The sequence below is a fragment of the Serratia sp. BW106 genome (assembly GCF_002607755.1).
Classification (GTDB): Bacteria; Pseudomonadota; Gammaproteobacteria; order Enterobacterales; family Enterobacteriaceae; genus Serratia; species Serratia proteamaculans.
This window is the reverse complement of sequence record NZ_MCGS01000010.1, coordinates 230,685-288,355: the sequence shown is the minus strand read 5'-3', so window position 1 is coordinate 288,355 and position 57,671 is coordinate 230,685. Positions and strand designations below refer to the sequence as shown.

General features: G+C 54.2%; 47 protein-coding genes and 2 pseudogenes (1 of these 49 only partly in view). 26 read left to right on the top strand and 23 right to left on the bottom strand.

From position 1 onward, the window contains the following. Window positions 1-330: 330 nt before the first annotated feature. A pseudogene (locus BEI65_RS09060) lies at window positions 331-792 on the top strand (IS5-like element IS5B family transposase); the annotation flags it as partial. Between the two features lie 35 nt (window positions 793-827). On the opposite strand, the gene BEI65_RS09055 reads toward BEI65_RS09060, so the two are convergent. Then, on the bottom strand, window positions 828-3,812 hold the full coding sequence (locus tag BEI65_RS09055; RefSeq protein WP_001572336.1) for a Tn3 family transposase: 2,985 nt from the start codon (window positions 3,810-3,812) through the stop codon (window positions 828-830). A 160-nt stretch (window positions 3,813-3,972) separates the two neighbouring features. Between BEI65_RS09055 and BEI65_RS09050 the strand changes: the two genes are divergently transcribed. Next, complete coding sequence (locus BEI65_RS09050) at window positions 3,973-4,581, top strand: recombinase family protein (RefSeq protein WP_099063045.1); 609 nt, start codon at window positions 3,973-3,975, stop codon at window positions 4,579-4,581. Between the two features lie 91 nt (window positions 4,582-4,672). Here BEI65_RS09050 and BEI65_RS09045 read toward each other — a convergent pair whose 3' ends face one another. The 4 genes from BEI65_RS09045 to metC are packed head-to-tail and all read right to left on the bottom strand — an operon-like array spanning window position 4,673 to window position 8,093. Further along, entirely contained in the window at window positions 4,673-5,437 is a 765-nt protein-coding gene (locus tag BEI65_RS09045; RefSeq protein ID WP_099063044.1) for an amino acid ABC transporter ATP-binding protein, read from the bottom strand. Then, window positions 5,437-6,084 carry an amino acid ABC transporter permease gene (locus tag BEI65_RS09040; protein ID WP_099063043.1) on the bottom strand — a complete coding sequence of 216 codons (648 nt, stop codon included), beginning with the start codon at window positions 6,082-6,084 and terminating at the stop codon, window positions 5,437-5,439. The genes BEI65_RS09045 and BEI65_RS09040 overlap by 1 nt, the downstream gene beginning before the upstream one ends. Continuing rightward, window positions 6,084-6,908 carry a transporter substrate-binding domain-containing protein gene (locus BEI65_RS09035; protein WP_099063042.1) on the bottom strand — a complete coding sequence of 275 codons (825 nt, stop codon included), beginning with the start codon at window positions 6,906-6,908 and terminating at the stop codon, window positions 6,084-6,086. Before BEI65_RS09035 ends, BEI65_RS09040 begins: the two co-directional genes overlap by 1 nt. A 33-nt stretch (window positions 6,909-6,941) precedes the next feature. Next, window positions 6,942-8,093, bottom strand: a complete 1,152-nt coding sequence (metC, locus tag BEI65_RS09030) for a cystathionine beta-lyase (RefSeq protein ID WP_099063041.1) — start codon at window positions 8,091-8,093, stop codon at window positions 6,942-6,944. Between the two features lie 107 nt (window positions 8,094-8,200). Between metC and BEI65_RS09025 the strand changes: the two genes are divergently transcribed. The 7 genes from BEI65_RS09025 to BEI65_RS08995 all read left to right on the top strand — a co-directional run bounded on the left by BEI65_RS09025 (window position 8,201) and on the right by BEI65_RS08995 (window position 17,335). Further along, entirely contained in the window at window positions 8,201-9,106 is a 906-nt protein-coding gene (locus BEI65_RS09025) for a LysR substrate-binding domain-containing protein (RefSeq protein WP_099063040.1), read from the top strand. A gap of 157 nt (window positions 9,107-9,263) precedes the next feature. Continuing rightward, window positions 9,264-9,755, top strand: coding sequence for a DUF2946 domain-containing protein (locus tag BEI65_RS09020; RefSeq protein ID WP_232519041.1), 492 nt, complete (start codon window positions 9,264-9,266; stop codon window positions 9,753-9,755). Window positions 9,756-9,967: 212 nt separating this feature from the next. Continuing rightward, window positions 9,968-12,013 (top strand): TonB-dependent copper receptor, encoded by a 2,046-nt coding sequence (locus tag BEI65_RS09015; RefSeq protein ID WP_099063038.1) that lies wholly within the window; start codon window positions 9,968-9,970, stop codon window positions 12,011-12,013. A 96-nt stretch (window positions 12,014-12,109) separates the two neighbouring features. Next, window positions 12,110-14,224 (top strand): TonB-dependent siderophore receptor, encoded by a 2,115-nt coding sequence (locus BEI65_RS09010; RefSeq protein ID WP_099063037.1) that lies wholly within the window; start codon window positions 12,110-12,112, stop codon window positions 14,222-14,224. Between the two features lie 10 nt (window positions 14,225-14,234). Further along, window positions 14,235-15,059 (top strand): DJ-1/PfpI family protein, encoded by an 825-nt coding sequence (locus BEI65_RS09005; RefSeq protein ID WP_099063036.1) that lies wholly within the window; start codon window positions 14,235-14,237, stop codon window positions 15,057-15,059. A 102-nt stretch (window positions 15,060-15,161) separates the two neighbouring features. After that, on the top strand, window positions 15,162-15,536 hold the full coding sequence (gene copC / locus BEI65_RS09000; protein ID WP_099063035.1) for a copper homeostasis periplasmic binding protein CopC: 375 nt from the start codon (window positions 15,162-15,164) through the stop codon (window positions 15,534-15,536). A 95-nt stretch (window positions 15,537-15,631) separates the two neighbouring features. Then, a complete protein-coding gene (locus tag BEI65_RS08995; RefSeq protein WP_099063034.1) occupies window positions 15,632-17,335 on the top strand; it encodes a DUF2534 family protein in 1,704 nt (567 codons plus the stop codon). Between the two features lie 237 nt (window positions 17,336-17,572). On the opposite strand, the gene BEI65_RS08990 is transcribed toward BEI65_RS08995, so the two are convergent. Further along, the gene (locus BEI65_RS08990; protein ID WP_232519039.1) at window positions 17,573-17,782 is read right to left on the bottom strand and encodes an AMP-binding protein; all 210 of its coding nucleotides are present in this window, start codon (window positions 17,780-17,782) and stop codon (window positions 17,573-17,575) included. Window positions 17,783-17,994: 212 nt separating this feature from the next. On the opposite strand from BEI65_RS08990, the gene BEI65_RS08985 reads away from it, so the two are divergent. Next, entirely contained in the window at window positions 17,995-18,564 is a 570-nt protein-coding gene (locus tag BEI65_RS08985; protein WP_085116859.1) for a DJ-1/PfpI family protein, read from the top strand. Between the two features lie 86 nt (window positions 18,565-18,650). Here BEI65_RS08985 and BEI65_RS08980 read toward each other — a convergent pair whose 3' ends face one another. From BEI65_RS08980 to BEI65_RS08960, 5 genes and pseudogenes are all read right to left on the bottom strand, one after another. Next, window positions 18,651-19,028 carry a DUF1493 family protein gene (locus BEI65_RS08980; protein ID WP_099063033.1) on the bottom strand — a complete coding sequence of 126 codons (378 nt, stop codon included), beginning with the start codon at window positions 19,026-19,028 and terminating at the stop codon, window positions 18,651-18,653. Between the two features lie 182 nt (window positions 19,029-19,210). After that, window positions 19,211-20,665 (bottom strand): efflux transporter outer membrane subunit, encoded by a 1,455-nt coding sequence (locus BEI65_RS08975; protein ID WP_099063032.1) that lies wholly within the window; start codon window positions 20,663-20,665, stop codon window positions 19,211-19,213. Window position 20,666: 1 nt separating this feature from the next. Continuing rightward, the gene (locus tag BEI65_RS08970; RefSeq protein ID WP_099063031.1) at window positions 20,667-23,822 is read right to left on the bottom strand and encodes an efflux RND transporter permease subunit; all 3,156 of its coding nucleotides are present in this window, start codon (window positions 23,820-23,822) and stop codon (window positions 20,667-20,669) included. Between the two features lie 2 nt (window positions 23,823-23,824). Continuing rightward, complete coding sequence (locus BEI65_RS08965) at window positions 23,825-24,979, bottom strand: efflux RND transporter periplasmic adaptor subunit (RefSeq protein ID WP_099063030.1); 1,155 nt, start codon at window positions 24,977-24,979, stop codon at window positions 23,825-23,827. Between the two features lie 147 nt (window positions 24,980-25,126). After that, window positions 25,127-26,648 (bottom strand): annotated as a pseudogene (locus tag BEI65_RS08960) (MDR family MFS transporter). Window positions 26,649-26,691: 43 nt separating this feature from the next. On the opposite strand from BEI65_RS08960, the gene BEI65_RS08955 reads away from it, so the two are divergent. The 3 genes from BEI65_RS08955 to BEI65_RS08945 all read left to right on the top strand — a co-directional run bounded on the left by BEI65_RS08955 (window position 26,692) and on the right by BEI65_RS08945 (window position 29,218). After that, window positions 26,692-27,387, top strand: a complete 696-nt coding sequence (locus BEI65_RS08955) for a TetR/AcrR family transcriptional regulator (RefSeq protein WP_099063029.1) — start codon at window positions 26,692-26,694, stop codon at window positions 27,385-27,387. Window positions 27,388-27,475: 88 nt separating this feature from the next. Beyond that, window positions 27,476-27,679, top strand: a complete 204-nt coding sequence (locus BEI65_RS08950) for a hypothetical protein (RefSeq protein WP_099063028.1) — start codon at window positions 27,476-27,478, stop codon at window positions 27,677-27,679. Between the two features lie 354 nt (window positions 27,680-28,033). Next, window positions 28,034-29,218, top strand: coding sequence for a hypothetical protein (locus tag BEI65_RS08945; RefSeq protein ID WP_157765438.1), 1,185 nt, complete (start codon window positions 28,034-28,036; stop codon window positions 29,216-29,218). A gap of 54 nt (window positions 29,219-29,272) precedes the next feature. Here BEI65_RS08945 and BEI65_RS08940 read toward each other — a convergent pair whose 3' ends face one another. After that, window positions 29,273-30,400, bottom strand: coding sequence for an agmatine/peptidylarginine deiminase (locus BEI65_RS08940; protein WP_099063026.1), 1,128 nt, complete (start codon window positions 30,398-30,400; stop codon window positions 29,273-29,275). 148 nt (window positions 30,401-30,548) lie between these two features. Here BEI65_RS08940 and BEI65_RS08935 point away from each other — a divergent pair, with 148 nt between their 5' ends. Together BEI65_RS08935 and ggt are read left to right on the top strand one after the other, a co-directional pair. Next, the gene (locus BEI65_RS08935) at window positions 30,549-31,412 is read left to right on the top strand and encodes a LysR substrate-binding domain-containing protein (RefSeq protein ID WP_099063025.1); all 864 of its coding nucleotides are present in this window, start codon (window positions 30,549-30,551) and stop codon (window positions 31,410-31,412) included. Window positions 31,413-31,564: 152 nt separating this feature from the next. Further along, window positions 31,565-33,238: a gamma-glutamyltransferase gene (gene ggt, locus BEI65_RS08930; protein ID WP_099063024.1), complete on the top strand. Its 1,674-nt coding sequence runs from the start codon at window positions 31,565-31,567 to the stop codon at window positions 33,236-33,238. Window positions 33,239-33,285: 47 nt separating this feature from the next. On the opposite strand, the gene BEI65_RS08925 is transcribed toward ggt, so the two are convergent. Continuing rightward, entirely contained in the window at window positions 33,286-34,182 is an 897-nt protein-coding gene (locus tag BEI65_RS08925; protein WP_232519038.1) for an SDR family oxidoreductase, read from the bottom strand. Window positions 34,183-34,268: 86 nt separating this feature from the next. Continuing rightward, window positions 34,269-34,667: a heme-binding protein gene (locus BEI65_RS08920; RefSeq protein ID WP_099063023.1), complete on the bottom strand. Its 399-nt coding sequence runs from the start codon at window positions 34,665-34,667 to the stop codon at window positions 34,269-34,271. A gap of 99 nt (window positions 34,668-34,766) precedes the next feature. Between BEI65_RS08920 and BEI65_RS08915 the strand changes: the two genes are divergently transcribed. Further along, complete coding sequence (locus tag BEI65_RS08915; RefSeq protein WP_099063022.1) at window positions 34,767-35,681, top strand: LysR family transcriptional regulator; 915 nt, start codon at window positions 34,767-34,769, stop codon at window positions 35,679-35,681. 33 nt (window positions 35,682-35,714) lie between these two features. Here BEI65_RS08915 and BEI65_RS08910 read toward each other — a convergent pair whose 3' ends face one another. After that, on the bottom strand, window positions 35,715-37,655 hold the full coding sequence (locus tag BEI65_RS08910; RefSeq protein ID WP_099063021.1) for a DUF3857 domain-containing protein: 1,941 nt from the start codon (window positions 37,653-37,655) through the stop codon (window positions 35,715-35,717). Window positions 37,656-37,830: 175 nt separating this feature from the next. On the opposite strand from BEI65_RS08910, the gene BEI65_RS08905 reads away from it, so the two are divergent. Further along, complete coding sequence (locus tag BEI65_RS08905; protein ID WP_099063020.1) at window positions 37,831-38,394, top strand: GNAT family N-acetyltransferase; 564 nt, start codon at window positions 37,831-37,833, stop codon at window positions 38,392-38,394. A 52-nt stretch (window positions 38,395-38,446) separates the two neighbouring features. On the opposite strand, the gene BEI65_RS08900 is transcribed toward BEI65_RS08905, so the two are convergent. Further along, window positions 38,447-39,016, bottom strand: coding sequence for a helix-turn-helix domain-containing protein (locus BEI65_RS08900; RefSeq protein ID WP_099063019.1), 570 nt, complete (start codon window positions 39,014-39,016; stop codon window positions 38,447-38,449). A gap of 129 nt (window positions 39,017-39,145) precedes the next feature. Here BEI65_RS08900 and BEI65_RS08895 point away from each other — a divergent pair, with 129 nt between their 5' ends. Next, window positions 39,146-40,051, top strand: a complete 906-nt coding sequence (locus tag BEI65_RS08895; protein ID WP_099063018.1) for a DMT family transporter — start codon at window positions 39,146-39,148, stop codon at window positions 40,049-40,051. A gap of 260 nt (window positions 40,052-40,311) precedes the next feature. Here the strand turns inward: BEI65_RS08895 and BEI65_RS08890 are convergent, their stop codons facing one another. Genes BEI65_RS08890 through BEI65_RS08880 form a run of 3 tightly spaced genes read right to left on the bottom strand, consistent with a single transcriptional unit; the run spans window position 40,312 to window position 44,359 of the window. Next, window positions 40,312-41,610: a cytochrome c gene (locus tag BEI65_RS08890; protein ID WP_099063017.1), complete on the bottom strand. Its 1,299-nt coding sequence runs from the start codon at window positions 41,608-41,610 to the stop codon at window positions 40,312-40,314. Continuing rightward, the gene (locus tag BEI65_RS08885; RefSeq protein ID WP_099063016.1) at window positions 41,610-43,889 is read right to left on the bottom strand and encodes a molybdopterin cofactor-binding domain-containing protein; all 2,280 of its coding nucleotides are present in this window, start codon (window positions 43,887-43,889) and stop codon (window positions 41,610-41,612) included. Before BEI65_RS08885 ends, BEI65_RS08890 begins: the two co-directional genes overlap by 1 nt. Further along, a complete protein-coding gene (locus BEI65_RS08880; protein WP_099063015.1) occupies window positions 43,886-44,359 on the bottom strand; it encodes a (2Fe-2S)-binding protein in 474 nt (157 codons plus the stop codon). Before BEI65_RS08880 ends, BEI65_RS08885 begins: the two co-directional genes overlap by 4 nt. Window positions 44,360-44,782: 423 nt before the next feature. Between BEI65_RS08880 and BEI65_RS08875 the strand changes: the two genes are divergently transcribed. The 7 genes from BEI65_RS08875 to BEI65_RS08845 all read left to right on the top strand — a co-directional run bounded on the left by BEI65_RS08875 (window position 44,783) and on the right by BEI65_RS08845 (window position 52,110). After that, a complete protein-coding gene (locus BEI65_RS08875) occupies window positions 44,783-45,733 on the top strand; it encodes a 2-hydroxyacid dehydrogenase (protein WP_099063014.1) in 951 nt (316 codons plus the stop codon). Window positions 45,734-45,823: 90 nt separating this feature from the next. Continuing rightward, complete coding sequence (locus BEI65_RS08870) at window positions 45,824-47,131, top strand: MFS transporter (protein WP_099063013.1); 1,308 nt, start codon at window positions 45,824-45,826, stop codon at window positions 47,129-47,131. Between the two features lie 88 nt (window positions 47,132-47,219). Continuing rightward, window positions 47,220-47,954 carry a MurR/RpiR family transcriptional regulator gene (locus BEI65_RS08865; RefSeq protein ID WP_099063012.1) on the top strand — a complete coding sequence of 245 codons (735 nt, stop codon included), beginning with the start codon at window positions 47,220-47,222 and terminating at the stop codon, window positions 47,952-47,954. Between the two features lie 123 nt (window positions 47,955-48,077). After that, a complete protein-coding gene (locus BEI65_RS08860; RefSeq protein WP_099063011.1) occupies window positions 48,078-49,514 on the top strand; it encodes a 6-phospho-beta-glucosidase in 1,437 nt (478 codons plus the stop codon). A 211-nt stretch (window positions 49,515-49,725) separates the two neighbouring features. Further along, entirely contained in the window at window positions 49,726-50,454 is a 729-nt protein-coding gene (gene pcaH, locus BEI65_RS08855) for a protocatechuate 3,4-dioxygenase subunit beta (RefSeq protein ID WP_099063010.1), read from the top strand. Beyond that, window positions 50,454-51,077, top strand: a complete 624-nt coding sequence (pcaG, locus tag BEI65_RS08850; protein WP_099063050.1) for a protocatechuate 3,4-dioxygenase subunit alpha — start codon at window positions 50,454-50,456, stop codon at window positions 51,075-51,077. Before pcaH ends, pcaG begins: the two co-directional genes overlap by 1 nt. Before the next feature lie 97 nt (window positions 51,078-51,174). Continuing rightward, window positions 51,175-52,110 carry a LysR substrate-binding domain-containing protein gene (locus BEI65_RS08845; RefSeq protein WP_099063009.1) on the top strand — a complete coding sequence of 312 codons (936 nt, stop codon included), beginning with the start codon at window positions 51,175-51,177 and terminating at the stop codon, window positions 52,108-52,110. On the opposite strand, the gene pcaC is transcribed toward BEI65_RS08845, so the two are convergent. From pcaC to BEI65_RS08825, 4 genes are all read right to left on the bottom strand, one after another. After that, window positions 52,107-52,496, bottom strand: a complete 390-nt coding sequence (gene pcaC, locus BEI65_RS08840) for a 4-carboxymuconolactone decarboxylase (RefSeq protein WP_099063008.1) — start codon at window positions 52,494-52,496, stop codon at window positions 52,107-52,109. The two genes, BEI65_RS08845 and pcaC, sit on opposite strands and share 4 nt — an antisense overlap. Then, the gene (locus BEI65_RS08835; RefSeq protein ID WP_099063007.1) at window positions 52,489-53,853 is read right to left on the bottom strand and encodes a 3-carboxy-cis,cis-muconate cycloisomerase; all 1,365 of its coding nucleotides are present in this window, start codon (window positions 53,851-53,853) and stop codon (window positions 52,489-52,491) included. Before BEI65_RS08835 ends, pcaC begins: the two co-directional genes overlap by 8 nt. A gap of 133 nt (window positions 53,854-53,986) precedes the next feature. Continuing rightward, on the bottom strand, window positions 53,987-55,165 hold the full coding sequence (locus tag BEI65_RS08830) for a 4-hydroxybenzoate 3-monooxygenase (RefSeq protein ID WP_099063006.1): 1,179 nt from the start codon (window positions 55,163-55,165) through the stop codon (window positions 53,987-53,989). Between the two features lie 10 nt (window positions 55,166-55,175). Further along, window positions 55,176-56,531: an MFS transporter gene (locus BEI65_RS08825; protein ID WP_099063005.1), complete on the bottom strand. Its 1,356-nt coding sequence runs from the start codon at window positions 56,529-56,531 to the stop codon at window positions 55,176-55,178. A gap of 501 nt (window positions 56,532-57,032) precedes the next feature. Between BEI65_RS08825 and BEI65_RS08820 the strand changes: the two genes are divergently transcribed. Continuing rightward, window positions 57,033-57,671: the start of a mechanosensitive ion channel family protein gene (locus BEI65_RS08820; RefSeq protein WP_099063004.1), read on the top strand. 975 nt of this gene lie beyond the right edge of the window; the window shows 639 of its 1,614 coding nt (coding positions 1-639); it begins with the start codon at window positions 57,033-57,035; its stop codon lies off the right edge, out of view.

The window sequence follows — 57,671 nt, the reverse complement described above, 5'->3', positions numbered from 1 at the left end:
AAGGTACTCAGCCCGGATTGTGCGATGTGGTCAATCGCCAAAAAGGAACAAACAAACCAGCCCCCCAAGTATAGTGGGTATTTTTAACGTCAGGACTTCAGTTAAAGAAAATCATCTCAGTCGAGAAGAAATGGAGCAGATGGGAATCACCGAGAGCGTTGTCATCGATATGATTGAAAAAGTCGTTGCGCATGTGTTGCTGTGGATGGCGGAAAAGCGCTTGTTTTTTTTCGATTATTTTACCTGATGAAGCTTGACCTAGGGAAGGTGCGAACAAGTCCCTGATATGAGATCATGTTTGTCATCTGGAGCCATGGAACAGGGTTCATCATGAGTCATCAACTTACCTTCGCCGACAGTGAATTCAGCAGTAAGCGCCGTCAGACCAGAAAAGAGATTTTCTTGTCCCGCATGGAGCAGATTCTGCCATGGCAAAACATGGTGGAAGTCATCGAGCCGTTTTACCCCAAGGCTGGTAATGGCCGGCGACCTTATCCGCTGGAAACCATGCTACGCATTCACTGCATGCAGCATTGGTACAACCTGAGCGATGGCGCGATGGAAGATGCTCTGTACGAAATCGCCTCCATGCGTCTGTTTGCCCGGTTATCCCTGGATAGCGCCTTGCCGGACCGCACCACCATCATGAATTTCCGCCACCTGCTGGAGCAGCATCAACTGGCCCGCCAATTGTTCAAGACCATCAATCGCTGGCTGGCCGAAGCAGGCGTCATGATGACTCAAGGCACCTTGGTCGATGCCACCATCATTGAGGCACCCAGCTCGACCAAGAAGGGGTCCGCTTGGAAAACGGAAATTATCCCACTCTAAGACTGCTTTTTGTACAATTCGGTATCGACTGTGCGTAATGGCCGATATTTCCCGGACCCCAGCTTAAGATTGTTACGCCAGACGTAATCACCACTCAGATTGATATGTTCCCAGCCCAGAGGAGAAAGATGAGATACCAGTTGCTCATTTATCGGGATACCTTTTCGTTTCAGTGACTCAATGGCTCTTTCTATATATACCGTGTTCCACAACATGATCGCCGCTGTCAGTAACGTCAGCCCGCTGGCGCGGTAACTTTGATTCTCCAGCCCACGATCCCTTATCTCACCCAGACGGTGCATAAAAACCGCTCGCGCAAGGGCATTACGGGCCTCACCCTTATTCAGCCCCGCCTGTACGCGTCGGCGCAGACCGGGATCTCGGAACCAATCCAGCATAAACAGTGTCCGCTCGATGCGGCCAATCTCTCTCAGCGCTTTGGCAAGCCCATTCTGTTTTGGGTAACTGGCTAACTTTTTCATCATCAGCGATGCGGTGACTGTCCCCTGCTTAATCGAGGTTGCCAGACGCAATACCTCATCCCAGTGCGCCTCAATGTCTTTGATATTCAGGCTGGTTGTTGATATGACGGACTGAAGCCCCGGATAGCGATCTGCCTTTCCATGAATAAACAGCCGCTTGTCATGAAGATCCCGGATCCTCGGCGCAAAAGCGAACCCCAGCAGGTGCATCAGAGCGAAAACATGTTCAGTGAAACCTGCGGTATCGGTGTAATGCTCGGTAATTTCCAGATCGCTTTCATTGTACAGCAGACCATCAAGCACGTGGGTTGAGTCGCGCACCCGGCTGATCACTTTGGCGTAGAACGGGCTATATTGGTCTGAGATATGCGTATAAATCTGCACGCCTGGCTCCTGACCATACTTAAGATTGACCTGACCCGCATAACGCCCGTGACTGCCTACCCGAAAGTTTTGCCCGTCTGACGACGATGTTGTACCGTCGCCCCAGAATGCAGCCAGAGGTCGCGCTTTCTGAGCGTTGACCAGCTCGGCCAGTGCCGCTGAATAGGTTTCATCTCTTATGTACCATGCCTGAATACCTTCGAGTGACGATTTTGTTGCCCCCGGGCAGGACTCCGCCATTTTTGTCAGCCCCAGATTAATGCCGTCGGCCAGAATTGTGGTCAACAACAGTCTTCCGTCTTTTGGTCTGACGTTATTATTTTTGAGGTGCGCGAAGTGATGCGTAAACCCTGTCCAGCTGTCCACTTCTTCCAGTATCTCGGTAATTTTCGGATGAGGAAGCATGCCATAAACCAAATCGGCAAAGGGGGAAATACCCGAAGGAACGCTGTTCTCCAGCGGAGTGATTTTTACGCCTTTATCTGAGATATCAACATCGGGCAAATCACCGGCAAGAGCCATCGCGTTAACTTCTTCCAGACGCGATGCAAGAAGCGTCATACGGGCCTGAAGATAAGCCTGGCAATCGGTCTGAACGGCCAATTGTAACTGGTCATTATGTCGGGATTTCTCAAACTCAGCAGCCGGGATGAGATAATCATCAAAATTTCTGTAGCGGCGCGATCCTTTTACCCAAATATCACCTGAGCGTAACGCCCCCTTGAGCTCATTCAGTACGCAAAACTCGTAGTACTTGCGGTCGATTCCTGAAGGCGTGAGTACCAGTTTTCGCCAGCTTTCAGGGATAAACCCTGTTGGCGCTGCGGGCGGGACTTTACGAAGTTGTTTACGGTACATTTCCCTGATGGTGTCCAGCGCATCGCTGAGCGTCTGCGCAGCAGGTGTTGCGATGAACTGCAATGCTGACAGCATACGCGGGGCGTATTTACGCAGCGTACTGTATTTTTCGGTGATGAGGTGAAGCGGGTCGAAATTGCCCTTACGGGAGAGAAACTGTGTTTCTTCCAGGCTGTTGGCGAACTCCTGCCAGGGAAGGACATCTTCTATCGCTGCCCAGGGATCTTCACCGGATTCTCTGGCATGCAGCAGTGCCTGACCGACAGTAACATATTGTTTCAACTTGCTCTGGATGAGTTTCCCCGTCAGCTGAAGCCTCTCGGCCTGTGTACGTTTTGCCTGGCTGAACAGCGTACTCATAATACGTTCGTGCAGTTCGATAACCTCATCGGTCAGTGTGGCCCGCGCTTCCTGAATGACACAAACCAGCGTAGCGTAACGTCTGACATCGGTGAATTTTGCCAGATCTCTGCTGCTCATTTTCCGGCCCTCACGCGCCAGTTTAAGTAACCTGTTCTGGTGAACGGAAAGCGCAATACCACCAGGCAATTCCAGCGCAGCGATGGAATTAAGCCGATCGATATGTTGCAGCACATTTTTACCGTTTATTTTACCGGGAGGTTGAAGTAGCCATGCCAGACGGGAAGGTTGTTCACCCTCTGATATGAGCAGGCTGTCGAGTGCTGATTCATGCTGCTTTTCCAGTTGCGCAGTAAGTGCCGAAAATACGGCTCTGTCAGCGAGCGTGACGACTTCGGCAAGCGTCCGTTCTATCACATCAACAGAAGGGAAAATAACATTATTGTTATGTAGCCAGCTGAGCATTTCTTCCGCAAGTATAAATCCTTTGTCAGTACGCATGGCATAGGGGTGAAGATGCCGGATACAGTCTTTTTGCAGTGACCGACTGAACGGAGATAATTTCAAGTAGCGATAAAGTTCAGTCAGATGTTCCCAGCGAGTTTGCTCTCTTGAGGCATATTCCGGCCATAGATCAGGTTGAAGCTTCAGCCGGGAAGCGATTCTGGATATGACGCCACTGTGAGGGATATTACTTTTGTCCGGAATAAATCCAGGTCCGCGCAGATAACAGAGTAATACAGCAAAGCCCAGGCGATTTGCTGGCCGTCGGTGTTTATTAATGAGTGCAATATCATGTTCATTCAGAAAACACATGCGCGTCAGAAGAACGTCATCATCCGGCACAACCAGCAAGCGTTCTTTTTCTTCACTACTGAGTATTTGTCTCCGTGGCATAGATGCTTCCTCTGCATATAGTTGATTTGAGTTATCACTTCACACTGACCGAAACCGGTCGGTTTCGTACACCGATCGGACAATGTGTCCGAAAGTGAGTGAAATTAATTTCGTACATGCATTATAATTCGTACATCCATTTCGTACGGAAATTTGCACTATGTCACGGGTTTTTGCTTACTGCCGGGTTTCAACTCTGGAGCAAACCACAGAGAACCAGCGCAGAGAAATCGAAACTGCCGGTTTTGCTGTCAGACCCCAGCGAATAATTGAGGAACATATCAGTGGCTCGGTTGCTGCCAGCGAACGCCCCGGATTTATCCGGCTGCTTGATCGCATGGAAAATGGTGATGTGATGATTGTCACCAAGCTGGACCGTCTTGGGCGTAATGCCATGGATATAAGAAAAACAGTTGAGCAACTGGCTGCGTCAGATATTCGTGTTCACTGTCTGGCGCTCGGAGGTGTTGATCTGACAAGCGCAGCCGGGAGAATGACCATGCAGGTTATTTCAGCTGTAGCAGAATTTGAGAGGGATCTGCTACTTGAACGCACGCACTCAGGTATTGCGAGGGCAAGAGCCGCAGGAAAGCGGTTTGGTCGTCCTTCCATACTGAACGAAGAACAGCAACTGACTGTTATTTTACGTATTGAAGCCGGAACAAGTATTAGCGCTATTGCACGCGAGTTTGGTACAACGAGGCAAACCATCCTCAGGGTGAAAGCTGCACATTCAGCGCCTGAGAATCCCTCTTCAGGTTCAATTTGATCCTGTAACTGGCATTCCTTTTCCAAAAAGCAATTTGATCAATGAAGCACATTATTACTCGAAAACATCTGGTCATCCCTGACCAGAAATTTCAGTAGAGGCAAAGAAATTGCTTAATACGTGCGCTACTGTTTTCACTGAAGAAAATCTCCGGTGGTTCGTTAGCCTGAATGACCCCACCCTCCATAAAGATGACCCGGTCAGCCACTTCGCGTGCAAAACGCAGTTCGTGAGTGACGACGATCATTGTCATTCCTGCACGAGCAAGATCACGCATGACAGTCAGGACTTCATCCCGGAGTTCAGGATCAAGTGCCGAAGTCGGTTCATCAAAGAAAATCACCTCAGGATCCATTGACAGGCCGCGGGCAATGGCCACTCGTTGCTTTTGTCCACCGGAGAGTTTTGTCGGATAGCTTGTCGCTTTCTCAGAAAGACCGACCTGTTTTAGCAGCGCCATACCACGCTCACGAGCCAGATTTTTATTGACCTTTTTAACGCTGATAAGCCCCTCAATCACATTTTCCAGCGCCGTTTTGTGCGGGAATAAATTAAAAGACTGAAAGACCATCGCTGTTTTCTGGCGCAGCTGCGTAATCTCGTGTCGATCTGTACGTGTCAGTGCGGTTCCCGCCTGAATGGCGATGCGGTGCCCGCAGATTTCCAGCGTGCCACTGTCAGGCTGTTCCAGGAAGTTCAGCGATCGTAATAGTGTAGTTTTACCGGAACCTGATGGCCCTAACACCACCACGACTTCTCCTGCCTTAACCTGCAGATCGACCTGTTTCAATACCACCTGATCGTCGAATGCTTTTGCCAGAGCGCTGACCGCGACTTTGATTATTTCACTGCTCATCACATATGCCTCGTCAGGCGGCCTTCCAGCCAGGTTTGGAAAATGGTCAGAACCTGATTAATCATCCAGTAGATAAAACCCACCATGAGAAACATTTCCATATAGCGGAAGGTGGTCGCACCTATCTGCTCAGCCACGCGGGTCAACTCCATCACCGTAACGGTAGAGGCCAGTGAAGTATCCTTCATCAGCGCAATTAGACGGCTGCCCAGCGGTGGCAAGGCGATACGGAATGCCTGTGGCAGGATGATGCGTTTCAGACTGGTCCAGTAGCCCATACCCATCGACATGCAGGCTTCCCATTGCCCTTTATCCACGCTATTGATACCAGAACGAAAATTCTCGCTCAGGTAAGACGCTGAGAAGAGGGTCAGGGATGTCAGTGCAGCCGGAACCGGATCCATGGTGATACCCAATCTCGGCAGCCCGAAATAGATGAGCAGGATCTGCACCAGTAACGGCGTGCCACGGAAAATCGAAACGTAGGTGAAAGCCAGAATACGCAATACTCTGAGCGTGGAGTTACGCATTAGCGCAACTCCCATCCCAAGCACGCTACCCAGGATAAAGGCACTGATGCCCAGTCCCAGCGTCATCACAATCGCTTGCTTTAAAAGCGGTAAGGAGCGCAGAAAAAGTTCATACATCACTTAACCTCAGCTTTGGCTTTCTCGATATCTGCCGTCATCTGATAATCCGGGCCGATATACTTCTGAGATAATTTCATGACGGTACCATCGGCAATCATCTCCTGAATCGCTTTATCAATCGCGTCTTTCAGGCTGCTGTGACCTTTGGGCATCGCGGCGGCTGAAAGCTGGAAAGTCAGCGGCTGACCAACCGCCTTAATTGGCAGATTATTGGCTTTGCGGTACTTCTCGCCACCAAAGAATGATGAGATAACCACATCTATACGGCCGGTTGCCAGGTCGTTAAATACCAGACCACCGTTTTCATACCCCAAAACTTTGGATTGCTTAAGATGTTCTAACGACCAGGATTCATTTGTAGTCCCGGTGGTTGCGCCGACTTTTTTACCGTCCAGGTCAGACTGTTCATGAATATCTTTATTGCTATCAAGCACAAAGATACGGAACTCTTCCACCCCATAAGGTGCGGAAAAATCCACCTGCTCCTCACGCACTGCAGTAGGAGTGAGGTCATTCATCACCAGATCGTACTTACCGGTTTTCAACCCTTCCACAAAATTTTTAAAGGTATCTGCCACAAAGGTAATGTGAGGAATACCAATACGTTTCGCAATCTCCTTTGCCATTGCCACGTCGTAACCATCCGGCTGGTTCTGATCGTTAATGAAGCTCCACGGCGGACTTGCCTGCGTGTTGGCAATACGAATATCACCCTTAGCGCGCAGTTCGGCCAGCGTATTGTCCGCAGCACTGGCACTCATCGCGCTCAGAGAGAGAACTGCACCCAGTGCCAGAGACATAAAGCGGAGTTGCGTTTTCATTGTTATACCCTTGTCGTCTTATGGTGTGAAAAACTAACCTGCCGACTGCTGCCAGGCTTCAAGCGCCTGCTGCAAATCGGCAATCAGTAAATCCGCATCTTCAAGACCGATGGAGATGCGAATAATAGCGTCCTGGGTAGGAGTAAAGGCCCTGGCCTGCTGCTGACTTGCCGGATAGTAGGCAATCAGACTGTGCGTACCGCCCCAGCTGGCACCAATCGGAAAATGCTGTAAGGCATTGAAGAATGCGCTAATTGCACCTTCAGCAGCCGGTTTGAAAATGAATGAGAAGAGGCAGCCGTTACCACTGAACTGTTGCTTCCAGATGGCATGGCCCGGATCGCTTTCCAGTACCGGGAACAGAACCTGTTCAATTTGCGGCTGCTCTGCCAGCCAGGCGGCGACTTTGCGGGTGCTTGCACTCTGATGCTGGAGACGTAGGGCAAACGTATCAAGCCCACGAAGCACCAGGAAACAATCTTCCGGACTGGTGTTTTGCCCCATAATGCTCTGGGTTTCACGCAGGATTGCATAATCATCGGCGTCATTGAGGCTGATCGTTCCCATTAACAGATCGGAGTGACCGCCAAACATCTTCGTCGCCGCTTCGATTGAAAGGTCAATCCCCTGATCCAACGGACGATAATACAGTGGGCTGGCCCAGGTATTATCCATCATGGTTTTCACACCATATTTTTTTGCCGCCGCGACAATGGCTGCCACATCCTGCATTTCCATGGTTACTGTGCCCGGCGCTTCCAGACAAATCATTCGGGTGTTCGGACGGATCAGTGCTTCAATGCCCGCGTCGATAGTGGGCGGATAAAACTCCACCTCAACTCCCATCTGACTCAGCCAGTTACGGGCAAAGGTTTTTAGTGCGCCGTAACAGGAGTCGGAAATCAGTAAATGGTCTCCACCCCGAACAAACGCCATCACCGCCGTCATCAGCGCCGCCTGGCCTGATGGCAAAACGACGCAATGTCTGGCATTTTCCAGCTCAGCCACACGCCGCTCCAGCTGTCTGGATGTCGGCGTACCGGTGATTCCGTAGCTGTAACCATCAGGCTGGCGGGATTTACGATTAATGAAATCCTCAAAGTTATCAAAAACCACGGTCGAAGCTCGCCATACGGCAGGTGAAAGACTGGCAAACAATTGATTAGCTGGGTCTTTAAATTGCATTTTGTAATTTCCACTGGTGTTGGTGCTTACATTCGATTCTACGGCGGGTTAGGATTACAACAATACTTATATTTATTTGCTCTATAAGCACAGATTATAAGGTGGCTATGTACCGTGAAATTGAGATATTCCGCGCCGTGATGTTGACCGGCAGCACCAGTCGCGCAGCAGAGAAGCTGGAGATTTCCCAGCCGGCGGTGAGCCAGGCGATTCGAAAACTGGAAGATAACGCCGGGCTGAAGCTCTTCGCGAGAGTTCGCGGACGCCTTCATCCCACGCAGGAAGCGAGTGCATTAATGGTGGATGTTGATGAGCATTTTATCGGCATGGAAGCCATTGCTCACCGGCTGAGATCGCTCAGCGAACTGGGGCTGGGCAGACTGACCATTGCCGCCTACCCCGCTCTGGGCAATCTCTTTTTGCCAAGAGCAATTGCCAGCTTCGATATTGCGAAGCGCAATATTCAAATTTCACTAAAGGTACTTAGCTCAAGGGATGTCTACCAGCAGGTCATGTCCGGCCAGGTCGATTTTGGCCTGATGGCCGATGAAATACCGACCTCGGGTCTTGAGCACTCTCCGTTTTTTCGTGCTGAAGGTGTGGTCGTAATGTCAAAATTACATCCGCTTTCCCGTCATAACATCATTCATCCGCATGATCTGGCTGAAGTGGATTTTCTCGCGCTCAGTCCAGAAGACACCAGCCGACAGCAGTTGGACAGCCTGATGCATCACCTGAATATCCCTCTTGCGGTACGGGTGGAAACGCCTTATTCACTGAGTATCTGTGAAATGGCCCGCCAGGGAATTGGTGTGGGGTTGGTGAACCCAATCGTTGCCTTTGACTTTATGCATCAGGACCTGGTCATCAGACCATTCAGTAGCCCGGTTAATTTCTCTGGTTTATTAATTTTCAGACCAGGAAAACCTTTGTCTGAAAACGCCAAAGAATTTATGCGGACGTTGCGTATCCAGCTGGATAAAGATTTAAGGGCGATGCGGGAGAGAATGTAGCTTACCTATGGAATGTATTTATGTATAAGTCGTTTATAATCATACAATGCCGTTTTGATGCATAAACAGGGTGTTTCTCTAAATAATCTTTTAACATTCCTACAAAAAATAGTTAAACTTGCCACCAACCTGACGTCCATATACTGGAATGCCTGACTTGCTCACACTGTATCGCCTGTCTCAACGCCGGATACCAGCACTGATTGCCCTGATGGCAATCCTGATGCTGTTTATCGCTCCAGAGGTTTCAAAAACTCTTGAACACCGGCGCATGCAGTCTGACAGTGAGGTAATGACAGAGACGTCAACTGAAGCGATGGATGAGATGGATATGGGGATGATGCCGATGGATCATGCCATGGATCACCCGATGGCTACCGCAGGTCACCATGTCATGGCTGATCAGGCCGGTCAAAGTACTTCAAAAATCGCTACGCATGTTATGAACGATGGCATGGGCATGATGGACGATTTTGCCTGCGGTTACTGCCAGCTTCTGGCGCATTTCCCCGTGCTGGCCTGGGTTTTAATCCCACTCATTTCTCTCCTGCTATTGAGTTCCCGTGCCTCTCCATCACTTATTTCCCCAGCAACACCTGTCACTTTCTTTCCCGGCAGATCTCAACCGAGAGCTCCTCCTGCGTTTTAATCTTCATTTCAAGTAAAACTGAATGCTTATTTCGATTTATTTTGAAGTAAAGCAATTGAAATTTTAAATGTGCTCTGCGCAGAGTCTGTTACGCCTTAAATAAATCAATACTACATATCACTATCGTAAATTTTTGCGCAGGCACAAATAATTAATGACTCTGCAACCTGATGTTGCCGGGAATTTTTTATTTATTTCGTCAGGAACGAAGAATGGAACGTCGCGTATCACGCCTGTCCCTTTTAGGCGCATCACTGGTAGTGAGCTGCAATGTTGTGGCAACTGAAAATAAAGGTTCTCTTCAAGCTGAAGCCGTGCAGGATCAGCCTGTAATGACGGTCACTGCCCCCGGGGTGTCACCTCTGACGCTCGTCACCAACCTGAAAACGCCACGTCAGCCCGTTCCGGCCAGTGACGGTTCAGATTATCTGAAAACTATTCCGGGGTTTTCGCAGATCCGTAATGGCGGAACCAATGGCGATCCCGTTTTTCGCGGCATGTTTGGCTCCCGCCTGCGGATTTTGACCAATAACAGCGAGATGCTGGGTGCCTGCCCTGCACGTATGGATGCACCAAGCTCCTACATTTCACCAGAAAGTTTTGATGTGCTGACCCTGGTAAAAGGCCCCGAAACCGTGCTGTGGGGTCCGGGAAATTCAGCAGGAACCCTTCGTTTTGACCGCGAGCCGCCGCAATTTGATAAGTCCGGGATAACAGGCAGCGTCAGCGTGCTGGCAGCATCGAACAGCCGCTTTGATGAGAATGCAGACGTCAGCCTTGGCAGCGAGGATGGATATATCCGCCTGACGGGTAATAAATCCCGTTCCGGTGATTATAAAGATGGCAATGGCGATCGCGTGGCATCGAAATGGGACAAGTGGAATACCGATATTGCAGTTGGCTGGACGCCCGATACAGACACGCTGCTCGAACTGAGCGCCGGTAAAGGCGACGGTGAAGCGCGTTACGCCGGTCGCAGCATGGATGGCTCGCAGTTTAAGCGTGAAAGCCTAGGCATGCGTTTTGAGAAATCAAACATTGGCGAGGTGTTCGATAAGTTCGAGGCCAGTGCCTACTACAACTATGCCAACCACATTATGGATAACTACTTGCTGCGATCGCCCGGCAGTTCGTCAATGGGCGGCATGAGTTCCGGGATGGGTATGGGGTCATCCATGAATATGTCCGATTCATCATCAATGGCCATGCAACTGGATCGCCGTACGGTAGGCGGCCGCATGATGGGGACCTGGCTGTGGCAGGAATTTCAGCTCCAGAGCGGCGCGGATTTGCAGACCAATACTCACCGAAGCAAAGATGACAGCGGTTGGGTAAAAGATGCGCGCTTTCATGACTACGGCGTTTTCAGCGAGCTGACCTGGTACGCTACCACTAAAAGCAAGGTGATTGGCGGCGCACGCCTGGACAGGGCCCTTGTCGATAACTACTCCGATACCGGAGCTGGCAGCCGCAGTGATACGTTGCCTGCAGGATTTATTCGCGTCGAACACACCCTAAACACAATGCCATTGATGCTGTATGCCGGTGTCGGATATACCGAACGTTTCCCGGATTACTGGGAGCTGTTCTCTCCTACTTATGGCCCTGGCGGCAGTGCGAGCGCGTTTGATCACGTTAAGACGGAAAAAACCACGCAGCTGGATATCGGCGCACAGTACAGCGGTGAACGTTTTACCGGCTGGGTTTCCGCTTACTTTGGGCGCGTAAATGACTACATCCTGTTCCGTTACGATCCAAACGACGCCTATGTCAGTGAAGCTGACAACGTGGATGCCAATATCATGGGCGGTGAGACGGGCTTCAGCTACCAGCTCAGCGATCACTGGAAAACCGATACCAGCCTGGCCTGGTCATGGGCCGAAAACAGTTCAGACCATCAGGCATTGCCACAAATTCCGCCGCTTGAGGCGCGGTTGGGACTGAACTGGGAATCCGGCAACTGGAGCAGCGGTGGCCTGGTGCGTCTGGTGAGCAGCCAGAATCGTATCGCGGAAAACGAAGGTAACGTGGTTGGCAAAGACTTTGAGAAAAGTGCGGGGTTCGCCATCGTTTCGGCCAACCTGGCTTACAAAATAACCCAAAATGTAAAGCTCAGCAGCGGCGTTGATAACCTGTTCAACACGACTTACAGCGAGCATCTCAACCTGGCCGGTAACAGTACGTTTGGCTACTCCGCCAACACGCCGGTGAATGAACCGGGGCGCACCTGGTGGGCCAGGGCCAACGTGAAGTTTTGATCAGTATTCGCCGGCCTGAGCGCGCGTGATTCTCACTGTGTACTTCACGTAGTCATCAGCCGGTCGGAAAATGCGTTTATGGGATGGGATAAGCAAATGAGTCAGTACAGAATAAATAGCCGCTGCCAGCTGGCAATTGCAATCAGCAGTTGTTTTGCAGGATCTGTCTGGGCAACGGGCACGACTGCAGATATCACAAATTCAGCACCGGACACTATAACGGTAACAGGCCATCCAGGCAGTTATGCAGAGGAAAACTCTGTATCTGCCACCCGCACCAACACACCAATATCTGAGATCCCGCAGTCGGTGCAGGTGATTAACCGTAAAGTCATGGATGAACAAAACAGTCAAAACCTCAGCGATGTGCTGGTTAATGTTTCGGGCGTGCGGCCAATCCGGCAGGATGAAGTGTTATTCGCGCAGCCATTAGTGCGCGGGTTTCCGGCTGAAATCTACCTTGACGGTTTACCGGCATTTGGGGGTACCGCAGCAAGTATTGATCCTTCCAGCCTGACGGGTGCAGAGCGTATCGAAGTGCTGAAGGGACCGACTTCCGCACTGTATGGTGGGGGTATTGGTGCCCCGTTAGGCGGGCTGATCAATGTGGTATCTAAACGGCCTGAAGCGGCAACTGAAGGCAGGGTCGGCATCCGCACAGGAAGCTATTTCACCGTCAATCCCTGGGCTGATGTGAACGTGCCGTTGGGTGAAAGGGTCGCTGCACGAGTTTCAGGTTCGTACGAAAAAAGTAACAGCTGGATTGATAACGTTAAGAGCCGCAACTGGTTCCTGCAACCCAGCGTGTCATTCGAACTTTCACCGCAAACCGAGTTGATTTTTACCGGGCAGTATAACCGGCGCAGTCAGATTGAGTACTCAGGATTGCCCGCGGCACTGGCGATCAACGGTGATATCGACCGCCATGCATACCCCGGGGCAACCCACGGGCAGCCCAGGACGTCCATTGAAAACCAGGTCAGTACGCTGGCACTTAAACACTGGTTTAATGATGACACAACCCTGAATGTAACGGGGCGCTATTTTGACAGTAAAGTAAGCGATTACGGCAGCTTCATTACCGATTCACCGGATGCCTCGCAGCCCACCGTATATTCGGTTTCTGCGCTTTACCTGCCATCGCATGTTACCGAAAGCACCTTCGACACCAACCTCGCTACCACGATTGATGCGCTGGGCGGCAGCCATGAAATGATGGCGGGTGTCAGCTATGACTACACGAACTTCAGCTCGGCAGTGTCCGGCGCAGTCCCGATCGGGGTACTGGACCTGGCACACCCCGACTACAACCTGTCATATGGTTCAACACCTGAAACGCTGGTCACGCAGACTAACCGCTACCAGACCCTCGCCGGTTATTTACAGGACCAGGCAAGCTGGGGACGCTTTCATGTACTGGGATCGCTCCGTCTTACCCAGCTAAGTTTACGTCAGGCCGAACAGGATGTTGATATCACATCGCATCGAATAACACATCGTATTGGTCTGACCTATGATCTGACGGACAGTCTTGCCGCTTATACCGCCTATTCCACCGGTTTTCGGGGAGCGTTTAACTTTGTGGGTATGGATAAGCCTGTGCCCGAGACGTCACGCAACTACGAAATGGGGTTAAAGCTCAATCAGAAGGACTGGGGTCTAACCGGAACGCTCGCGCTGTTTCAGCAGACGCGCCGCAATGTGGCGACTGCCGATCCCAATCAGGAGCTTGCGCTCTACGGCTATACGGTACAGACAGGGGAACAGCGGGCGCGTGGCGTGGAGCTGGATATGACATGGGAGCCCACACCGGCCTTTTCCATTCTCGCCAATTATGCTTACACCCAGGCGGAAGTCACTGAGGATAACAGTATTCAACCCGGCAATGGCTTACCACGCGTACCGCGTCACAGCGGCCGCATTACCGCGCGTTATCGAATTCAGGATGGCGTTGCTAAAGGGTTGGGATTCGGTGCTGGTTTAACAGCAGTGAGTTCACGTGAACTCACCCTTCCGAATACCGTATCCGTACCGGGTTATGCGATGGTTGATGCACAAACCTCGTACGACTATGACCGCTATACCGTCACGTTATCCGCCGTCAATCTGACCGGTGCTAAAGCTTATGACAGCTATGAATATCTGGGTTTACCGGTAGTGATCCCGGTTCAGCCACGTTCCGTTTATCTCTCTCTGTCCGCCCATTTTTGAGGAAAAAAATATGATTGATATCGATCGTCGTAGCCTGATACTCGGCGCACTGGCGGCAAGCCTGACATTCAATGCACGCGCCGCTGATAGCAGCATGCCCGACCATACAATGCCCGATATGGGGCGCGATATGGATAAGGTTCACTGGATGGGTAATGAAGAGATTGCCATGCTGGTTTATGACGGCATGACGGTCATGGATCTCATCGGGCCACACTGCATGTTTGGCTCTATGATGGGGGCAAAAATTCATATTGTGGCGAAAACTCTGGAGCCGGTGACCAGTGATGCCGGATTGATTGTGGTCCCTACCGCCACCTTTGAAACCTGCCCGAAAGATTTGACGGTGCTGTTTGCACCCGGCGGCACTGACGGCACGCTTGCAGCAGCGTCAGATGAACAGACGCTGGCGTTCTTCGCTGACCGCGGTGCGCGTGCGAAATACGTGACCAGCGTCTGCTCTGGTTCGTTAATCCTCGGCGCGGCAGGCCTGCTGAAAGGCTATAAAGCGACGTCACACTGGTGCTGCCGTGATGCACTGGCCGGTTTTGGTGCGATTCCTACCGATGAGCGCGTGGTTCGCGATCGTAACCGCATTACGGGAGCAGGCGTAACGGCAGGGCTGGATTTCGGCCTGATGATGGTGGCCGAAATGCGCGATAAGGTTTATGCCGAATGCGCTCAGTTGATGGGCGAGTATGATCCCCATCCGCCCTTTAATGCAGGGTCGATGAAGACTGCGCCGGCCGATGTAAAAAAGGCCATGATCGAACTTGTCGCGGATTTCAGCAGGAAAGCCGATGCACTTGCAGCAAGTTCAAACCTGCACAGCTGATCGGGCCACAGAATTAAACAGGGCAAACCCGCATCAGCGTAAAGTGTTGAACCACGGACCTGGCAATTTCGTCAGGAAATTTTCAATGTAAGGATAAATCATATGTTACAGCGTCTGAAAAAGGCCATTGTCGCAACCGCCGTTCTGGCTGTACTTGTCGTTTCTCAGCAGGCGTTTGCTCATGCACATCTCGCCAGCGCAACCCCTGCGGATAAAGCCGCGATCAATGAGTCACCCAAAATGCTGACACTCAGTTTTACCGAGGGTGTGGAACCAAAATTCAGCGGTGTCATGCTAATGGGGGCTGATGGCAGCATGATTAATACCGGTAAATTTACCGTCGACAGTGCTGACAGCAAAGTGGTCAATGTACCGCTGACTGCTCCTCTGAAGTCTGGCAGCTATCAGGTTGACTGGCATGTACTCTCTGTCGATGGGCACAAAACCAAAGGCAGTTACAACTTTACGCTTAAATAAGCCTGATCCCGGGCGGTCAACAACTGAATGCCCGGGTTACTGCCTGGAATGCAGCAGACTGCGTATGAACATCTACTGAAAAGACTGGAATGACAATGTCATCTATTACTGTAAACCACCCGTCATCACGTGGCGCGGTTGTAAATCTCTTACGCCGCCTGCATTTTTACATCGGCCTGTTTGTGGCCCCGTTTATTTTCGTTGCGGCACTGACAGGTACGATTTACGTCCTCACGCCGCAAATTGAAAACGTCCTGTACGCGGATGCACTCTCTGTTCAACCACAGGGAAGCGTGAAACCGCTGTCTGAACAAATCAACGCCGCGCGCCTTTACGCTGGCGATCTGATGAAAGTTTATGCCGTGCGTCCTGCTCCCGGCGCATCAGACACAACGCGGGTGCAATTCGCCGATCCTAATCTTGGCCCTTCTGAATCCCGCTCAGTTTTTATCGACCCTTATACCCTTCAGGTGAAGGGCGATATGACGGTTTACGGTACATCAGGTGTCCTGCCATTAAGAATGTGGCTGGATCAACTGCACAGGGGATTGCTGCTTGGCGATGTGGGCCGTAACTACAGCGAACTCGCGGCTTCCTGGCTCTGGATCGCTGCACTGGGTGGCGTGATGCTGTGGTTCAGCACGCGTCCCCGTCGCAAGGCAAAAAAGGTCAGTGGCAAATTAGCCGTCACCCGTCACTGGCATGTGACTCTGGGGCTTGTTCTGGCCGCCGGGCTGGTTTTCTTTTCGGTTACCGGCCTGACATGGTCCCAGTGGGCTGGAAATAATATTGATAAAATGCGTAGCGACTTCGACTGGCTGACTCCACAGGTGAGTACCGTGCTGAGTGGCACTGCCCCAGACAAGACAGCAGATCCCCATGCCGAACATAAAGGGGCGATGGACGGCATGGATATGTCCGGCATGACAATGCCTGTGATGGCCTTATCCCCGCTCAAGACAGCTACGATAAACCGCCCAAATGCTGACTGGGATAGCGTACTAAATGCAGCCAGGTCAGCCGGGATCAGCGCATCGAAAATTGAGCTGCGCCAGCCTAAAGCAGTCGATAAAGCCTGGACAGTGACGGAAGTGGATCGTAGCTGGCCGAGCCAGGTTGACTCAGTTTCAGTCAACCCTAATAACTTCAGCATTGTCGACCACGTCTGGTTCGATAAATTCCCGCTGGTTGCCAAACTGACCCGCTGGGGCGTCGATGCGCATATGGGAGTGCTGTTCGGCCTGCCTAACCAGCTGATACTGGCTGCGTTTGGCCTGGGGCTATGTGTGATGATTGTACTGGGATATCGCATGTGGTGGATACGTCGTCCGAAGGTCGCTGAAACTCACTCCGCACAAACGTTGCTTACTGCCTGGCTGGCATTGCCTGTTGCAGGTAAGTTAATCACGGCTGTGTTAGCTCTGAGCTTAGGCTATGCACTTCCTGTTATGGGCATCAGCCTGTTGGCTTTTTTGCTTATTGATATTTTGCGCTGGAAACGTCATGGCAGAGATGCCCGCTTAGCTACTGAAGGAACAGACGTTTCCCTGCGAACAAGAAAAACCCAAAAATTCATAACGGCTGTCGCCGTCGTGCTACTGGTTATTCTGGCGATCATGACTAAGGCGATGATTGGGGGAGCAATTGATGAATACCATATACCCCTGACGCACTGGTCAGCTGAAATGCTTGTAACTCAGATTTTTATGATTATGGTTTATTCATCCGTATTTACCGGGCTGCTCTCTATTCCGCTGTGGTACTGGTTTTTGGGCGAGGAGGAAAAAAGTACAGTTTGATAAAACATTCTCTCTGACTTTGTCCGAAGAAGGGGTCTGAGACAGAGAGTATGACTGCAGAGGGTATGGAGACCCAACGTTGTGAAAAACACATCTGGCAGCCTGCAAGATATCAATATTTCAGGCTGTAATTCACTTGCTGAGATTTTTCCCACGATTGCCCTTGAACCTTACTGATACCAAACTGCCGCGAAAGCTGCCTAAGCGTTGGATATTTTCCGTTTTCCAAGCGGACCCCTAATAGATAGCCGGAAACTCCCAAATATTGGGGCAGGCCAACGCCACCCTTTCGCCCGGTTGTACTCCCCGGGCAATCAGCAGGTTGGCGACCTGGTTGGCCCGTTGATTCAGCGTGGCGTAGTTAAAGTGAGTCTCCTCCTGCACCAACGCCAGACGATCCGGAAATGAACGCGCACTCTCTTCAAGCAATGTAGCCAGATTTAGCATGGGTTTTTCTCGAAAGCAGAGACCGGGCAAGCCCGGTGAGTCATCGACTGAGATACTGCGCTACCTCGCTGAGGTTGCTCTCCCTGAACAGCCTGAGGCGAAAAAGCCACGGCAATGAAAAGTATAGACCAGGTCATACCAGCGTACAGGTTCGCGTTCCACCGCCCGATCGACTATATGTTAGGGATCATTCCCCCTCCGGAGAGCCCCTGATGAGCAAGAAAAAGATCCTGATGTTGGTCGGCGATTATGCCGAAGACTATGAAACCATGGTGCCGTTCCAGGCGTTGCAAATGATTGGCCACCAGGTGGATGCGGTGTGCCCTGATAAGGTCAAAGGTGACTACATCATGACCGCCATCCATGATTTTGATGGTGCGCAGACCTACAGCGAGAAACCCGGCCACCGCTTTACCCTCAACGCAGACTTTGCGGCAGCAAAAGAAGAAAACTATGACGCCCTGTTGATCCCCGGCGGCAGAGCGCCCGAGTATCTGCGCCTCAACCCGCAGGTCATCAAGCTGGTGCAGGCCTTTGACGCGGCACGCAAACCGATCGCCGCCGTCTGTCACGGTCCACAGCTGCTGGCCGCCGCCGGTATATTGAAAGGCAGAACCTGCAGCGCCTACCCGGCCTGCGCCCCCGAAGTACAATTGGCTGGTGGGCACTTTGCCGACATCGGTATCGATCAGGCCCACGTCGATGGCAATCTGGTAACGGCTCCTGCGTGGCCGGCACACCCGCAATGGCTGGCGAAATTTGCCGAGCTGCTGGCTGAATAACGCCATTAAAAGGCCCGCAATCAAGCTGCGGGCCAATATTTTACTTTGTCTGGCCATGGGTTAATTATTCCGCCAACAACCCAGTTTTACTTTAATTGTTCAATCAGAAAATGGATGTCATAGAGCCAACGCCTGGCGCGTGCAGATCGCACCAGCATATAAACATACAGCGGTCGGATCCTTTCCATCTCAAGATCCCAGTAATTTCCACGTCGGTTTGAAGATGAAAATAATAACGTCGACTTTGACTCCTGACGGAAATACAGTTCATGATTGTAATTACTGCTGTCAATTCGGAAGAGATCGAAGTAGACGCGCATCAGCGTCTCCGAGCTGGGTAAAGACAGATTTAGCTCTTTGTTTATTTCTGTTTCAAGCGTTACGTCTATCCCCTTTTTAAGGAGACCAGGCACATTATACTTATCAACCACCGAAATAACCTGTTGCTGAATATCACTATCCATTTCAACCTCAATGTATTTGGCCGCGGGAATGATGCGATAACATTCAGACCCTGCTTCAGGTGGCGAGTTCTGCCACCGGTGGCTATTTTCCTTTTCTTTACAATTTCACCACAGAATGAATATAAAAATACGCAGAGTGTTGTCACCACCCTGCGTAATAAGATGATTACTCGTGGTCAATTTTATTGGGTCAGGGAACTATTATTGGCAATAACGCCATCGCCCTGCTTCTCCGCCGTAATACCGCCACCCAGCACCTTATACAGCGTAATCAGGTTTTGATACTCGGTTTGTTGGGTGGTAATCAACGACTGCCGAGCGGTATACAGCGTGCGTTGCGCGTCCAGCATCACCAGATAGGTATCCACCCCATGGCGATAACGCAGTTCCGCCAGACGGTAATACTCCTGCGAGGCCGCCACATAGTCGGTTTGCGCAGAGAGCTGTTCCTGAATAGTCCCCTTGCGCGCCAATGCGTCGGCGGTTTCCTGAAACGCCGTTTGCACCGCTTTCTCGTAGGTGGCAACGTAAAGGTCTTTCTGCGCCTTGGTGTAGTTCAACTGGGCAGTGTTATAGCCGCCGGTGAAGATCGGCAAACTGATGCTCGGCGCAAACGACCAGACGCCAGCCCCCTTGCTGAACAGCGATGACAGTTCCCCGCTGCCTATGCCACCGCTGGCGGTCAGGCTGATCGACGGGAAGAACGCTGCACGGGCGGAACCGATGTTGGCGTTGGCTGCCTTCAGGTTATGTTCGGCTTCCAGCACGTCCGGCCGGTTCAGCAGCACCTGCGAGGATACATTTGCCGGCAGGTCTTTCATGATACCGGACAGCGCCGCGATATCCGTGGGTAACAGGCTCTCCGGCACGCCTTGCCCCACCACCAGATCCAGCGCGTTTTTCGCCTGCGCCACACTGGTGGTGTAGCTGGCTACGTCCGAACGCGCCTGCTGATATACCGTGTCCGCCGAAGCCACATCGACCATCGACAAAATGCCGTTTTGCTGATTTTTGCGCGTCACGTCCAGCGACAATTTGGCGCTGTCCATGGTGCCTTTGGCGGCGGCCAGATTGCTGCGTTCAGCCGCTACGTTTACCCAATCGGTCACGATATCGGCGATCAGCGTCAGGCGGGTGCTTTTTGCCGCCTCCGACTCGGCCAGATAGGTTTCAAAGGTCGAGCGCGACAGGCTGCGGTTCTTGCCGAACAAGTCCAGCTCAAACGCGCTGGTGCCAGCCGTGGCTTCGTAACTCTGGCTGATCGCCGTGGCGTTGCCATTGCCGGTCAGTGCCCGGCCACGACTGCCGTCCACACCGGCGTTAATGGTGGGGAACAGATCGGAACGCTGCTCGCCATAGAGCGCTCTTGCCGATTCAATATTGGCAATGGCCTCCCGCAGGTCACGGCTGCTGCTCAGCCCCATCTCGACCACCTGCCGCAGTTTGGCATCGACCACATAGTCGTGCCAGGGAATATCAGGGTAACTCAATGACAACTTACCGGAGGGGGCAGCATAAGCGGCGCCCTGTGGCAACGTGGAAGGTACCGGTGCCTGTGGGCGCTGATAGTCCGGATCCAGCGAGAGACATCCCGTCAGCAATAACGGAAATGTCAGAGTAATTAAACGTTGCAGCACATTATTCTCCTGCCTGTGGCGCCGTATTTTCTGTCGGTTTGGCGGCGGCGGTTTTGCGTGAAAACATCCGGCGTACCAAGACGTAGAACAAAGGAACAAAGAAGATCGCCAGTATCGTTGCCGTGATGGTGCCGCCAATAATCCCGGTGCCGATGGCGATACGGCTGTTGGCTCCGGCGCCGCTGGACACCGCCAGGGGTAACACACCGGCGGTAAACGCCAGCGAGGTCATCAGAATCGGCCGTAACCGCATGCGGGAAGCCTCGACCGCCGCGGCGATCAGCGTTTCGCCCCGCTGGTATTTCTCTTCGGCGAATTCAACGATCAGGATGGCGTTCTTGGCCGACAGGCCGATGATGGTTAACAGCGCCACCTGGAAGTAAATATCGTTTTCCAGTCCGCGCAGGGTGATAGCCAACAGCGAGCCGACCACGCCCATCGGCACCACCATCATCACCGCAAACGGAATTGACCAGCTCTCATACAGCGCGGCCAGGCACAGGAACACCACCACCAGTGAAATGGCATACAGCGAGGCTGCCTGCCCGCTGGTCAAGCGCTCCTGATAAGACAGCCCGCTCCAGGAGAAGCTGCTGGCGGAGGAGTATTTCGCCGCCAGTTTTTCCATCTCATCCATCGCCGTACCGGAACTGGCACCGGCTGCGCCCTCACCGGTGATCTCAAACGATGACAGACCGTTGTAGCGTGACAAGTTTTCCGGCCCGTAGATCCAGTGGGAAGAGGCAAAGGCCGAGAACGGTGTCATGCTGGTAGTGTCGGTACTGGAGGTCCCTCGCACAAACCATTTATCGAGATCTTCCGGCTTTGAACGGTATTCCACATCACCCTGCATATAGACTTTTTTCACCCGGTTACGGTCAATAAAGTCGTTGATGTAGGTGCTGCCGAAGGCGCTGGTGAGAGTACTGCTGACGTCGCTGGCACTCAGCCCCAACGCCTGCAGTTTGTCATTGTCGATCTCCACTTGCAGTTGCGGGGTATCCGGTAAGGTATTGGCCCGCACCGCACTCAGGCTCGAATTTTTCCCCGCCGCCGCGATAATCTGGTCACGCATCACCTGCAATTGCGCGCGGGTGGTCGCCCCCTTGGCCTGCAGTTCAAAGGTGAAACCATCGGATTGACCAAAGCCATCAATCGCCGGTGGGCTCATCGAGAACACCTGGGCGTCGCGGATCTTGGCAAAGTGCGCCATCGCACGTTTGGCAATCGCATCGGCGGTATTGGCACTGCCGGCGCGCAGACTCCAGTCTTTCAGACTGACGAAGGCCATACCGGCGTTTTGTCCGCTGCCACTGAAACCAAAACCGTTAATGGTGAAGATAGTGCTGACGTTGGCCTTCTCGTCGTTGAGGAAGTAATCCTTCACCTCGTCGCTGACCGCAGAGGTACGGGCATTGGTCGCCCCGGCCGGCAGCGTGTACTGCACCATCACCACGCCCTGATCTTCATTGGGCAAGAAGCCGGTCGGCAGCCGCATGTACATCACGGCGGCGGCAATCAGCAACAGGCCGTACAGCAACAGATAGCGCATCGGGCTGTGGATCACCCGGCCGACCTTGTCGGCATACTTCTCCTGCAGGCGGTTATAACCACGGTTAAATTTGCCCAACAGGCCTTTGTTGGTCAGTTCCCCATGTGCGGGTTTCAGCAAAGTGGCACACAGCGCCGGTGCCAGCGTCAACGCCAGGATCACCGACAGCACCATAGAAGCGACGATAGTCACCGAGAACTGGCGGTAGATCACCCCGGTGGAACCGCCGAAGAACGCCATCGGCAGAAAGACCGCCGACAGCACCATGGCAATGCCCACCAGTGCGCCGGTGATCTCCTTCATCGACTTTTCCGTCGCCTCGCGCGGTGGCAGTTTCTCTTCCCGCATCACACGTTCGACGTTCTCCACCACCACGATGGCATCATCCACCAACAACCCGATCGCCAGCACCATGCCAAATAGCGTCAGGGTATTGATCGAATAGCCGAAGGCAGCGAGTACGCCAAAGGTCCCCAACAGCACCACCGGCACGGTAATGGTCGGGATCAGCGTGGTACGCAAATTCTGCAGGAACACAAACATCACGATCACCACCAACACCACCGCCTCGACCAGCGTTTTCACCACTTCTTCGATCGAGATATTAATAAAGTCGGTGCTGTCTTTCGGATAGGCCACCTTGTATCCGTTTGGCATCGAGGTTTGGTATTCCGCCACCTTGGCCTTGACCAGTTTTGCGGTATTCAGCGCATTGGCCCCGGCGGCCAGCTTGACCGCAATACCGGATGCCGGATGGCCATTCAAACGGGCACTGGAGGAGTAATCCTCATTGCCCAGCTCAACTCGCGCCACATCCCCCAGACGCACTAAGGCTCCGCTGCTGTCACTTTTCAGGATGATATTACGGAACTGCTCCGGCGTTTGCAGCCGCGACTGCGCCTTCACCGTGGCGGTCAATTGCTGATCGGCTCCGGACGGCAAATCGCCGACCTTACCGGCAGAAACCTGGGTATTTTGCGCCTCAATGGCCGTTTCGACATCGGACGGCATCAGTGAATAGGACGCCAGTTTGGTCGGGTTCAGCCAGATGCGCATCGCGTATTCTGACCCGAACACCTGTACGTCACCGACACCGTCGATGCGCGACAGCGGATCCTGAATATTACTGACCAGATAGTCGGATATGTCCGCCATGCTGGCCTTGTCGGTTTCGTCATACAGCCCGACGATCAACAAAAAACTGCTCTGGGATTTTTTGACCGTCACCCCTTGGGCCGTCACCTCGGTCGGCAAACGGCTTTCCGCCTGCTGTACCTTGTTCTGCACCTGTACCTGAGCGATGTCCGGGTCAGTGCCCTGATCAAAGGTGACGTTGATACTTACCGAGCCGTCAGAGCTGCTGGTCGCCGAGAAATAAAGTAGCCCGTCCAGACCGGTGAGCTGCTGCTCAATCACCTGGGTGACGCTGTTTTCCAGAGTCTCCGCATCGGCCCCTGGATAGGTGGCGGAAATGGAAATCTGCGGTGGCGAGACGTCCGGATATTGAGAAATGGGCAGCGAATTGATCGACATCAGGCCGCACAGCATGATGATGATCGCAATCACCCAGGCAAACACCGGGCGGCGAATAAAGAACTGCGCCATGGTTACTGCTCCCCGCCGTTAGCTGCGGCGCTATCCGCCGTTTTTTTCACTTCAACCGCCTTGACCTCAACGCCGGCAGCCACTTTATTGGTGCCTTCGACGATTAACCGATCGCCGGCATTCAAGCCTTTGCTGACCAACCAGTTGCTGCCGATAACCTGCTCGGTGGTGACCGTGCGTTGCTCCACCTTGTTTTGCGCGTTAACCACCAGTGCGGTCGCTTCGCCCTTGGCATTGCGGGTAATACCCTGCTGCGGCGCCAAAATCCCTTTGGGATCGACGCCGTTGTCTACCCTGGCGTGCACATACATCCCCGGCAGTAATTCATGCTCAGGGTTAGGGAACACGGCGCGCAGCGTGACAGAACCGGTAGACTCGTCCACCGACACTTCCGTCAGTTCCAGCTTGCCGGGGTGGGTATAAGGCGTACCGTCTTCGAGGTTGATCGCCACTGGCGTGACATCGTCACGTTGCAATGAAGCCTGTTGTTTACGCAGCTTAAGCAGTTGGCTGCTGGACTGGGTGAGATCGACATAGACCGGATCAAGTGCACGAATGGTTGCCAGTGCATCAGTCTGGCTGGCGGTCACCAGCGCCCCCGGCGTGACCGAAGAAATACCGATACGGCCGGAAATCGGCGCGCGTACCTGGGTATAGGCGAGATTGATTTTAGTGGTTTCCAGCGCGGCCTGATATTGCGCGACGGCGGCTACCGCTTCCAGATAGGTCGCCATAGCGTCATCCGCATCCTGTTTGGAGACGCCATTCTCTTTCACCAGTGCGGCATAGCGCTGGGCCTTCAGGCGGCTTGAATTGACCGTGGCCTGGGCGCTTTTCAACTGGGCGGCGGCCTGATCGTAACTGGCCTGGTAAGTCGCGGGGTCGATTTGATACAACACCTGACCGGCTTTGACCTCCGCACCTTCGGTAAACAGGCGTTTCTTGATGATGCCCTCCACCTGCGGACGAACATCTGAGGTCATGGTGGCGTTTACCCGGCCAGTCAGGTCACTGCTCAGCGTGACCGCTTGCGGCTGCAGCGTTGCCACACCCACCTCCTGTACGCTGCCTGCCCCGGTAGGTGCACTACCGGTTTGGCCATCACAGGCGGCCAGCATCAGCGACAGGCTGACCAGTAAAACCTTTTTCCTTTGCATCAACTTTCTATCCTATTGAGAACGTTTATTCTCAATATATAGAAAGCGATGTTTTTAGTCTGACAGGGTTACGTAAGGATTGAGTAAAAGTGCATCGCAGAGCATGAGGAAACCGGTACGCCTGCCTTTCACGTACCGGCTCAGGGGTTATTTCTTGCGCAGAGGCACATCTTTCAACAGCCAGGTCAGGGCGAAGGCCAGTGCCATCACCCCCGCCGCAATCTGATACACCGAGTGGATCGCCCCGCCGAAGGCCTGCAAATAGTCGTGTTGCAGTTCCGCCGGCAGATGGTGCACGGCATCGGCGCCCAGTGAACGAGGCAGCTCCGCACCTTCCGGCAGCAAGGTGGTCAGGCGGCTGTGCAGTACATTGGTAAAGATCGCGCCGAACACCGCCACGCCGATGGAACCGCCTATCGAACGGAACAGCGTGGCGCTGGAGGTCGCGACCCCCATATGTTTTGGCTCAACGCTATTTTGCGCCGCCAGGATCATCACCTGCATTACCATACCCAGTCCCAACCCCAGCAGGCTGATGTAGAGATACAGCAAATGCACCGGGGTCGAGTTTTTCAGCGTCCCCAACAACACCATCCCCGCCAGCGCACACAGGGTGCCAATAATAGGGAAAATACGGTATTTACCGCGCTTGCTGATTAACCGACCGCTGACGATCGAACTGAGCATGATCCCTCCCATCAGCGGCAGCAGTTGCATCCCGGCCTGGGTCGGCGTTGAGTCCTTCACCACCTGCAAATACAGTGGCAGGAAGGTCACCGAACCAAACAGCGACATGCCAACGATAAAACCGATCAGCGCACAGAGCACAGAGCACAAAGGTGCGGTTGCGGAACAACCCTAGCGGAATGATCGGCTCGCTCGCCAACCGTTCTTCGTAGATAAAACCGCCCAACGACACCAACGCAAAGGCCAAAATGCACCACAGTTGGCCATCAGACCAGGCCATGACCGTACCGCCCTGGCTGGTAAACAGGATGATGCAGGTCAACGCGGCAGCCAGATAACTGGCACCCAGAAAGTCAATTTCGTGCTTCACCCGGTTAACCTTGGACTGGAACACCGCACCGATCACCAACAGCGCGAAGATCCCCAGCGGCAAGTTGATATAGAAGATCCAACGCCAGGAGAAATGCTGTACCAGAACCCCACCGATCAGCGGGCCGACTACCGTCGCCAAACCAAACACCCCGCCAAACAGCCCCTGATAGCGCCCGCGATCGGCCGGTGGAATAACATCACCGACCACCGCCATGGTCACCACCAGTAACCCACCGCCGCCGAGTCCCTGCAGCGCACGCATCAGGATTAACTGTGTCATGTTCTGCGCCAGCCCGCATAACACCGAGCCGAGTAAAAACACCACAATGGCGATCTGCAGCACGATCTTGCGACCGAACAGATCGCCGAACTTGCCATACAGTGGCACCACAATGGTTGATGCCAACAGATAGGCCGTCACTACCCACGAAAGATTCTCCAGTCCGCCGAATTCGCCAACGATGGTTGGCAGCGCGGTGGAGACAATGGTCTGATCGAGCGCCGCCAGCAGCATCACCAGCAGCAGTGCGGAGAACAGCAAACGGATCGAGGGTGCCTGTTCAGATGCCCTGCCGTTATCTTCGTTGCCCGCCAGATTATCAATACCCATTTAGCTGAGCCTGCTTGTAATTAATTAATCGAGTAATTAATATATGAGTTATTCATTTCTCCGGTCAATGGATCTCACCGCGATGACAGCACAAAACGTTCAAAAACCGCGCCGCCCCGGTCGCCCTAGCGGCAGCGCTAATGGCGCAGAAAAACGCGAGCACCTGCTCAACACGGCGCTTAATATGTTTGCCCGTCAAGGCATTGCCGATACTTCGTTGAACGCCATCGCCCGTGAGGCTGGTGTCACTCCAGCCATGCTGCACTACTACTTTCACAACCGTGAACAGTTGCTGGATGTATTGATCGACGAACGTTTTCTGCCGGTGAGGCTCGCTGCCAGCAGCGTTTTTGACGCCAATGCGGACGACCCGGTGGCTGCCATTACCCAACTGGCGCAGCGGTTTATCGATATATCCAGCGAACATCCGTGGTTCCCCCCGCTGTGGCTGCGTGAGGTGATGAGTGATAACGGCGTATTGAAGCAGCGCATGAACGAGCGTTTTGGTGATACCCAGCGTAAATCTGCACTGCAATCGATCATCCGTTGGCAGGCGGAAGGCAAACTGCATGCCGGGCTGGAGCCCTCGTTATTGTTTATCACCCTGTTTGGCATGACGTTGCTGCCGCTGGCCACCGCGCCCAAATGGCAGCGTGATGACAGCAACCCATTGAGCGCCGATGTCATCGCCCGCCATGCCATTACGCTGCTGACCCACGGCCTGGGACCAAAGCGCTGAGGTATTGAAAACAGACATTAATGATTTTACGTTCGGTCGGAGAAATGAGAGATTATGACCTCACCTCTTTAGGATAAAAGGTTTAGCTATGAAGCAGGAAAGGCTCAAAAGATTAAAGCTGGTCGCGGGTATCTCTTTTAGCGTCTATTTGATAACCCATATCAGGGAGTTTCACTTCCCCGGTTCGTTGTTTAATGCCTGCCTTGCTTCAATCATCGTCACCCTGCTTTATGCCTTCCTTTCCAGCCACTTCTGGAAAAAGTATGTTTTGAAACTAAAAGACGTTGAATAACCTTTTTGGGTGGAATGCTTTTGATAATATAATTGGTTATATGAATAATTAGCTTGATGACCGACCCTGCAGGTAAATCATTAATTATAACTGGCAGCTTAACCACCCGAATTTAATATTATTAATTTATTTTTAATGCAAAAATCAGCTTTTACACCATAATATTAAATTCATATTAAGATTTTCGCTACCAATAATTAAAACCAAATTCACCATATTGCATTACTTTCAAAAATAACCAATAAAACACTATAATAACAACACATTACCATCTACCCCAGGGTTTTCCATATCATGGATGTTTAATGATTTTAAAGACATTACATCACTGAAAACCCAAATCTTGGAGGTAGCATGAGAAAATATTTACCAATGGCAGTCATAGGTATGGTGATTGCTGCAGCAAGCTCACCATTATCCGCTCTGTCGGCAAGCAGCAACGATATTACCGTCACCGTTTCTTCCGGTGCAGGCCCCGTTGATGGTACGCAACAGAATTCCGATGAGTTTATGTGGCGGCAATTCGTTGATCTGGTATCCCCATCGGCGACGACCCCCTCGAAGGTAGAATTCGAAACCTGGGCCTCCGACAGTGACACCTTTACCTCAACGCCGCAATGGCCGGCCCCTGACGCACGACCCAAGCTGCACGCCAGCCTGCTACAGGCGCTCAAAAGTGGTCATTCATTGGCTGCCACGTTGGATGTGCCCTGTGCTAAACCGGGAAATGCCGCAGTCGCAGGCTTTCCAACCAGTGGGACGCCAACCCCTTGTGTCGCAGAAGAAACCAAAAGGAACAAACCGCAATTCGACTACATCGTCAATAACAACCTGAATACGCAGGCCGGGTTGGCAAAAGCTTTTGCCAACAGTGCTTTTAGCGCGTTAGTCATGCCGAAAGAGTCTTTATCGGTCAAAACCGACTGGGTACCGGTTAAAACCGTATTGCAATGGATCCCCTACACCACCGAGAAGTTTATTCGTGATAACTATTACATTACTACAGACAATGGTACCGAATATGCTCTGGTTTCAATGCACGTCAGTAGTCGGCAAAACCCGAACTGGGTCTGGGCAAGTTTCGAGCATTCTTTAAATCCTGGTCGCTGCGACAGCATCGGATGTAGCGACAGTTTTGGCTCCACCGACCCCGTGGTCCAACCCAACCGTAACGCCGCCAACAAACAGTATGGAGCCTGCAGAATCAGCACCGCCCTGGCGCAGCTGATGAAGGAAAAAAATCTTTCCTCCGTTTGGCGCTCCTACTGTCTGAAAGGCAGTCAGGTTGAATATACCGCCAGTAATGGCATCCCCAGCGCTTTAGGTAACTCGGTGATTGAAGGCGTGGTCGGCAACGGAACAATATCCGCATCATCCTGCATTGCCTGCCACGCCTACGCTTCTTTCGGGAAAGAGGGGAAACCCACCTCGCAAACCACAGCAATGCTCCCCTATAACCCAACGGGAGAACCAATCCAGAATGTACTTATTGGTTCGAAGCAGTATGACTTTATGTGGGGAGTGCTTTTAGCTCCGTGACAGGAGGCTATCACCCGGGGACGTTATGCACGCCCCTGGGCCCCTTTACCGGGTTTAAACGGCCGGCAGTTGGTTGGTCACACAGTGAATACCGCCGCCGCCAGCGGCGATGGCATCAATATCCAATTGCACCACTTCACGATCCGGATATAGCTCGTTCAATAACCGCAACGCTTCAGCATCTGCCTCCGGGTCGCCAAACTCGGGGGCGATGACCGCACCGTTGATCACAAAGTAATTGATGTATCCCGCAGCAAAATCCGGGTTCCCTTTGCTGAAACGGCTGCGACGCGGTTCCAGCGGGGGCGACATGGTGTGCACCTGTAGCTTGCGGCCATCGGCATCGGTCGCTTGTTTGAGGATCGCCAAATGCGCCTGGGTGACTTTATGGTCGTAAGAGTCGGGATCGGTGTCCAGATTGGCCACCACCACTCCCGGACTGGCAAAGCGGGCATAGAAATCGACGTGGGCATCGGTAATATCCTTACCTTTAATCCCCGGTAGCCAGATGATTTTGCGCAGGCCGAGCATCTCTTTCAACTCTTGTTCTACCCGGTCACGGCTCCAGCCTGGGTTGCGGTTATTGTTGACCCAACTGCTCTCGGTCATGATTCCGGTGCCATGACCATCCACTTCTATGCCGCCGCCTTCGCCTACCAGTCCACTGCGCCGTATATTAGCGACGCCGTAATGATTAGCTTCAAACGCTGCCAGCCGCGCATCATAGGTGTGCTGCTGTTTGTTGCCCCAGCCGTTAAAGTTAAAGTCCACTGCCCCCAGTTTGCCCGTATCGTTGATGACAAAATTGGCGCCAATATCACGCATCCAAATATCATCGAGTTCGGTAACAATATAGGTCACATTGTGGCTGCCGCATTTCTCCTCTGCCAACCGACGCTCGCTCTCGCGGCAGAATACTGTTAACGGCTGATATTGAGCGATGGCGCGAGCTATCCGTCCCAGGGCACTCTGCACACCCGAAGTATAATCAGCCCAAATAGCCCGCTGGGCCCCGAAGGCGATAAACGCGCGTTGTTGCTCCTCGCCTTCATCCGGCATGCGCCAACCCTCTCCGCGCCCTGCCTGCGCTGCATGGGCGGGTAACGTCAGCCCCATGGATGCCGTTAGACTCATGCCGGCAATCAGGGATGCCTGCTTAATAAATTCACGACGCGTTGACATGTTTTGCTCCTGTATTGCCGTCATTGAGATAAGGTATTCTGTTCAGTGAAAGACGGCGTGATTTCGATGTGATACATGTTAATGCTTCCAATACGGCCATAACAAACGATACATTTAGCGGACACCTGATTAGATAGGCTTATCAATAATGCTAAAACACTGGCCCCCGATGAACGCGTTACGTGGGTTTGAAGCCGCAGCCCGCCTGGGCAGTTTCCACCAGGCCGCCGATGAACTGCACCTCACTCAGTCGGCCATCAGTCAACAGATACGCAGCCTGGAAGCCTTTCTGGAACAACCCTTGTTTTTTCGCAGCGGTCGCAGCGTCAGCCTGACCGACGCCGGGCACGATCTCTACAGCACTGCCCAGGTGATGCTGCAACAACTGGCGGTCGGCATCCGCCGCCTGGATCAATACCGCAAACCCAACCAACTGATCGTCAATACCACTCCGGCGTTTGCCCGCCACTGGCTGGTACCGCACCTGAAGAGCTTTAATCGGCTGCACCCGGATATCGACCTTTGGCTGTTCACCAGCTTTGATCCCCCGGATATGGTGACGGAAACCGTCGATCTGGCGATCCGTGACGATCTCAGCGCGCAGGCTGAATGCAGCTTCCAGATACTGCATCAGGATCGGCTCTATCCGGCTTGCCATCCTGACCAGCTAAAACTTGACGCTGAGCACCGCACCACCCTGCATGGCGAGCGTGAGATGGACTGGAGCCATTGGGCCGTTCAGGGCGGCGTCAATCTGGGGCAAAGCAGCCATGGGTTGAATTTCTCAGACCCGGGCCTGCTATTGGACGCCGCCTGCGATGGTCTGGGTATCGCGCTGGTCAGCCAATTGCTGGCACAGCAGGCACTGGCAAAAGGGGTATTACAACCGCTGACGGAACAAAGCGTGCGCGGCCCCAACTGGGCCTGGCTTGTCCATCATGGCAGTGAAAGCAGCCCGCATACTCGGCAGTTTTGTGAGTGGTTGCTAACTCAATTGCCGCCGCCAATTTAACGTTCCAGCTCACGGATCCAGGCGGCAGATAAAGCAGGTCGGATTGAGCGGTGCTACCTTCAATCAGGCGCCCTTAAAACCTCATAGAATGGCGCTAAGTGATTGTTGAAATTGAATTCACCTGTCATCGTTCAATTCGAAAAGGAACCGCTATGCATTCTGGCTTATTGAAAACCTTAGCACTCAGCGTGGCGATTGCCACCCTCAGCCCTTCAGCCTGGGCCGCAAATCTGAACGCTGGTGCTGTGGCAGCACCGGACCAATACGGCGCCAAAGTGGCCGCACAAATTTTACAGGCCGGTGGCAACGCGGTCGATGCGGCAGTCGCTACCGCTTTTACTCTGGCGGTAACCTATCCCGAAGCCGGTAACATTGGCGGCGGCGGTTTTATGACGCTGTACGTCGACGGCAAGCCCTACTTCCTCGATTACCGTGAAATCGCCCCCAAAGCCGCCACCAAAACCATGTACCTGAACGATAAAGGCGAGGTGATTGAAAACCTCAGCCTGGTGGGCACCAAAGCGGCCGGCGTGCCGGGCACGGTGCTGGGGCTGTGGGAAGCGCACAAACGGTTCGGCAAATTGCCTTGGGCCGAGTTGCTGACCCCGGCGATCGGTTACGCGCAGCAGGGCTTTAAGGTGGCCGATCAGCAATATCAGTACCGTGAAGACGCCAACAAGCTGTTCGCCGGTCAAACCAACTTCGGCGATTATTTTGGCAGCATGAAACCCGGCGCGGTGTTTAAACAGCCGGAGCTGGCCAAAACGCTGGAGCGTATCGCCAATAAAGGCGCGGACGATTTCTATCAGGGGGAAACGGCCAAACTGCTGGTGGCCCAAATGCAGCATGATGGCGGTCTGATCACCCAGGCGGACCTGACGGACTATCGGGTGAAATGGCGCGATCCGATGCAGATTTCCTGGCGTGGCAACACCCTTTACACCGCCCCGCTGCCCAGCTCTGGCGGCATCGCGCTGGCTCAGTTACTGGGCATCAAAGAGGATCGCGCTGCCGATTTCAAAGGAGTGGAGCTGAACTCGGCGCGTTATATTCACCTGCTGTCGGAAATTGAAAAACGCGTATTTGCCGATCGTGCCGATTATCTCGGCGACCCGGACTTCGCCAAGGTCCCGGTTGCCCAGTTAATCGCCCCGGACTACCTGCAAAAACGCGCGGCGGAAATCAACCCGACGGTCATTTCACCGACCGAAAAAGTACGGCCGGGCCTGGAGCCGCACCAAACTACCCATTTCTCGATTGTTGATGCACAGGGCAACGCCGTCAGCAACACCTACACGCTGAACTGGGACTTCGGCAGCGGCGTGGTGGTGAAAGGCGCCGGCTTCCTGCTGAATGATGAAATGGACGACTTCAGCGCCAAACCGGGCGTGGCTAACGCCTTCGGCGTGGTCGGTAGCGACGCCAATGCCATTGAACCGGGCAAACGCATGCTCTCTTCCATGAGCCCGACCATTATCACCCGCGACGGTAACGTCAGTCTGGTGATCGGCACTCCCGGCGGCTCGCGCATTTTCACCTCGATTTTCCAGGTGATAAACAATATCTATGATTATCAGTTGCCATTGGATAAAGCGGTGGCCGCCCAGCGCGTTCATCACCAACTGCTGCCGAAAGACACCATCTTCTACGATGGCTTTGCCCCGCTGACCGGCAAAGTGGCCGAACAGTTGAAAGCGATGGGCTATAAGCTGGAAGATCAGGGCTGGTACATGGGGGATATTCAGGTGATCCGCGTCAATGGCGACACGCCAGAGACGGCATCTGATCCTCGTGGTCGTGGTGTGGGCCTGGTGGTGAAGAAGTAATTGAAAATGGCCGGCCCGGTTAAAGCAACCGGCCGGCCAACATGACGCTATTGCTTACGCGTCCAACCGTCCCTTTGGTCATTCTTCACCACTTCAATGAAGGACTCAGGCAGCAGGTTGCGGAACAAGCCATTCTCTTCTTCGATAACGCTGACCATTTTGTCCACCATCTCCTGCGGATCGAACTGATCGAAAGGGAACTTGAGCTTGCTGTGGTCAATAAAGTTCACCTTAGGGTCGTACCACACTCTGAAACTTTCCATCATGCGGTCATTGAAGCCGGTCAGATAAGGGCCGGGGTTGACCGTGGCCACCTTCACGCCAAAATCGGCCAGTTCCATGCGCAAGGATTCGGCAATTGCCTCCAGTGCATGTTTGGACGCACAGTAAGCGCCGGTAAAAGCACCGGTCAACAAACCGGCAACGGAAGAAACGAACACTATCTTGCCGCTCTTACGCCCCACCATTTGTTTAATAAACCCCTGAGTCAGCGCCATACTGGAAAACACGTTGGTCTCAAACTGGGATCGCAGCACGTCGATAGGCATTTCTGCCACCGCACCCGCTTCGGCAATACCGGCATTGTTGAACAACACGTCAATATTCCATTTCCACGCATACTCCCGATCGCGTGGATCCAAAATATCCAGCTTTTCAACCTGCAGCGTAACGCCGCGCTGTTTGGCGGCCTCAAGCAACTGGGTGACCTGCGGCGTGAGCTGGACACCGGCGATCACCTTATGCCCGCGCGCTGCCAGTGCCAGTGAAACTTCCCGGCCAAAACCGGACCCTGCGCCTGTCACTAATATTGTTTTATTAACCATCTGATGATTTCCTTTGTTCACATTAATGGGGTTGGCACTCACGGCCATAGCGGGTAATACCGACGTTGCCGCCACCACACCGCTGCTGATGATAAATTTCCTGCGAGTTATTTCAGGCATAAAGCCTCCTTCTGCCAGAGGCAGAATGGTCTATTTTATTAAATGGCGTTTTATTTAATGAGTGCAATTAAATACGGGCACTGCGTTTATTTCAAACAGCTCTCTGCAATATAAGCATCCTCATGGGATTTGGCACCGGAAATGCCAATTGCGCCAATAAATTCATTCGCAGATGAATAGACTGGCAGTCCGCCGGCAAAAGAGGCCAGCCCCTGATTGCTGTGTTCAATCGACCACAACTCTTGTCCTGAGCCTGATAGCCGGCCCAGGTCGGCACTGGGAATACGAAATAGTGCAGATGTTTTCGCTTTCCTTTGGGCTAAATCAATGGCCCCCAGCGGGGTATTATCCATGCGGGCAAAGGCGATCATATTGGCGCCGTCATCATAGACACAAATACAGACCGCCAGCCCCTGCTGCTGCGCGGTGCTGATCCCTTTGGCAATAATCTGCCGGGCATAATCCAGCGAGAACGATCCTGACATGGCAAGTAACCCCGTTAATATGCAACTGGGGAAAACTATAAAGTTGCGCTAGGATGTGAACAATACCCACTCACCTGACAACAGTTGTTAGTTTATCTTATGAATAGACAAGATCCGCTTAACGGCATTCACCTGTTTTTGACCGTGGTCGAAGCCGGCAATTTCTCCAGGGCAGCCGCCATGCTCAGCGTCACGCCAGCCGCAGTCAGCCTGAGGATCGGGCAGTTGGAAACCGAGTTGGCGGTGAAGCTGTTTCATCGCTCGACGCGTAGCGTTAGCCTCAGTGAGGCCGGTGAGTGGTTCTATCAAAGTGTGGCGCCTTTTTATCAACATATACTTAATGCCCGCGAAGGCCTGCATCAGAGCCAGGACCTGCCTTCTGGCCATCTGCGCATCACTGCCGTACAAATGGCGAAAGAACTGCTCAAGGCGCCGTTCCTGGCAGAATTCAACCGTCTTTATGCGCAGATCACCCTGGAAATAAATTACGAAGACCATTTGATAGACATTATTCAGGAACGGATCGATGTGGGTATTCGGCTGGCGGATAAATTACAGCCCGGCATGGTTGGCGTGCAAATAACTCCGGCATTGCCTTGCGCCCTTATCGCCTCACGAGATTATATTGAAAAATATTCGGCCCCAATGAATATTGCTGAGTTGCAACAACATCGTTGCATACGTTTTCGTTTCCCCGACCGTGGCATATTGCATAAGTGGTCGCTGACCGATGGCGAGCAAGATCATGACATTGACCTGCCGGGAGTTTTTATTACCGACAACACCGAGGCTATTATTGAGGCCGCTCGGGCGGGAATTGGCATTGCTCATGTGTTTTTACGTCACAGGATCAAACAAGAGCTTGAGGCGGGAACCTTGATCGAAATAATGCCGGGGTATTGTCGCCCACTGCCACCAATGTGGGTCTATTATGCCAACCGCAAATACGTGCCCAAAAAAGTCAGGGTATTTATTGATGAATTAAAACGCCACAGCCAGACGCTGAGGTGGTGAAGCATGCCCCGTCATTACGGGGCATGCTCGGGGTTATCCGCCGGCTTTATTCAGCGTAGCATTCGACAATTCGCCGTAAACCACCTGGCCACGGAAACCACGACGTACCTGCTGGAACAGGGCTCGGAATGCCGGATAATCCTGTGGCTGGCAGAGCGCATCCTTGCCGCGAATGGCATTCATCTGCAACCGATGGTTGACGACCACCTGCTGCCCCTTGAGTTGCCATTCCACCTGGTATTGACCGGCCGCATTGTTGAATTTCTGGTTCTTGGGAATGGCGATAATCGGCACTCCGGCAGGCAATTGCAGGCGATAGGTTTCATCATAGTGCTGTGCGGTGCAGTAAAACGGCGTCTCGTTGGTCGGCGCTGACGTGGTTGAATAAAGCGTTCTGAAAGACTTGCCGCCGGGCGGTGTTGGCACAGGCATGCCCCCTACCACGCTAAAATCGACATAGTCCTCGGCCTTGAAACGATAGCTGTAACCAAACTGCTTTTTGAGATTGAGGGGATCGCCTTGCATCACAATTTTCCCACGCCCATCAATGCCGGAAGAGGCCATGATGGTTTCTTCAACCCGCGCCTGATTCTGCTGATTGATTTGGGAAAAATACCCTCTCAGGTCGATCTCATCCACCTCACCCAAGTTACGTTCGGTTTGTCCGCGCATATTGCCCGATTTATCGAATTCGAAATCCACGCTGAGTGAGGTGTTATTGCGCAGTTCATCATTGTCTGGGGTACGCGCCAATTTCGCTTCGCGAGTGAGCAACACCGGTGCCCCAAGATCGGCCCCCGGCAGTTGACCAAAACGGGCCCAGGGATTGGTGGAATCCAGATACAGCTTGAACTCCGGCACATAGGTAATGGCATGGTTAAAACGGCCCAACAGCGGTACCGTCGGCAGAACCGGCCCTTCATCCATACCAATCAGCACCGGTGAACTGACAATGCCCTTGGCGGCTAACAACGCCTCCAGCAGCACCACGTGATCCTTGCAGTCACCGTAATGGTTATCAAGGATGCTCTGCGCCGGATTCGGTTCCAGCCCGCCGTTACCCAAATACACGGCAACGTAACGAATATTCTGTGCCACCCAACGGTAGAGAGCCGCCGTCTGTTCACGGCGATCGCTGATACCACTGGTGATTTGATCCGCCAGCGTTTGGATCGCCGGGGTGACTTTCGCCGCTTCGCCGGCTTTCAATTGGTAGGCTTTGGCCAACTGTGGCCATTCACGGTAGGTACTGGCCATGATGGTTGGGCTGAATGTCCAACTGTTGGCCGACCAGTTCTGTGCCTTCAGCGGCTCGCTGCGTTGATAACGCCAGCGCCAATGCGCCTGACCGTCGCGGACCTGCGGCGTATTTCCGCCCTCAACTCCCCGGGTAAAGACATGCATCGGCAAGTCAGCCGGCGCATGCAAGTTAACTTCCGCGTCATCAAATTGGTCGAATACGCTAAAGGTTTCCCACAGGCCGAAGTAGTCCGGGAAATACGGCGTATTTTGCGTGCGGCGCAGCTCATACATCACGCGCGATCCCGGAGCCAGGTTGGAGAACACGATAACCCGCACCTTGCGATCGGCATACAGCGGTGCCGAGGCGCTGGAATAACTTTCCTGGGTATAGATACGATCGGGTGCCACGTCATGGCGCTGTCCATCGGCCGTCAGCGTATAAGCCGAGACCACCTCCAGCGTTTCCATTTTCTCGCTGTAACTCAGGCGGATTTGGCTAAATTTCTCGACGGCAGCTTTGGTTTTAAGCAGAACTTCATAGCTCTCGGTTTTCACATTACTGGCATTGGCCTGCACTTGATAATCGGCGCGGTAGCGCACAAAGCTAAAATCATTGCGCACGGCCGCTTCCTGCGCGCTAGCCGTCGTAGGGGTGTCAGCGGCCAGCAACATGGCCGGTTGTGCTGCCGTCAGGCCGGCGAGCACCAGTATTGAGGGGATAGCGATTTGCATCTTCAATCCTTGAAGGTTTATTTAACCATAATGGTGGCCTTAATCAGGCGCAGACCTCCGTCGCAACAGGCAGGCACACTAGTATAAATGAGAAGCGTTTTCAATAAAATACCGGTTCCACTGACAGGATCCGATGTATCATTCGGGACAGAAAATTTCAAAAGGAAGTCTATTCATGGAAAATATCATTATCGAAAAAGCGAAAAAAACGGATGCCGCAGAAATTGTAAGGCTGATATCCCTGGCAGATAAAGATGCCGTACTGGCCCTTTCCGGTAAAAATGATATTGATGATGCTCTGCGTCAGTATGAAATAAACTTCGGTCGTGAGGATATCTACTTCAGCTACAAGAATATCTTTGTGGCACGCAGCAACAGCCGCATTCTTGGCTGCATCCTCTACTTCCGGGGCGAAGATGAGTCCAGTTTCCAACCCATCTCGGAACGTCCGCTTGAAATGGAAATGGAAAATGAATCTGATCCCGATGAAATCTACATTGATTCACTGGCGGTGCTGCCGGAGTGCCGGGGAAAGGGGATCGCTAAACGGCTGGTTAAACAGGTCACTCTTGAAGCCAGGAAACAGGGTTTTCAAAAGGTAGGCCTGCTGGCCGACAAGAGCAAAGCCTATCTGGGTAGCATGTATCAAACGCTGGGATTTAACGTCACGGCCGAAGTGAGTCTGCTTAACGACCATTACGAAAAGATGACCTTCTACACAGAACCATCATGTTCCTGAAACTGTCCCTCTCCCAAAGGAGAGGGAACAATCTCGCTGCGTGACGATTGAGCTAGCCTTGCTCTATCAGCATCACCGCCGTGGTATCCGCTGCCAGGGCTTCGAAAATGTGCTCCCGATCGGCGGAGTAACTGATGTAATCCCCCGGACTTAACTCTACCGCCTGGTCTTTCGGTCCCACTAGCGCCCTGCCACTGCTGATAATCACGTGCTCAATGGTCCCCGGCATATGCGGCCGCGAGATGCGCGTTTCGCCCGGTTGAACGCTCAGACGGTAAATATCGCGCTGGGCTCCCGGCGGACAGGTCGCCAATAAGGTGGCGGCGTAATTGGCCTGTTCGGAAACGGTAGTGACCCCTTCGTTAGCGCGGATCACCTGAACGTGCTGGCGCGGCTGGGAAATTAACCGGCTGACCGGTACATCCAGCGCCATCGCCAATGCCCACAGCGTTTCCAGGCTAGGGTTACCGTTACCGGTTTCCAGCTGTGAAAGCGTCGATTTGGCTATCCCAGCCCGACGGGCCAATTCGGTAACCGATAGCCCCAACCGCTCACGTTCCCGGCGAATGGCGGTCGAAAGCAGGCCGATCGGCGTGGCGTTATTGCAGATGTCATCGCTCATTGTTCACCATATCATCCAGTTGTTCGACTTGACGAACGCTTGCGAGCTGTTCATCATAACGTTCAATTGTTCATTTTAATGGTAACCGCATCAGTCGGCAAGTGCTGAGCACCATCAGGGAGAAGGGATATGAAGGTAAAAACCAGTGGCGTCATGCAGATGACTCTCGCCATGGTCATTTCCGGCACCGTGGGGTGGCCGGTAGTGATGCTGGGGCAACCGGCCACCACGGTAGTTTTCTGGCGCTGTGCGTTTGGTGCGCTGGCGATGTTGGTGGTCTGTGCCCTGCTCGGTCTGCTGAAAAAAGGCCTGCTGACCCGACGACAGGCCGCAATAGCGGTGCTGGGTGGTATCGCGCTGGTGTTGAACTGGACGCTGCTGTTCGCTGCCTATTCCTACGCCTCTATCGCCGTGGCTACGGTCACCTACCACGTTCAGCCCTTTATGTTGGTCGGGCTGGGGGTGCTGTTTTTTGGTGAAAAACTGACGGCGACCAAGCTCGGCTGGTTGTTATTGGCCTTTGTCGGCATGTTGTTGATCATCACCGGCAAGCAAAATGCCGGCGACGCCAGTTCCCATTACTTCACCGGCGTATTACTGGCGCTGGGTGCCGCCTTTATGTATGCGGTCGCGGCGGCGATCGTCAAACAATTGAAAGCAGTGCCGCCGCATCTGATTGTGTTGATCCAGCTCTCCGTTGGTGCGCTGCTGTTGGCTCCCTTCGCCGGTCTTGGCTCTCTGCCGTCAACGGCCAATACCTGGTTGTTGCTGGCGACCCTGGGCCTGGTACATACCGGGTTGATGTCCTCACTGCTGTACAGCGCGATCCAGAAAATCCCTACCAGCCTGGTGGGTGCCTTGTCCTTCATCTATCCATTGGTAGCAATTATTGTCGACTGGAGGGTGTTCGGTCACCGCCTTAGCCTGCTGCAGCTGCTGGGCGCTGCCGCGATCCTGCTGGCTGCAGCGGGCATGAACTTTGGCTGGCGCTTGATGCGCGCGAAGAAAACTCCCCATCCGGCGGACGGGATCTAAACGCCTTAAAGATCGTCCTGATCACTGATACATCTGCGGCAGGGTTATCCCGAAAATATCAAAAGCTCAGCAAATTAACGTATTCGCCCTGGCCGACAATAGCTGTTATTTATTGAGTCAGACACGGCGGAGGAATCAACGATGACGCTTTATGTGTGGAATAACCGGCTGAAACAGCGCGTCCGTTTCAGTTACTGGAATGAGCTGTGCGTGATTAACTAAATCGGGGGCCTGTAATGGCCCCCACCAATTTTAAAACCCTACCTGTCCTCAGTCTCACTGCGTATATGACTGATCTGCTCTTGCAGGTCGGGCCACGGTGCTTTCCCCGCATAGTTTTGCCGCAGGTAGTTAAGCAACGCCGCTATCTGCCCATCATTCAGGTTATGACGGAATGCCGGCATGTAACCCAGATTGATATTGGCCGGTTGCTGAATACCGTCCAATACCACCCGAATGGCGTTGTCCGGCGTATCGGCAAACAGGTTGGTGTTCAGCGCCAGCGAAGGCCGGATCCCGGCCATGTGCGCGCCCTTTTCCTGAGCATGGCAAGCCATACAGGCCCCGGAGAAAATACGTGCCCCCTCGGTGGTTAACGGCTCGGTCTTTAATTCGGCCCAGTCATTCAACCGCTGTGCCTGCGCCACCTTGGCTTGCGCCGGGTGGTAGCTGCGAAGATAGGTGGCGATGGCCTGCAAGTCTTGTTCCGGCAGGCGTGAAAGCCCCTCTTCGATCACCGGTGCCATCGGCCCCGCCGCGACACCGTGATTGGCCGAATACCCGCTGCGCATAAAGCTGAGCAGATCCTGCCGGGTCCAGTCCAGCGGGGCCAAAGAACTGCCGGTGAGTGACGGTGCCGTCCAGGCTTCCGCCACGCCGCCGGTCAAATGCGCAGTGCCGCCTTTTTCGCCAAACATCAGATTGCGCGGGGAGTGACAGGCGCTGCAATGCCCAAGACCTTCGGTCAGATAGGCCCCCCGGTTCCACTCGGCACTTTGCTCAGGATCCGTTTTCATCGCGCCCGGCGTCAGGAACAGCCAGTTCCAGGTCACTATGCCCTGGCGAATGTTAAACGGAAAACTCAGCGCGGTGACCGGCGGCTGGTAGCTCACCGCCGGCTGCGACATCAGATAGGCGTACAACGCCTGCAAATCTTCGTCACTGGTACGGGTAAAGGCGGTATAGGGGAAAGCCGGGTAGAGATAATGCCCTTCGCGATCCACCCCATGACGCATCGCCCGTTCAAAGGCAGCATAGGACCATTTGCCAATGCCGGTTTCGTTATCCGGCGTAATGTTGGTGGTGTAGATAGTGCCAAACGGGATCTCCATCGCCAACCCGCCAGTATCGCGTTTACCGCCCGGCCGGGTATGGCAGACCGAACAATCGCCGAGGTCGGCCAGCATTTTGCCACGGGCGATCTGTTGCTGACTAAAAGCGTGGGTCTCGTTCGCATCGCGTGGCGCAATTTCCGGCTGCCAACTGACAATCACACCGGCGACCACCACGGCAATGACCGCCAGACTGCCCCATCCGGCAACTTTCTTTAACTTGCCCATTATGAGTTATCCCTTTCTGCGTTGGTGGAAGCCTGCTGTTTTAACGCCTTCAGCACCTGCTCCGGGGTGAATGGCACTTCTCGCAGTCGCACACCCAGCGCGTCGAATAATGCATTGGCGATTGCTGCCGCACTCGGTACCGAGGCCGATTCCCCCGCGCCCATCGACGGCTCATCCGGGTAGTCCAGCAGTTGCACATCCACCTGTGGCAATTCATCAAAACGCAGGATCGGATAGCCCCCCCAGTCCAGTGACGTCACCGCTGACGCATCAAAGGTGACAAACTCCTTCAGCACCCGGCTGGCGGACTGGAGGATATTGCCATGCACCTGATGACGAACCCCGGCCGGATTGATGATGCGTCCGCAGTCATGGGCCACGAAGATTTTGTCGAGTTTAATCTGGCCGCTGTGGCGGTTAACGCTGAGGTCACACACCCAGGCTGCCCAGGCCGCGCCGAACCCCGGGAATTTGCTGTGGAAGTAACGGGCATAGGCAAAGCCACGGCCACTTACCCACGCCTGTCCGCTCGTTGCCGGGTTGCGATGCGCCGGGCCATCCTGCCAACCGGCCTGTTTTTTCAATGCATTGATCAACGCCACGGCGCGCGGGTCTTTCAGATATTGCAGGCGGAAAGCGATCGGATCCTGCCCGGCGTGCCACGCCAGCTCATCAATCCACGATTCATGGGCAAACACATTGGGCAACGCCGAAACCCCGCGCATCCATGAAGCCCGCACGATCGGCGCAGCATCCTGACAAATCACCCGCATATTTGGATATTCGTACTGGGGGATGGCAGTTCTGTCGCCCATCTGCTGTACATCAGCCCGATTGGCCACCTTACCGGTCAAAACCAGTGACAATGTCACGGCGTTATTGGAGGGATAGCTGGTTTTCAGCTCGTAGGCCGCCACCTGCCGGTGTTGATCCAACCCACCGCGCACCCGCATCAACTGCCCGGTGCCCTTGGGTTCCCAACCCGACTCTTGCTCACGCATCAACTGCACTCTGACCGGTTTGCCAGTGGCCTGAGATAGCAGCGCGGCGTCTGCCGACACGTCATCGGCACAGTTGCGGCCATAACAACCGGAGGCCTCCATGCGATTGATATGCACCTGCTCAGGCTGTCGATCGAGCAAATGGGCGATGTCTTTGCGCAGGTCATGAGGGTTTTGCGTGCCCGACCAGATTTCTGCGTGCTCACTGCTGACATCGGCCACCGCACAGGAAGGGCCAATGGAGGCATGCTGATGATAAGGCCAGACGTAATCGGCATTGACCTCGGTGTGCAGCGAAGCCAGCGCGGCATCGACGCCCGCATCATCACGCAGCACGCGATCGCTTTTCGGGTTAGCCGCCAGCGCCGCCTGCAATCCCTGCACCGAAAGATCCGGCAGCCCGGTCCAGGGACGCCATACGGTCTTCAATTGCCGCATGGCTGCGATCGCCTGCTCTTCACGCTCGGCAACGATGCCGATAAAATCGTTAATCACCACCAGTTTCACGATGCCCGGCAGATGAGAGATAGAAGCTCGGTCCACCGACAGCAGCCCACTGCCCAGGGGCGCACTGCTGTCCGCGCCGGTATAAGGCGGGCGTACCACTCTGCCGTGCAGCATGCCCGGTAGCCGCAGGTCGTGCACATAGGTCAGTTGACCGGTAACCTTGGCCGGGATATCTACCCGCGGCACGGCCTTACCGACATAGCGGCTGTCCGCCACGCTTTTCAGCTTGACCGTTTTATCCAGCGCAACCTGCAAGTTTTGCCCGTTGGCCAGGTCGCCATAGCTCAGGCTGACATGGGGTTTGTCCGCTGCAAATACCCGACCATTCTCGGCCCGTAACCTGTCCACCGGCAGCGCGAAGGCGCGTGCGGCCAGCCCCAGCAACAACTGCCGCACCTGCGCCGCCGCCTGTCGCAGCGGAATTGAGGTTACCTGAATAGTGGCACTGGCGATGGTCGGCCCCTGATCCGGCGTGCGCTGGGTATCCCCCAGAATGACCGTGACATGGTCAAAGGGCACGCTGATTTCATCGGCAACAATCTGTGCCAATGCCGTACGAATACCGGTACCGAGATCCACATGGCCATTAAAGGCAGTAACCCGACCGTCGGCGGTCAGGCCAATAAAGCTGTCCACACGATCCAGCGGCAGGTCGCCCACGGCGGCAGGCGTATCGGCAAGGGCATTGAGTGAAACCGGCAGCAGACTGCTGACCATCACCAGCCCTCCTGCCTGTAACAGGCGGCGTCGGGTGAGTTCCAGGCGGCTCATGACTGCCCCCTTTCGGCCAACAGCTGTCGGGCTTTGGCTGCCGCGCGCAAGATCTCAATATGGGTGCCGCAGCGACACAGGTTATAGGCCAGTTCATTTTTGATTTGTTGTTCATCGGCCTGCGGATTGCGCTCAAACAGCGCAACCAGCGTCATGATCATACCGTTGGTGCAATAACCGCACTGCGCGGCTTGCTCATCGATAAAGCCCTGTTGAACCGGGTGCAGTTGCCCCGCTTCGCTGAGGCCTTCCAGCGTGGTAACAGATTTATTGATGGCACCGCTCAGTGGGATAGAACAGGAACGAGCGGCAACGCCGTCGATCAATACCGTACAGGCACCACACTCCCCCAGGCCACAACCATATTTGGGGCCGTTGAGGCCCAGATCATTGCGTAATACGTACAGTAAAGGCGTCTCGGGCGAAACGTCGTCGAGTGCGACCATCCGGCCGTTTATTTTAATTTCCATGGTGAAATATATCCTTAACCAAACGGATTTCTCCGTAATATCACTGTGATGAATGATTCACAGCATGCTAATTATAATCATTAAAAGACTTAGCAATGTTAAGGTGATGTAGCGTGAATTGCTTTACCGAAAAATGGGTATTTATTATAAATTTCCGATAGATACTCATAATATTCTTGGCAGCTCCCCTCCCAGGCTAAAAAATCACCGTTTGCTCTCCGCCAAATACGGCTAAATAAAGCGCCTGTTTATTTCCCCCGGACCCGCATGTTACGACTGCCTGTTACCGGTTTTACTCCGTCGGTCACATTACCGGTAACACCTTTTTTTAACATCCTTCAGCGTGATATCTGTCGCAAAACCGCCTGCGGAAAACCGCTTTGATAGTCCTATCGAAGCAACTATTTTTTGACAGGTGAAACCATGACGACCCCAACGCCCAATGAAGTACTGTTAATTGCCCCCGTGATGGAAAACCTGCAGGCCCGCCTTGAGGCGGCCTTTGTGGTGCACCGGCTGTATGAACAAGCGGACCCGGTGGCGTTTCTCGCCGCCAAGGGAGAAGCCTTTCAGGCGATCGTTACCCGTGGCGATATCGGCGTCACCACGCCGGTTCTCGAGCAATTACCGCAGTTGGGGCTGATTGCGGTATTTGGTGTGGGCACCGACGCGATAGACCTGGAGTACACCCGCCAACGTGGCATTGCCGTCACCATCACCTCCGGCGCGTTGACCGAAGACGTGGCGGATATGGCGTTGGGGTTGCTGTTGGCCACCGCTCGTCAGCTCTGCCATAACGACCGTTTTGTCCGTGAAGGCCGCTGGCTGCAGGAAGCACCCGGACTGTCGGTGCAGGTCAGCGGGAAGCGTCTGGGGATTTTTGGCATGGGTAACATCGGCCGTGCCATCGCCCAGCGCGCCGCCGGCTTCAACATGCGCATCCAATACGCCAGCCACCGGCAGGACAGTACGCTGCCCTATGCCTATTACCCGGATCTGCTGGCATTGGCGCGAGAAAGTGACTTTTTTGTGATTGCCATTTCGGGCGGAAAGGACAGTGCCGGTTTGGTAGACAAGGCCGTGTTTGACGCGCTGCCGTCGCACGCACTGGTGATCAACATTGCTCGTGGCAGCATCGTCAACCAAGCGGATCTGATTGCCGCGCTGCAAATCGGTGACATCGCCGGGGCCGGACTGGACGTTTACGCCCAGGAGCCGCAGGTGCCTGCCGAGCTGATCGCGATGGATAACGTGGTGCTGCAACCGCATATCGCCAGCGCCACCCAGGAAACCCGGCAAAAAATGAGCGATATCGTCTTCACCAACGTTGAAGCCTTTTTCAACCAGGCACCGCTGCCCCACGCCATCGAGTAATTAACCCGCTTTAGTTCGATTTTATTCTTGCCGAATAACAGAACCTCCCGTTCTGGAGGTTCTCCCTGCGTCCTGTAAAGAGAGATCGCCATGGATAATAAAATACCCAACACCCGCTGGCTGCGGGTCATTGCCCCGATCCTGATCGCCTGCATTATTTCCTTTATGGACCGGGTTAATATCAGTTTTGCCTTGCCCGGTGGTATGGAAAGTGATTTGGGCATTTCCAGCCAGATGGCGGGTTTGGCCAGCGGCATCTTCTTTATCGGTTATCTGTTTTTGCAGGTTCCCGGCGGCCGCATTGCGGTTAACGGCAGCGGCAAACGCTTTATCGCCTGGTCACTCTGTGCCTGGGCGGTGGTTTCGGTGGCCACCGGCTTTGTCACCAACCACTACCAACTGCTGGTGTTACGTTTTGTATTAGGCATTTCCGAAGGTGGCATGTTGCCGGTGGTGCTGACCATGATCAGCAATTGGTTCCCGGAAAAAGAACTGGGCCGCGCCAATGCCTTCGTCATGATGTTCGCCCCGCTGGGTGGCATGCTTACCGCCCCCATTTCGGGTGCCATCATTAACCAGCTCGACTGGCGCTGGCTGTTTATCCTCGAAGGTTTGCTGTCACTGGTGGTGTTGGCCGTTTGGTGGCTGTTGATCAGCGATCGTCCGCAGGAGGCGCGCTGGCTGCCGGCCCGCGAGCGCGAATATCTGATAACAGAACTGACACGCGAGCGTCAGGCTCGCAGCAGAAGCCAGCCGGTCAGCAACGCACCGTTGAAGGACGTGTTCCGCAATAAGGGGCTGATGAAACTGGTACTGCTGAACTTCTTCTACCAGACCGGTGACTATGGCTACACCCTGTGGCTGCCGACCATTCTGAAAAACCTCACCGGCGGCAATATGGCCTCGGTCGGCTTCCTGGCGATCTTGCCGTTCGTCGCGACCCTGCTGGGGATTTACCTGATATCGGTGCTGACCGACAAAACCGGCAAGCGTCGGCTGTGGGTGATGGTCTCCCTGTTCTGCTTTGCCGCCGCACTGTTGGCCTCGGTGGTGTTGCGCCATAACGTGGTGGCGGCCTATATCGCATTGGTGGTTTGTGGCTTCTTCCTGAAGGCGGCGACCAGCCCATTCTGGTCGATGCCAGGGCGTATCGCCTCGGCGGAAGTGGCCGGTGGCGCACGCGGCGTGATTAATGGCCTCGGCAATCTGGGCGGTTTCTGTGGCCCCTATCTGGTCGGCGTGATGATCTACCTGTACGGTCAGAACGTCGCGGTTTGCGCTTTGGCGGTCTCGCTGATCATCGCCGGTATCATCGCCTGGCGCTTGCCGAAGGAATGCGATCTGACCGGCAGCGAACCGGCGCATGACGTGCTGCTGGAGAAGGCCAAACGCGCCTGAATAACAACGAAAACCACGAGCGGGCTACGGCAAAATTTGCTATGTTAGCCCGCTGATTAAGGTCTGTTGTTACTCGCCGGATAGGTCTATGTTTACCCATAAAGCAATTGCCGAACTCAATGCGCTGGAGTTGATGGTTTATAACTACGTCATCAAAAACAACAACCCGGTGATGTATATGACCATCCGCGAACTGGCCGAGGCCGCCGGGGTGTCCACCACTACCGTGCTGCGTTTTTGCAAGAAAATGGGTTGCGAAGGTTATTCCGAATTCCGTATCCGCTTTAAACTGCATCTTGAGCAAACTGAAGCGTCGCCGGTAGATTTTGGCACCAGCGAAATCATCAACTTCTTTAAAAGCATCAATAACGACGAATTTAATCAGCTGATTGACCAGGCGGTGCAACATATTGCCGCCGCCGAGCGCATTATTTTTGTCGGGGTAAGTACCTCTGGGGCATTGGGGAAATACGGGGCGCGTTTCTTTTCCAACGTGGGGAAATTCAGCACCCATATTGATGACCCTTATTATCCGATCAATAGCGACATGTATAAAAGCGCGGTAGCAATTATGCTTTCCGTCTCCGGTGAGACCGAAGAGATCCTGCGCCTCGCCAGCCAGTTCAGCCTGCACCACTGCAAAATCGTCAGCATCACCAACAACGAAACCTCCTCATTGGCGCGTATGGCGGACTTCAACCTCTCCTACCACGTTCCCCCGCAGTTGATTGCCGGGCAACATAACATCACCACCCAGATCCCGGTTATTTACATTATTGAAACTATCGGCAAGCGGCTGGGCCATATTAACGCCAGTAAATAAAACAGCCTGTTTTTTTAATGTGACAAATTACCAAATCGGTATTTTGTTATATCGTGACATTCAATCCCAGCTTGCTAGTATATTCTCAGAACCTTTCATTAATAAGCGAATGAGAAACCAACGATGAAACAGCAACAGTTACCGAAAGATTTTCTGTGGGGTGGCGCGGTCGCCGCGCACCAGGTTGAAGGCGGTTGGGATCAGGGCGGCAAAGGCCCAAGCATTGCTGACGTGCTGTCAGGCGGCGCACACGGTGTGGATCGCGTAATGACCGACGGCGTACTGGAAGGCTATCGCTACCCTAACCATGAAGCCGTGGATTTCTACGGCCGCTACAAACAGGATATCGCGCTGTTCGCCGAGATGGGCTTCAAATGCTTCCGCACCTCGATCGCCTGGACGCGCATCTTCCCTAAAGGTGATGAGCTGGAACCAAACGAAGCCGGTCTGCAATTCTATGACGATCTGTTCGATGAACTGCTGAAATACAATATCCAGCCGGTGATCACCCTGTCGCACTTCGAAATGCCCTATCACCTGGTGAAAGAGTATGGCGGCTGGAAAAACCGTCAGGTGGTCGATTTCTTCGTGCGTTTCAGCGAAGTGGTGCTGCGCCGCTATCAGCATAAAGTTAAATACTGGATGACCTTTAACGAGATCAACAACCAGAGCAACTACCAGTATCCACTGTTCGGCTACTGCTGCTCCGGCGTGGTGTACAGCGAAGAACAGAACCCGGAACAGACGCTGTATCAGGTGCTGCATCATCAGTTCGTTGCCAGCGCCCAGGTGGTGAAACTGGGTCACCAGATTAACCCGGAGTTCAAAATCGGTTGCATGCTGGCCTGCGTGCCCTTCTACCCGTTCTCCTGTAAGCCGGATGACGTGATGTACAGCGTTGAAGCCATGCACCAGCGTTATCTCTACACCGACGTTCAGGTGCGCGGTTACTATCCGTCGTACCTGCTGCGTGACTGGCAGCGCAAAGGCTTGCAGATCGAAATGCAGCCGCAGGATGAGCAAACCCTGCGTGAAGGCTGCGCGGATTACATCGGTTTCAGCTACTACATGAGTAATGCCCTGCAGGCCGATGCGGTGAGCAGCAGTGACCCGATGTTCGGTTTCCCCGGCAACGTGCCAAACCCACACGTTAAAGCCTCCGACTGGGGCTGGCAGATTGACCCGGTTGGTCTGCGTTATTCGCTGAACGTGCTGTACGAGCGTTACCAGAAGCCGCTGTTTATCGTTGAGAACGGCTTTGGCGCGTTCGATAAGGTCGAGGCCGACGGTCAAATCAACGATGACTACCGTATCGACTACCTGAGTGCGCATATCGAACAGATGAAAAAAGCGGTGATCGAAGACGGCGTGGATCTGATCGGTTACACCCCATGGGGCTGCATCGACTGCGTTTCCTTCACTACCGGTGAATACGGCAAGCGCTACGGCTTTATCTACGTCGACAAACACGACGATGGCACCGGCACCCTCGAGCGCTCGCGCAAAAAGAGCTTCGACTGGTACCGCCGCGTGATCGCCAGCAACGGCGAACAGCTTTAATCCCCATGATGTTCCCAAAGGGCGGATAATCCGCCCTTTCTCATTCTTATTACATAACCTCAGGTTATGCAAAACACCGCTAAATTTCACTTTATCGTAACACTCTGTCTTGCGAGACTCAGGTGAGGGAAAGCGATTTCCCCCTTCGTGCTGACATTAAATCAAAACAGATCAGCCCTCTGCACCCTGCCTACGCCATGAGGATTTCCGCATGAGCCAGATAGATGAACTCTACCAACGTAACTATGAGCGGCATCCGCCGGTCCTGGTGCCGGAATACAAAACCAGCGTGCTGCGCTCACCGAAAAATGCGCTGATCTCGCTGCAAAATTCACTGTCCGAAATCACCGGCCCGGTATTTGGCCAACATGAACTCGGCACGCTGGATAACGACCTGATCCTTAACTACGCCAAACAAGGCTTGCCGATCGGCGAGCGGATTATCGTGCACGGCTACGTTCGCGATGAAAACGGCCTGCCGATGCGCAATGCGCTGGTCGAGGTGTGGCAAGCCAACGCCGGTGGGCGCTATCGCCATAAAAAAGACCAGTATCTGGCCCCGATAGACCCCAACTTCGGCGGCTGCGGCCGGGTATTAACCGACGACAACGGCTATTACTTCTTCCGCACCATCAAGCCCGGCCCTTATCCCTGGCGCAACCGGGTCAATGACTGGCGCCCCGCCCATATTCACTTTTCGCTGTCCGGCGACGCCTTCGCCCAGCGGTTGATCACCCAGATGTATTTCGAAGGCGATCCGCTGATTGCCAGTTGCCCCATTGTGCGCGCGATCAAAAATGACGATGCGGTACGCACGCTGATCGCCGGTCTGGACAAAACCGCCTCGGTGCAGCTGGACAGCCTGGCCTATCGTTTCGATTTGGTGTTACGCGGTCACCGCGCCACCTTGTTTGAAAACCGCCTGCAGGGGAAAGCATGATGCCGCAAAACTATCTTCTGGAAACGCCGTCGCAAACCGCCGGCCCTTATGTACACATTGGCCTCGCGCCCCTGGCCGCCGGCTTCGAGATCTTTGAGAATAACTTCGGCCAGGTGCTGACCCAGCCGGAAACTCAGGGCCAGCGTATTACCCTGGAAGGTCAGGTGTTCGACGGCAGCGGCTCCCTGATCCGCGACGTGCTGCTGGAAATCTGGCAGGCCAACAGCCACGGCCGTTATAACCACCCGGGCGACCAACAACAACACAAACCGCTGGATGATGCCTTCCGGGGCTGGGGCCGCAGCTGTTCGGATTTTGAAACCGGCCTCTATCGCTTTGAAACCATCAAACCCGGCGCTGTCTGCGGCCGTGACGGCCGGATGATGGCACCGCACATTAACCTGTGGATCGTCGCACGCGGCATCAATATTGGTTTGCATACCCGGCTGTATTTCGCCGACGAGGATGCCGCTAACCAACAGGATCCGGTGTTGAACCTGATCGAACTGGAAGTGCGGCGTAAAACGCTGATTGCCCAGCCAGAACGCCGGGGTGATGAATTAGTGTATCGCTTTGACATTGTGGTTCAGGGTGAAAACGAAACGGTATTCTTCGACCTGTAAACTCCGCCTGTATGCGGCCGCAAAAATTCTGCATGCCAGTGCAAATATGCGGCCGCCATCACTTGTTACCTCCGGGGAAAACTCCCTACACTGAGGTATGAAAAAAGCCAATTTATTTATTCAACGCATGCGCTTACGCCACATCAACGGCTTTGTTGCCGTGGCGCAAGAACGGTCGCTAAGCCGCGCGGCCGATAAGCTGAGCCTGAGCCAACCGGCACTGTCCAAGACGCTGAGCGAGCTGGAAGCCTTAACTGGCAATCGCCTGCTGGTGCGTAACCGCCAGGGAACCCGGCTGACCGAACAAGGTGAGCAGTTTCTCGGTTATGCCACGCGGGTGCTGGAGGCACTGACCGCTGCCGGACACGCACTCGACAGGCTCGACGATGCCCCGGCGCGGGTATTGCGCATCGGGGCACTGCCAACCACCGCGCTGGGCATGCTGCCGCAGTCCATCGGCCAGTATCAGCAGGCCCACCCTCATTCACGTATTCAGGTGGTTACCGGTAAAAATACCGAATTGTTGGCACAGCTCAAGGCAGGTGAGATTGACGTCGCGATAGGCCGCATGGCCGATCCGGAAATGATGAGCGGGTTGGCTTTCGAACTGTTGCTGCTGGAGTCTCTGCTGATGGTGACGCGTCCGGGGCATCCGCTGTTAAGCGAAACCATCACTCTGGAGCGCGCACTGCATTATCCGGCCATTATTTCGCCAAAGGGCACGGTGCCACGCCACAATACCGAGAATCTGCTGTCGACCCAGGGTTTCAGCCTGCCCGGCCAGTATATTGAAACGCTGTCGGCCTCGCTGGCACGCCAAATGACGCTGCAGTTTGATTATGTGTGGTTTGTGCCATCCAGCGCGGTAAAAACCGATATCGCGGCCGGACAACTGATCCCGCTCCCCCTGCCGACCCAGGGTATGGAGGAAGCGGTAGGTATTCTGACCCGCAACGACGGTGAGTTGACTGAGGCGGTGCTGGCATTTATCGCCACGGTGCGGGGTATCGCGGGCGCGGCACGCTCCGCTTAGTCGGCCTCTCTGTCCTGCTCGGCAAAGACTTCTGCCGCCAGGTGAAACGCCGAGTTGGCCGCCGGCAGGCCACAGTACAGCGCACTTTGCATCAGCACTTCTTTAATTTCCTCACGAGTCACGCCGTTGTTCACTGCCGCCTTTAGGTGCATACGCAGCTCGGCTTCGCGGTTAAGGGCGATCAACATCGCAATGGTGATCAGGCTGCGGGTATGGCGCGCCAACCCCGGTCGGGTCCAGATCTCCCCCCAGGCATAGCGGCTGATAAAGTCCTGGAACTCTTCGTTTAACGGAGTGTGTTGGCTGAGGCTGCGATCTACATGGCTGTCTCCCAGCACCGCCCTGCGTACCTCAATCCCCTGTTGATACCGTTGTTCGTCATTCATACTGATTTACTCCTGAAATGGCTGCCGTGGCCTGTTCCAGTACCCGTCGGGTAAAGGTTTGGGCACTACCGAGGTACTGCTGGGGATCCAACAGGTTGGAAAGCTGCTGGGCAGATAAATGCGCCATAACCAGCGGATCGTCCAGCAACACCTCAGACAGTGTGAGCCGCTGCGCCAGCGCCAAGTGGCACTGTTTTTCGATATGCTGATGGGCCCGCTGGCGGCCAATAGCTTCGCCCAACGCCATGGTCACCGCCTCCGCCATGATCAAGCCGTGTGTTAACTTCAGGTTATATTCCATCTGTTGTGGGAACACCTGCAGCTCGGCAATCAACTCACCGGCCGTGTGCAAGGCCCCCGCCGTCAACATCACCAATTCTGGCAGGCTTTCCCACTCGGCGTGCCAACCGCCCAGACCGCGCTCGTGTTCCTGCACCATAGCGGCATACAGCCCGCCGACCAACGCAGGCACCCGATTGGCCGCCGCGAGGATCACCGCACAGGCCACCGGATTACGCTTGTGCGGCATGGTCGAAGAGCCACCGCGCCCAGCCGCGACCGGTTCGGCCACCTCTGCCACTTCGGTCTGCGTCAGCAAAGAGATATCGCGGGCCAGTTTGCCCAGCGTGCCGCTTAATCCGGCATACCAACCGGCAATCTCCAGCAGGCGATCGCGCTGACTGTGCCAGGGAGTATCTGCCGCGGTCAGTTGCAGCCTGGCTGCCAGCGCGGTCACCAGTGTCTCTCCCTGTTCGCCCAGCGACGCCAGGGTACCGGCGGCACCGCCCAACTGCAGTGCCAGTACGCGCGGCCGCATTTCATTCAACCGCTGCCGGTAGCGCAGCAAGGCATCCAGCGTACCGGCCAGCTTTAGCCCCAGCGTGGTGGGCAGTGCGTGCTGCATCCAGGTGCGGCCGACCAGTACAGAGTCCTGATGATGGGTAATTTGTTGTACCAGCGCCACGATCAGCCGGTCCAGGTCGTTCTGCGTCAAGGTGAGCGCCTGCCGCAGTTGCAGCACCAAACCGGTGTCGATGGCATCCTGACTGGTAGCGCCCCAGTGAACGTAGCGCGCGGCCTCGGCATCTTGCTGAGCCACTCGGCTGGTTAGCTGTTTCACCAGCGGGATCGCCAGATTACCGGCCTGTGCCGCCGCCTGAGCCAGGCTCAGCGCATCGAACAAATGGCTGTGGCAAACGGCGGCAATCTGTTGGCCGGCTTCGGCAGGAATGATCCCCAGCCCGGCCTGCGCCATGGCCAGCGCCGCTTCGAAATCCAGCATCCCCTGCAGGGTAGCGGCATCGCTAAAGCACGGGCTCACCGCTGAAGACCGCAGCAGCGGTGTCAGTAACTCCATATATCCTCCGGGCAAAGGGCTCATTTCCCGATGATGGCGCGACGCGGTTGGCAGCGTCAAGAACGATAACCGCTGCTCTGGGCGATTATCGAAACATTGAACGAATTTATTGATTTTTGTGATACCGGCCGGATTACATCATCTGAAAGGGAGAGCCGACATAGTTTTCCGCCAGCACCGTCATCGCGCTGCGCGACTTCACGGTGTATTGCAGCTCTGATAACTGTAAGCGTTGCTGGAATGCGCTGTCGTCATGATGGGTATGCAGCATGTTGGTCATCCACCAGGAGAAATGTTCCGCACGCCAGACGCGTTGCAGCGCGTCGTCACTGTAGCTGTCCAGCCGCCGCCAGCTTTTGTGACGGTAAAACGCCTCCAGCGCCTGAGACAACAGACAGACATCCGCCATCGCCAGATTCAGCCCCTTGGCCCCGGTTGGCGGCACAATATGTGCCGAGTCACCCGCCAGCAGCAGGCGTTTACAGCGCATGGGTTCGGTAACAAAACTGCGCATCCCGACCACGTTTTTCTGGAATATACGGCCCTTTTTCAGCGACCAGCCGTCGTGATTTTCTACCCGGCTCTCCAGTTCATTCCAGATACGATCATCCGACCATTGGTTGACGTTTTCCGTCGGGTCGCACTGGAAATACATGCGCTGGACGCCCGGCGAACGGGTGCTAATCAGCGCAAAACCGCGCGGGTGGCGGGCGTAGATCAGCTCATCGCTGGACGGCGGTGCCTCCACCAGAATGCCGAACCAGCCAAAGGGGTAGACCCGGGTGTAGTCCTGGCGCAGACCTCCGGGCATCGCCGCCCGACTGATACCGTGGAAACCGTCACAGCCAATGACAAAATCACATTCCAGGCGCTGCGGTTCACCGTCGAGACGGTAATGCACCTGCGGTCGTTCGCTATCCAACTCCTTCAGTTCCACCTGTTCCACCTCGAAATAGAGCTGGCCCTTCGCCGCCTGCCGCGCAGCAATCAGGTCTTTCAGCACCTCGTGCTGGGCATAAACGGTGATCGCCCGGTCGGTCAGTTCGGTCAGATCGATCCGGTGCTGTTGGCCGCCGAATGCCAGCCGGATGCCATGGTGCTGCGCCCCTTCTTTGCGCATGCGTTCACCCAATCCGGTTTGATTGAGTAAATCGACCGTTCCCTGTTCGAGCACCCCGGCGCGAATGGTCGACTCCACCGCCTGCTGGCTGCGCGTTTCCAATACCACCGACTCAATACCCTGCAGATGCAGCAGGTGCGACAGCATTAATCCGGCCGGGCCGGCACCAATAATCGCGATCTGTGTACGCATGGTTATCTCCTTATAGGGCTTTGTTGAGCGAACCGGACAGTGCCGTCGCTTTGGCAGAAAAGTGTTTGACTATCAACGCCAGTGCCGCCACCAGCGCCGGGATCGCCAGCAGGGTGAAAATGGTGCTGAACGACAGTTGCATTTGCATCAGCACCCCGCCGCTCATCGCGCCCAGGATGCCGCCGAAACGCCCCAGCCCCAGCATCCAGGCGACACCCGTCGCCCGCCCCTGGGTTGGATAGAACCCGGCGGCCAGCGCCGGCATGGAAGACTGCGCACCGTTCATGCAGGTACCGGCGATAAACACCGTCACCGCCATCAGTATCGGGTCGGTGTAAACGTAGCCAATGGCGCAGACGAACAGCCCGGTTAACAGATAGCCCACCGCCACCACCTTGTGCGGATTCATCCGGTCCATCAGCCAACCGATGATCAGCACGCCAATACCGCCACCCAGAGGAAATAGCGCGGTAATCAACGACGCCTGGCGAATGGAAGCACCGGTTTCACGGATCAACAGCGGCAACCAACTGGTCAGCAGATAAAAGATCATCAGCCCCATGAAATAGGTCAGGCACAGCATCAGGGTACCCAGCAGATAACGCGGGGAGAAAATCACCCCCAGCGCCGATTTGGCTTTAACCTGATCGGCTTCAGACAGGCTAAAGCGCAGCGGTTCGATTAACTTGAGCGGCGCAATACGTTTGAGTACGGCAGCAATCCGCTGCGCCGGGTAACCGCGTACCACCATAAAACGGGCCGATTCCGGCAGTGCGACGATCAGCACTACCGCCAGCAGCAGCGGCATCACGCCCCCCAGCACCATGACACTCTGCCAACCGAAGTGCGGTATCAGCCAGGCGGAAACGAAACCGCCCATCGACGACCCGAGCGGAAAGCCGCAGAACATCAGATTCACCAGCAGTGCCCGCTTACGTTCCGGCGCATATTCCGACATCAGGGTGGCGGCATTCGGCATCGCCGCCCCCAGCCCCAGACCGGTTAAAAAACGCAGTAGCGTCAGCATCGGCAGCGTGGTGGCAAACGCCGTCAACAGGCTGAAACCCCCAAACAGGAACAGCGACAGTACCAGCACTTTTTTGCGTCCAATGCGGTCCGCCAGCGGTCCGGCCGTGAGTGCTCCCACGGCCAACCCGACCAGGGCCGCACTCATCACCGGCCCCAGCGAGGTCTTCTCTATCCCCCAATCTTGCACCAGCGAGGTGGCGATAAAACCGATAATCGCGGTGTCGAAGCCGTCCAGTGCCACGGTGAGGAAACACAGTATCAGGATCATCCACTGGTAACGGGAAAAGGGGTTCTCATTAATAAACGACTGAATTTCTAGGGTGTTTGGCTGAGACATAGAGCGCTTCCTGGGTTGGCCTGGTGAAATAAACCCGGCGAGAACAGCCAGGCGTTTCCCTGGCAAATTCGCTAGTTGTGCGATTATCGAAACTTGGTTCGTTAATCGCCTATTCATCAAAGCATCACCCACAATAAGTTTCAATATTGTTAAATTAATTAGCGTGCGATAACCGAACGCGAAAAGACCCGCTTTACAAGAAAGGGTTTATTATCAGTTTGATAGTTTATTTTTTTGCCCATCGGCAAGGTGGGCATTCTGTGAGCCATTTAACATTGGTGAAACTATTTCGACGCTTATTCAACAGGGGAAAAATGCCGGTTCCCCTCATTCCTGTCTGAGGCCCCGGTTGTGCCTTATTCCCGGCAGCAATTTTGATTTATTAACCCGGAAATTGGGTTCGATTGAACAACTTGAAAGCGCATGCGACTGGACTAAGCTGAAACGGAAGAAAGCGAATAACAAAATAATAAAAATAGATTACTGACTGGGCAGGTAACCATGAGCAAAAGAGTGAATGGCGTTGTTTGCTGTCTGTTATTTCTGATTTCATCCCTGTGCTTTGGCGCTGAGCCGCGCCAGCTCGCCACCGATCAGGAAAAGGCCCGAACGGTTTATATATTTCACCAACCTATTGTCATGCTGCAGGCAAAGTTCGGCTTTACCACCCCGGAAGAACGTGTTTTACGGATCCGTAATACTTTGCGCTCTCTCACCGAAGAAGACATACACCAGCCGGTGCAGGTACATGTAATAAAACGCTATAACCAGCAGGGGCGGCTGTTCACCATTAATGGCAAGCCATTCATGTTATTAACCCAGGGAGACCTGGATGATGGCGATGATCTGACGCTGGACCAGGCTTCACTCAACGTGCTGGAACGAATCAATGCCCAGCGCACGGCACTGATAGAACAATACTCTACTGCTTACCTGGCGATTGCGGTAGCGAAGAGCGCAGCCGGAACCCTGGCGCTGGTGCTGGTATTTTACGCCGCGTTCAAATCCTGGCAGCGGGTTAAAAGGTTTTATGCCACCCGAATAGCGCTCAAGCGGGGGTGGATCCCGCAGAGCTGGCGCGTGCTGCTCGGGGCTTTTGAATCTCGCCTGTACGCCCTGCTAATGATATTGCTGAGTATT

What these genes read in the sequence shown, in the direction of transcription:
- BEI65_RS09055 (WP_001572336.1), bottom strand. Translation starts at nt 3,812, where the DNA reads ATGCCACGGAGACAAATACTCAGTAGTGAAGAAAAAGAACGCTTGCTG.
- BEI65_RS09050 (WP_099063045.1), top strand. Translation starts at nt 3,973, where the DNA reads ATGTCACGGGTTTTTGCTTACTGCCGGGTTTCAACTCTGGAGCAAACC.
- BEI65_RS09045 (WP_099063044.1), bottom strand. Translation starts at nt 5,437, where the DNA reads ATGAGCAGTGAAATAATCAAAGTCGCGGTCAGCGCTCTGGCAAAAGCA.
- BEI65_RS09040 (WP_099063043.1), bottom strand. Translation starts at nt 6,084, where the DNA reads ATGTATGAACTTTTTCTGCGCTCCTTACCGCTTTTAAAGCAAGCGATT.
- BEI65_RS09035 (WP_099063042.1), bottom strand. Translation starts at nt 6,908, where the DNA reads ATGAAAACGCAACTCCGCTTTATGTCTCTGGCACTGGGTGCAGTTCTC.
- metC (WP_099063041.1), bottom strand. Translation starts at nt 8,093, where the DNA reads ATGCAATTTAAAGACCCAGCTAATCAATTGTTTGCCAGTCTTTCACCT.
- BEI65_RS09025 (WP_099063040.1), top strand. Translation starts at nt 8,201, where the DNA reads ATGTACCGTGAAATTGAGATATTCCGCGCCGTGATGTTGACCGGCAGC.
- BEI65_RS09015 (WP_099063038.1), top strand. Translation starts at nt 9,968, where the DNA reads ATGGAACGTCGCGTATCACGCCTGTCCCTTTTAGGCGCATCACTGGTA.
- BEI65_RS09010 (WP_099063037.1), top strand. Translation starts at nt 12,110, where the DNA reads ATGAGTCAGTACAGAATAAATAGCCGCTGCCAGCTGGCAATTGCAATC.
- BEI65_RS09005 (WP_099063036.1), top strand. Translation starts at nt 14,235, where the DNA reads ATGATTGATATCGATCGTCGTAGCCTGATACTCGGCGCACTGGCGGCA.
- copC (WP_099063035.1), top strand. Translation starts at nt 15,162, where the DNA reads ATGTTACAGCGTCTGAAAAAGGCCATTGTCGCAACCGCCGTTCTGGCT.
- BEI65_RS08995 (WP_099063034.1), top strand. Translation starts at nt 15,632, where the DNA reads ATGTCATCTATTACTGTAAACCACCCGTCATCACGTGGCGCGGTTGTA.
- BEI65_RS08990 (WP_232519039.1), bottom strand. Translation starts at nt 17,782, where the DNA reads ATGCTAAATCTGGCTACATTGCTTGAAGAGAGTGCGCGTTCATTTCCG.
- BEI65_RS08985 (WP_085116859.1), top strand. Translation starts at nt 17,995, where the DNA reads ATGAGCAAGAAAAAGATCCTGATGTTGGTCGGCGATTATGCCGAAGAC.
- BEI65_RS08980 (WP_099063033.1), bottom strand. Translation starts at nt 19,028, where the DNA reads ATGGATAGTGATATTCAGCAACAGGTTATTTCGGTGGTTGATAAGTAT.
- BEI65_RS08970 (WP_099063031.1), bottom strand. Translation starts at nt 23,822, where the DNA reads ATGGCGCAGTTCTTTATTCGCCGCCCGGTGTTTGCCTGGGTGATTGCG.
- BEI65_RS08965 (WP_099063030.1), bottom strand. Translation starts at nt 24,979, where the DNA reads ATGCAAAGGAAAAAGGTTTTACTGGTCAGCCTGTCGCTGATGCTGGCC.
- BEI65_RS08955 (WP_099063029.1), top strand. Translation starts at nt 26,692, where the DNA reads ATGAGTTATTCATTTCTCCGGTCAATGGATCTCACCGCGATGACAGCA.
- BEI65_RS08950 (WP_099063028.1), top strand. Translation starts at nt 27,476, where the DNA reads ATGAAGCAGGAAAGGCTCAAAAGATTAAAGCTGGTCGCGGGTATCTCT.
- BEI65_RS08945 (WP_157765438.1), top strand. Translation starts at nt 28,034, where the DNA reads ATGAGAAAATATTTACCAATGGCAGTCATAGGTATGGTGATTGCTGCA.
- BEI65_RS08940 (WP_099063026.1), bottom strand. Translation starts at nt 30,400, where the DNA reads ATGTCAACGCGTCGTGAATTTATTAAGCAGGCATCCCTGATTGCCGGC.
- BEI65_RS08935 (WP_099063025.1), top strand. Translation starts at nt 30,549, where the DNA reads ATGCTAAAACACTGGCCCCCGATGAACGCGTTACGTGGGTTTGAAGCC.
- ggt (WP_099063024.1), top strand. Translation starts at nt 31,565, where the DNA reads ATGCATTCTGGCTTATTGAAAACCTTAGCACTCAGCGTGGCGATTGCC.
- BEI65_RS08925 (WP_232519038.1), bottom strand. Translation starts at nt 34,182, where the DNA reads ATGCCTGAAATAACTCGCAGGAAATTTATCATCAGCAGCGGTGTGGTG.
- BEI65_RS08920 (WP_099063023.1), bottom strand. Translation starts at nt 34,667, where the DNA reads ATGTCAGGATCGTTCTCGCTGGATTATGCCCGGCAGATTATTGCCAAA.
- BEI65_RS08915 (WP_099063022.1), top strand. Translation starts at nt 34,767, where the DNA reads ATGAATAGACAAGATCCGCTTAACGGCATTCACCTGTTTTTGACCGTG.
- BEI65_RS08910 (WP_099063021.1), bottom strand. Translation starts at nt 37,655, where the DNA reads ATGCAAATCGCTATCCCCTCAATACTGGTGCTCGCCGGCCTGACGGCA.
- BEI65_RS08905 (WP_099063020.1), top strand. Translation starts at nt 37,831, where the DNA reads ATGGAAAATATCATTATCGAAAAAGCGAAAAAAACGGATGCCGCAGAA.
- BEI65_RS08900 (WP_099063019.1), bottom strand. Translation starts at nt 39,016, where the DNA reads ATGAGCGATGACATCTGCAATAACGCCACGCCGATCGGCCTGCTTTCG.
- BEI65_RS08895 (WP_099063018.1), top strand. Translation starts at nt 39,146, where the DNA reads ATGAAGGTAAAAACCAGTGGCGTCATGCAGATGACTCTCGCCATGGTC.
- BEI65_RS08890 (WP_099063017.1), bottom strand. Translation starts at nt 41,610, where the DNA reads ATGGGCAAGTTAAAGAAAGTTGCCGGATGGGGCAGTCTGGCGGTCATT.
- BEI65_RS08885 (WP_099063016.1), bottom strand. Translation starts at nt 43,889, where the DNA reads ATGAGCCGCCTGGAACTCACCCGACGCCGCCTGTTACAGGCAGGAGGG.
- BEI65_RS08880 (WP_099063015.1), bottom strand. Translation starts at nt 44,359, where the DNA reads ATGGAAATTAAAATAAACGGCCGGATGGTCGCACTCGACGACGTTTCG.
- BEI65_RS08875 (WP_099063014.1), top strand. Translation starts at nt 44,783, where the DNA reads ATGACGACCCCAACGCCCAATGAAGTACTGTTAATTGCCCCCGTGATG.
- BEI65_RS08870 (WP_099063013.1), top strand. Translation starts at nt 45,824, where the DNA reads ATGGATAATAAAATACCCAACACCCGCTGGCTGCGGGTCATTGCCCCG.
- BEI65_RS08865 (WP_099063012.1), top strand. Translation starts at nt 47,220, where the DNA reads ATGTTTACCCATAAAGCAATTGCCGAACTCAATGCGCTGGAGTTGATG.
- BEI65_RS08860 (WP_099063011.1), top strand. Translation starts at nt 48,078, where the DNA reads ATGAAACAGCAACAGTTACCGAAAGATTTTCTGTGGGGTGGCGCGGTC.
- pcaH (WP_099063010.1), top strand. Translation starts at nt 49,726, where the DNA reads ATGAGCCAGATAGATGAACTCTACCAACGTAACTATGAGCGGCATCCG.
- pcaG (WP_099063050.1), top strand. Translation starts at nt 50,454, where the DNA reads ATGCCGCAAAACTATCTTCTGGAAACGCCGTCGCAAACCGCCGGCCCT.
- BEI65_RS08845 (WP_099063009.1), top strand. Translation starts at nt 51,175, where the DNA reads ATGAAAAAAGCCAATTTATTTATTCAACGCATGCGCTTACGCCACATC.
- pcaC (WP_099063008.1), bottom strand. Translation starts at nt 52,496, where the DNA reads ATGAATGACGAACAACGGTATCAACAGGGGATTGAGGTACGCAGGGCG.
- BEI65_RS08835 (WP_099063007.1), bottom strand. Translation starts at nt 53,853, where the DNA reads ATGGAGTTACTGACACCGCTGCTGCGGTCTTCAGCGGTGAGCCCGTGC.
- BEI65_RS08830 (WP_099063006.1), bottom strand. Translation starts at nt 55,165, where the DNA reads ATGCGTACACAGATCGCGATTATTGGTGCCGGCCCGGCCGGATTAATG.
- BEI65_RS08825 (WP_099063005.1), bottom strand. Translation starts at nt 56,531, where the DNA reads ATGTCTCAGCCAAACACCCTAGAAATTCAGTCGTTTATTAATGAGAAC.